This window comes from Bacteroidota bacterium, from assembly GCA_021300195.1.
Lineage (GTDB): Bacteria > Bacteroidota > Bacteroidia > J057 > JAJTIE01 > JAJTIE01.
The window spans coordinates 1-57,671 of record JAJTIE010000005.1 but is presented as its reverse complement, the minus strand read 5'-3'; the positions used below and the strand labels follow the sequence as shown (position 1 = coordinate 57,671).

Genomic DNA, 57,671 nt, shown 5'->3' with positions numbered 1-57,671 from the left:
GATGACCAGCACCAATGCGCACTTCCTGGACGATGCCCGGGCCCGGGCCACCGTAGAGAGCGGCCTGGGCAGGCTGGTTATCAGCCTAGATGGCACCAACCAGGCCAGCTATGAGCAGTACCGCGTGGGCGGCAGCTTTCAGGCTGTGCTAGACGGCACCCGCCGCCTGGTACACTGGAAGCGGCAGCTGGGCTCGGCCACGCCCTTTATCGACCTGCAGTTCATCGTCTTCAGCCACAACCAGCACGAGGTACACGAGGCCCGGCTGCTGGGGCGGCAGCTGGGCGCAGACCGGGTGCGTATCAAAACGGCCCAGATCTACGACTTTGAGCAGGCACCTGCGCTGATACCCGAGGCGGGCAGCCACAGCCGCTACGAGCGCGTGAACGGACAGTACCGCATCAAAAACAGGCTGCTAAACCACTGCTGGAAACTGTGGCAGGGAGCCGAGCTAACCTGGGACGGCCGGGTGCTGCCCTGCTGCTTCGACAAGGATGGGCGCTATGAAATGGGCCGGGTGCCCGAGCAAAGCTTTGCCCAGGTGTGGCACCACAGTCCGGCCTACAAAAGCTTCCGCCGGCAGCTGCTGCACAACCGAAAAAACATAGATATTTGCAAAAACTGCACCGAAGGTACCCGCGTGTGGGGCACCCGCGCCTGACCGGGTACCCAAAACCTAAAAACCATGAAAATCCTTCTGCTTCTACTCATTAGCTTGGTATCGCTGGGGCGCAGCCAGGAGCTGCTAGACAAGATTCAGCCACACCTGGGCTTGGTGTTTGTAGACTACATTGGCATGAAGCTGCCGGATGGCAGCAATTATTTCTCCGACTCGCCCGGGGCCTACTTTGCTGCCATATCAGGCGGGGTAAACTATGTGTACGCGCACAGCGACGACTTCCTGAGTGTGGGCATAGAGCCCAACCTGAACTTTGGCGTACGGTTTACCGATCCCATTGGCCTGCTGGTGCAGACCCCCGTATTCATCACCGCCAAAATAGGGGCCGGTGCCACGAAGTTTTCGGAGGGCAAGGTGGGCTTTGCACTGGGGATAGGCGGAAACTTTACCTACGTGCGGGTGCCGTTCGTAAACCAAACGACCAACCGGACCGGGGCTGTGCAAGCCAGCTTTCTGTCTCCGGCCGTGATGGGCGAACTGGTGCTGAACCTGAATAATCCGATCGGCATCCGGTTTCAGACCAACCTGACCACCGTACGAACCGAGGTGGATGCAAACGACTCGGGCGCTGGCACCCCCAATATAGGCGGGCGTACCGACCTGGACCTGACCAACTTTGCCGTTTCCATCAACTACTACTTCCCCTAATAGGGCCTAGCTAGCCCCAGGCATGCAGAAGATCCTGGTTATACAAACCGCTTTCATAGGCGATGCCATCCTGGCTACGGCTGTAGCCAATAAGCTGAAGCAGCACTACCCCAAGGCCCAGGTGCACTACCTGGTGCGCCAGGGCAATGAGGGCCTGCTGGCACACCACCCAGGTATAGACCAGGTATGGGTATGGGTGAAAAGAAAGCATAAACTGCGCAACCTGCTGCGGCTAACCCTGCGGCTACGGCAGCACCAGTGGGACCTGGTGGTGAACCTGCACCGCTTTGGCACCAGTGGGCTGCTCACCTGGCTGCAGCACGCCCGCTACAAGGTGGGCTACCGGAAAAACCCCTTCTCCTTTGCCTACACCTGGGCGGCCGAGCACCCCATAGGCCAGCAGCAAGACGCACACTGGCTGCACGAAACCGCGCGCAACCAGGTGCTGATAGCCCCCTGGACCGACGAGCAGCCCGCACGCCCCAGCCTGCACCCCAGCCCGGAAGACCAGGCCGCCGTAGCCCCCTACCAGCAGCAGCCCTATGTGGTGCTGGCCCCGGCCAGTGTGTGGGCTACCAAGCAGTGGCCCGAAGCCCGCTGGCGGCAGCTGCTGGAGCTGCTACCCCCCACCCTGACGGCCTACCTGGTGGGCGCACCTAGCGACGAGCCCCTGTGCAGCCGCCTGGCCCATGGCCTGCCCCACGCACAGGTGCTGGCCGGCCAGCTAAGCCTGATGCAGACCACCGCCCTGATGCAGCAGGCCATGCGCGTGTTTGCCAACGACAGCGCCCCCCTGCACCTGGCCAGCAGCGTGAATGCCCCCACGACGACCTTCTTCTGTAGCACCATCCCTCAGTTTGGCTTCGGCCCACTGGCCGACGACCAGGTGGTGCTGGAAACGCCCGAGCCCCTGGTCTGCCGCCCCTGCGGCCTGCATGGCAGGCGGGCCTGCCCGCTGGGACACTTTGCCTGCGGCTATGGCATCAGCGCCCAGCAGGCACTGGCTACCCTGCCGGGGTTACCCGAACAACTGGGCTAAACCAGCTGATGCGGAAGCCGAGTTACTGCTAGAAAACGACAGGAAAAGATTAGCTGTACAAATACGGATTTTATTACACAGCCTGGCCTCAAATCCGGCCGTGCATTTCTATCGGGGCTGTACCAGGTAGTATACGGCGGTGCTGATGAGGTCGCGCAGGCCGGGCAGATGGGCGATAGGCCCAAACTGCTTGCGTCCTTTTAGGCCAAACTTGTACTGATAGATGGGGTTGAAAAGCCAGAAAGTGCGTTTTACAATCCGGTAGCCGGTGCGTTTCAATATCCGCTGGAAGCGCCAGCTGCTGATGCCCCGTTCCTTGGTTTCTATCAGAAAGTCCTGGTTGCCCGGTTCCACGCCGCCCGCACGCAGCACGGCCCGGTATAGCGGCATGGGCAGCAGGTGGTACCACGGCAGCTTGCTGAGCAGGGCACTACGCCGGATAACCTGCTGATGCCCCCCAAAGGGCATAACCCAGGGCGGAAAGCCAAAGAAGATAAAACCACCCGGTTTCAGAAAGGTCTTCAGGTGGCCAATGATGCGTGCCTGGTCCGCTATGTGCTCTATGCTGTCTTTCAGCAGGATCAGGTCAAAGCGTTGTTCGGTATCCCAGTCGTAGATATCCTGGCGATACAGGGCTAGGCTGCCAGCAGCTATCAGGTCGGCGTGCAGCTGCTTCCCCACCTCTATGCTTGCCGTGTCCACATCCACCCCGGTGCAGGTGCAGCCTGCTGCTACAAAGGGGGCCAGTACCCCGCCCACCCCACAGCCCACATCCAGCACCTGCATGCCCGGCCCTGGCCGAAAGTGTGGAGCCAGAAAGGGGATGATATACGCCTGTGTAACAGCCTGCTGCTGCTCAAACTGATGCGAGATATCCAAGTGGTGGGCAAAGGCCATACAGAGTGAAAAGGGCTGCCCAATATACAGCTTTCTCACGGCTTCCGATGCCGGCCAGCTGGCACAGCAAGTCATACATTTTGCTAGCTTGGCGACATGGAGTACACAGTTCCCTACACCATCCTTTCCATAGACGGCGGCGGCATACGCGGCATAATTCCCGCCCTGGTGCTGGAGGCACTGGAGCAGAAGCTGATCAATCAGCTGGGGCGCACAGTTGCCTTGGCTGATGCCTTTGATCTGCTGGCAGGCACCTCTACGGGGGCCATCCTGGCCTGCGGACTGGCGCACGGCCAGCCGGATGGAAGCAGGAGCTACCGCGCTGCTGATCTGGTATCGCTCTTCCAAGACCGAGGTGCCGAGATCTTTGCGCCTGGCTGGAGCCTGCGCAAGGATGTGGTTAGCTGGTTTTATGGCCCCAGCTACAGCCGTAGGGGGCTGGACCGCGTGCTGCGCCAGTACCTGGGTGAGCAGTGCCTGAGCGAGGCGCTGAATGAACTGCTGATTACCAGCTATGACCTGAATAACGCCCAAGCCTATTTTTTCAAGCGGCACCGTGCGCGGGCCGACCGGCCCGATTTTCGGCTCAGAGAGATAGCAGCCGCTACCTCGGCCGCACCTACCTACTTCGCCCCCTACGCGGTGCAGGCACCGGATGGCACGCATCACCGCTTTATAGATGGGGGGGTATGCGCCAATGATCCGGCCCTCTGCGCTTTTACAGAAGCACAGAAGCTGCTTACCGCGGCCGGCACGCCAGATCGGCCCATTCTGCTGGTTTCTCTGGGTACAGGCACCTCTGCCTTACGCTTCAGGCCCCAGGTAGCACGCTGGGGAGATATCCGCTGGATTGTGCCGGATATGACCATTATTAGCCTAATGTTTGACGGAGCGCGGGAGGTAACCCAGCACCAGCTGGAAACACTTTTTGAGGGCTCTACATCGGAGGGTACGCCCATCCCTACCCCTACCCCCCAGGCCTGGAAGCAGGGTATTTGCGACACCTATGTGCGCATTAACCATGTGCTGACAGACCGAAAAATGGCTCGGATGGATAACGCACATCCCCATAACCTGAAGCGGCTAGTGGACCACGGGCGAGGACTGGCGCAGTCCCATAGTGTGGTGCTGGAAGAGCTGGCTGGGCGCCTGGCACAGCGCTTTGTATAGGGATTTCTCTGTCTACTCCTACTTACCCACAGGCCTCCCTGTGTCCATTGGCCTAGGCCTGTATAAGTAGTTCGAAGGGGGCTAATGCACTGGCTGGCAGTGGATAAGTTGCCCACTTCATACACAGTGTATCCGTGCAACTGGCGGCCCCCGTCTACCGAATATAAGGCTTAGGTATTTTTGCATAAGCTTGTCTCTATTCATCCGGATTTTTACCGAAGAGACCTCGCCCGAAACTACTAAACTGCTATGCAAGTCTTTACCTATCACCTGAAAGGAGACCGCGGCATCTGGCTCATCATTGCCCTCCTCACGCTCATTAGCGTGCTGGCGGTGTACACCAGTACCAGTGGCCTGGCCTTTCAGCAGCGCGAGGGAAGCACGGAGTACTACCTGCTGAAGCACGTGGCCCTGATGGCCCTGGGCCTGCTCATGATGTTTCTGGTACATCGCATAGATTATCGAGCCTTTGCCCGTTTTGCCAACCTGCTCTTGGCTATCAGTGCGCTGCTGCTGTTCTACACCCTTTTTCAGGGCCAGGCCGCAGAGGTGAACGAGGCACGCCGCTGGATTCGTGTGTTCGGCCTCAGCTTTCAGCCATCCGACCTGGCCAAGTTCAGCCTCATGATCTACCTGGCCAAGGTGCTCACCCAGCGGCAGAATCTGATCAAGGACTTTCGCCGCAGCTTTGTGCCCACCATCCTGCCTGTGTTCGTTATCTGCGGCCTTATCGCGCCCCACAACCTGAGCACGGCCATGGTGCTCATGTTCACCAGCTTTATCCTGATGTTCATTGCCGGCATTAATAGCCGCCACATGCTGGGCCTTATGCTCAGTGGCCTGCTGCTAGCCACGGTAGCCATCTATGGCAATATCTTCAAGCGCTCTGCCACCTGGCAGCATCGGATAGAAAACTGGTGGGCTGGCCAGCCCAATAATGACGAGCAGTTTCAGCGCGAGCAGGCCAATATGGCCATTGCCACCAGTGGCTTCCTGGGCAAGGGCGCGGGCAAGAGCGTGCAGCGGCACTACCTGCCCCAGGCGTATAGCGACTTTGTGTACGCCATCATCATCGAGGAGTACGGCCTGCTGGGCGGTGTGGTGGTGCTGGCCCTCTACATCCTGCTGATGATCCGCGCCGTGGGGATCGTTACCATCAGCAAGACCTTCGGGGCACTGCTGGCCGCCGGGCTTAGCTTCCTTATTGTTATACAGGCCCTCATCAATATGGGGGTTACCGTGGGGCTGCTACCGGTTACGGGCTTGTCCCTGCCCCTCATCAGCATGGGGGGCACCTCACTACTCTTCACGGCCATGTCCTTCGGGGTTATCCTGAGTGTGAGCAGAACCAGCATAGCCGAAGCCGCATGAGCAAGCCCCGATCCATACAGCGGGTACTGATAGCTGGTGGCGGCACAGGCGGCCACGTGTTTCCTGCCCTGGCCCTGGCCGATGCCCTGCGGGCCCATGACCCCCAGGTGCAGATACAATTTGTAGGTGCCAAAGGGGGGCGCGAAATGCACTGGGTGGCCCAGGCAGGCTACCCCATCCAGGGTGTATGGATAAGCGGCTACTACCGGCAGAAGAGCCTGAGAAACCTGCTGCGCAATGCCCTGCTGCCGCTCAAGCTGGTGGTGGCCCACCTACAGAGCTATCGGATCCTGCGGCGCTTTCGGCCCGATGTGGTGATCGGCGTAGGGGGCTATGCCAGCTATACCACCCTGGGTGTAGCCAGCCGGATGCGTGGTATTCTGCGCGTTATACACGAGCAGAATGCCTATCCCGGCCTTACCAACCGCACCCATGGCCGCCGGGCCCACCTCATCCTGCTGGGCTATGCCGATGCCCTGCCCTACTTTCCGCATGGGCGGGCGGTGGTAACAGGAAACCCGGTGCGCAGCGCGGTGCTATCCGCACAGCCCAATGCGGCCGCCTTTGGGCTACAGGCTGGCCGCCCTACGGTTTTTGTTACCGGTGGCAGCCTGGGCGCGCGTAGCCTGAATGAAGCCCTGGCCGCCGGCGCAGAGGCACTTGCCCAGGCGGGGATACAGCTACTGTGGCAATGCGGAACCGGGTACTACGAGCAGTACAAGGCCTACGCGAGCGAAACCATCCGGGTGCTGCCCTTTGTGGCAGATATGGGGGCTGCCTATGCCGTGGCCGACCTGGTGGTGTGCCGTGCGGGTGCACTCACCCTGGCCGAGCTACAGGCCCTCCGCAAGCCCGCCATCCTGGTGCCCAGCCCCAATGTGGCCGATGACCACCAGACCCGGAATGCCCAGAGCCTGGTGCAGCTGGGGGGTGCCCGGCTGCTGCCCGATGCCCAGGCACCCACTCAGCTGGTGCCGCAGCTCATCCAGCTGGCAAAGGACCCCGAGCAGCTGGCCCGCCTGGGCCAGGCCATGGCGGTGCCGGCCACCCCTGCTGCCACCGCCATGGTGCAGGCCATACAACGGCAGTGGCAGCTACAGGCGGATGACCCCTTTGGGCCGGGCAAGGCGGTGTACTGTATCGGCATAGGGGGCATTGGCATGAGTGCGCTGGCCCGCCAGCTGCAGGCCCAGGGCTGTAGCCTGCGCGGCTACGACCGCAGCGAGACCCCCCTGACCCGACGCCTGGCTGCCGAGGGTATGCAGCTGGTGTACGAGCCAAACCCTGTGCAGAACCTGCAGGGTATAGACAGCGTGATATACACCCCTGCCGTGGGCGAAGCGCAGCCCGACCTGCTGGCCGCGCGTGCCCAGGGCCTGCCTGTGTGGAAGCGCGCCCAGGTGCTGGGCCGCATAGCCCGCAGCCACAGCACGCTGGCCGTGGCAGGCACCCATGGCAAGACCTCCACCAGCAGCCTGCTGGGCTACCTGCTTACGGAGGCTGGGCTAGACCCCACCTGCTTTGTGGGCGGAATCATGGCCAACTACGACACCAACTTCCGGGCTGGCGGCAGCCCCTGGCTGGTGGCCGAGGCCGATGAGTACGACCGTAGCTTCCTGCAGCTATACCCCCGCCACCTTATCCTTACCAGCCTGGACCCCGACCACCTGGACATCTATGGCCAGGTGCAGGCCCTGCACCAGAGCTACAACCAGCTGCTGGCCCAGGTGGCCCCCGGGGGTACCATCGTGGCGCACGAATCCACCCGGCCATTTATCCACAGCCACCCGCAGCAGCGGCTGCTATTCTACGGCATTGATAGCGGAAATGTTCGCGCCGAAGACGTGCACTATGCAGGCGTGCGCACCCACTTCACCTACGTGCAAGCGGGGCTGCGCATCCCCGGCCTGGTGCTGAACCGCCCCGGAGCCTACAACCTGCTGAATGCCCTGGCCGCCATATGCCTGGCCCTGGAGGCAGGCGTAGCACCCGAGCAAATACGCCAACTGCTGCCAGACTTTCGTGGCGTAAAACGACGCTTTGAACTACAGATTGATACCGCTGATCTGGTGTATGTAGACGACTATGCCCACCACCCGGCCGAGATAGATGCCTGCCTGAACGCGGTAAAAGCCGCCTGGCCGAAGCACCAGATTGTGGCCCTTTTTCAGCCCCATTTGTTTAGCCGTACCCGCGATTTTTACCAGGAGTTTGGCCGCAGCCTGAGCCAGGCGGATTGGGTGTATCTTATGCACATCTACCCCGCCCGAGAGTTATCCATACCCAACGTTACGGTCGATCTGATTTATCAACAAATCACGCATGAGCATCGTCAGATCATAAATTTACAGGAAGCTGCCGATGCTATCCTCCCCGCTCTTTCTCGCCCCACAGTAGTGGTGAGCATGGGTGCAGGAGACATAGACACCCAGGTGCCCGCCATCCGACAAAAGCTCTTAACCCTGCTCCCCAAGGCTTGAACCGCAAAACCCGAAATATCGCCCTGCTGATCGGCATACCGGTGCTTACGCTCCTGCTGTTTGTGGCCAGTACCTTCTACCATGAGCAGAAGCGGGTGCTGCGCATCCAGGTGAAGATAGAGGCAGAGCCCGACCAATGCTTCCTCTCTGTGGCCGACATCAATGAACTGCTGAGCCTGGAAACCCGCGTGCTACAGCAGCCCGTGCAGGCCGTAGACCTACAGGCGCTGGAGCAGGAGCTGCTGGCTACCCAGTATGTAGATTCGGCCATAGCCTACTTCGGCACCGATGGGCAGCTGATGCTACAGGTGCAGCTGCGCAAGCCCGTGGCCCGGGTGCTGCCCAATGGCATGGCCGGCTATTACCTGGACGCTGAGGGCCACATCATCCCCCTGAGTACCGCCTACACCGCCCGCGTACCCCTGCTGACAGGCAACGTGCCCGACCTGGCCCACCAGCCTGAGGCCGATAGCACCCTGATGACCCTGGTGCCCATGCTGCACCACATAGCCGAAGATGAGTTTTGGCGGGCCCACATCAGCGAGCTGTACCGAGACAGGGCCGGAGACCTGGTGCTGTATCCCACCCTGGGCGAGCTGCGCATCCTATTCGGTGCGCCCTATGACTACCAGAAAAAGCTAAAGCATTTGCTGCATTTCTACCAGGAAGTACTATCGGTACGCGGATGGCGCTACTACAAGTCCATAGCACTGAAGTATGACGGGCAGATAGTGGCCACCAAAAGATCGTGAACAGAATATGAATACGGAGCGCATTATAGTAGGACTGGACATTGGCACCACCAAGGTGGTGGCGGTGGTGGGCAAGTACAATGAGTACGGAAACATCGACATCCTGGGCAAAGGGCAGGCCGATAGCGACGGCGTGAAGCGGGGTGAGATCAACAACATCGACAAAACGGTGGCCGCCATCCGCTACGCCGTAGAGGAGGCGGAGAAGCACGCCAATGTGGAGATCAATGCCGTACATGTGGCCATCAGCGGCGAGCACATCCGTAGCCAGCAGCAGAAGGGCATTATCACCCTGCCCGACCCCGATATGGAGATCTGCCAGGAAGACCTGAACCGCCTGGCGGCAGACATGCACCGCGTGCCCATCCCCTTGGGCATGGAGATCCTGCATGTGCTACCCCAGGAGTATACCGTAGATGCCCAGGCCGGGATAAAAGACCCCGTAGGCATGAGCGGTGTACGCCTGGAGGGCAACTACCTCATCGTAATGGCCCACAGCAATAGCGTGCGGAACCTGGCACGCTGCATCCGCCGCGCCGGCCTGGAGATTGTGGAGCTGGTGTATGCGCCCATTGCCAGCAGCTACTCGGTGCTGAGCGAGGAGGAAAAGGAAGCCGGCGTATGCCTGGTGGATATGGGCGGCGGCACCACAGACCTCGCCATTTTCGAAGACGGCATCATCCGCCACACAGCAGTCATCCCCTTTGGCGGCCAGGTGGTTACCGAAGACATAAAGCACGGCTGCAATGTGATGGTGCGCCAGGCCGAACTGCTGAAAACCCGCTATGGCAGCGCCAAAGCCGATGCCCTGGCCGACCAGGAGGAGATTATCACCATCACGGGCCTGAGCAACCGCCCGCCCAAAGAGATCCGCAACCTGACCCTGGCCCACATTATACAGGCGCGGGTAGAGGAGCTAATGGAGTTTGTGGAGCAGGAAATAAACAAGAGTGGGTACCGAAGCAAACTGGTGGGCGGCATCGTGCTGACCGGTGGCACCAGCCAGCTGCACCACATTAGCCAGCTGGTAGAGTATGTAACGGGCATAGACTGCCGCGTGGGTAGCCCCAGCAGCCAGTTTGCCAAGGGGATGGTGGCCGAAACCCGCTACCCACAGTACAGCACCGCCACCGGCCTGGTGGTGTATGGCCTGCAAAAAGAAGCCACTCCCCCTGCCAGCCCCGAGGCTGAAACCCGCCCCGCCAGGCGAAAAATACAGCAGGCCGGAGGCGGCTATCGCACCCAGCTGCCCGAGGCAGACCCGGGTAGCGGAAAGCTTGTATCGCGCATCAAAAACTGGTTCGAATCCAACGTAACCGGCAGCAATACTACCACTATAGAATAACACTTATGGCTGGCATAGACTTTGACTTTCCGATCTCCGATCCTGCCACTTCACATTTCGACACCGAAAACCTCATTAAGGTAATCGGCGTGGGCGGTGGCGGCGGAAATGCCGTGCGTACCATGTACGAAAAAGGCATCGAGGGCGTAGACTTTTACATCTGTAATACCGACCTGCAGGTGCTAAAGGGTAGCCCCATCCCCAATAAACTCCAGCTGGGCATGGAGCTTACCAATGGCCTGGGCTGCGGAGCCAAGCCGGAGGTAGGCCGCGAGGCCGCGCTGGAGAGCCGTGAGGATGTACGCCACATTCTGCAGGGCAATACCCGCATGGTGTTTATCACCGCCGGCATGGGCGGGGGCACCGGTACCGGGGCTGCACCTGTTATAGCCGAAATAGCCCGAGAGATGGGCATCCTCACGGTGGGCATCGTTACCACCCCCTTCAAGTTTGAGGGCGACTGGCGAAACCGAATAGCCAAGTCGGGCGTGGCCGAGCTACAGCGCGTGGTAGACACCCTGCTGGTGATAAACAACGCCAACCTGATGGAGATCTGCCCCCGAAATATCAAGGCCCGCGATGCCTACAAGATGGCCGATAAGGTGCTGTGCGATGCCGCCAAGGGCATAGCCGAGATCATTACCATAGAGGGCTATATGAACGTAGACTTTGCCGATGTACAAACGGTGATGAAAGGCAGCGGCAGTGCCCTGATGGGTATGGCCACCCACCACGGAGACAACCGGGCCATCAACGCCGTGGAAGATGCCCTGAGTAGCCCGCTGCTGGATAATGTAGACATTAGCGGGGCCACCGGCGTGCTGGTAAACATTACCGCCAGTGAAGACACCCTTACCATGGACGAAGTGGAGGTAATAGGTGAATACATCCACAAAGCCGTGGGCGATAATGCCCGCATCATCCTGGGCCAGGTGCTGACGGATGAGGCCGGAGATGACCTGACCGTAACTGTCATCGCCACCGGCTTTGACCAACCGCACCAAGCACCCGTAAGCCGCCCGATGCCCGAGCTGGAGATACAGGCTGGCCCCATAGCTTCGCCCCCCCCGGCCAGGGTGCCAGCGGAAAAGGAGAAAAAACCCTTTATACTGGAAATAGAGGACGAGGACGAAGGCGTAGACCTGCCCCCCGCGCACCAGCCACAGCCCGAAGCAGAAGAGCCACCGGTAGATAAGTTTAAGCGCAGGCGACCGGCCCCCCAGCCCCCGCAGCCTGAGCGACACACACCAAGCCTGTTTGATGCCATGGACACAGGGGGCCGCACGCGCCCCGCTACCAACTTTTATCACCAGCCGAAGCCCGATCCCAGCCCCACGCCTCGGCCCCATAGCCCCCAGCCATCCCGGCCCCAGCGCCTGGACCCCACCAACCCCAAGGACGTGGAGGAACTGGAGCGCGTACCCAGCTATCTGCGCAGGCAGGTGGACATAGAGCCGGAAGAAACTGTGCAGCAAAACCGAAAGATCAGTCGCCTGACGGTGAGCGACGAGGGAGAAGAACGCTACCGCCTGCGCGATAACAACAGCTTCCTCTTCGACAACGTAGACTAGCGGACGGGGGGTACGAACGACTGTAGTTCAGCCCCCTGTGGGGCACGTAGCGGCAAAGCGATGCGCTACCCCCACCCCGGAGGAGGGCAGCATTGAGTTGCCCCTGTGGCATACAGCTTCTAGCTGCTCGGTAGGGCTAGGGTGGCGTGTGGTAAAGGGGGAGGCAGGATACGGATTGAAACTACGCGGTTTCGAATGAGTTGCCGTAGTGCAGTAGATTTTGCTCCAATTCCGATTTTTTAATCTATGTTAACGCCAAAAGTCTGCTTCTCTTCTATTTTTGGCTAAAAGCTATTGAGCCATGAAAAACATTTACGCACTTGTTCTTTTCGTTTGCATGGGCCTTGGTCTTGTTCATGCACAGCAGGGTACGCCTGTGTGGGGTGCTGAGCTGGATCTCGTTCAGCCATTTGTACCAGAGGTAAATATATTTACGGCCAAGGTTACGCGCACGGTCTGGGGCCAGCATCCCGGCAAGCGGGGCGACATTATGCTCGGGGCCTTTGTTCGCCCAAACATAGAGCATGATGTGGTAGAACGAATATCCGAGCATCTTGTTTCCCTCGGCTACCGCCATTACCTTTACAAGGGGCTACACCTGGAGGCTTAGTATCTAGCCGGCTATGTGTGGGGCACGCGGAATATCTATGAGTTCGAAAAGCTTGGCCGCGATAAGGATTACGAAGGATTTGTCCATTTCATCGAATTCAATGCCGGATATCGATTTGATATAAAACCGGCCGAGAAAAAAGGTTTTTATATTATCCCACAGGCCGGGTACCTGCGTGGTATGAACAGGGAGGAAATAATAGGCCCTCGGGATGGAAAACCAGACTATTTTTTCACGGGCAAGCTGCTAGTAGGATACAGATTCTAGACACCCAGCTCCTCTCGCAGGAGCTTCTATGGGTTTGTGTCAACTAGTTTGCATGGGTACCTCGTTTTGATGCGTTTCTGGCCGTGCCCCCACCCTCCTGTACTCTGCACAACTGATTGAGCATCCGTGCGCTGGTAATGCTATGCCAATAGCAGGGCGAGTGCGAGGCGGGAGTAGGCCTGCCCCCGCATGGGTATGCGTACTGTTGCCGCACAACGTCTCATCCTGTGTAACTTTGCGCCATGATCGAACTTAGCAAGACGCTAGACCCTGCCCAGTATGAGGCGAAGTGGTATGAGCACTGGCGCAGCCAGGGCTTCTTTCGTAGCAAGCCCGATGCCCGCCCGCCCTATACCATCGTTATCCCCCCGCCCAATGTAACCGGCATCCTGCATATGGGCCATATGCTGAACAATACCATCCAGGATGTGCTGATCCGCCGAAAGCGGATGGAGGGCTACAATGCCTGCTGGGTGCCGGGTACGGATCATGCCAGCATTGCTACGGAGGCCAAGGTGGTGGCCATGCTGGCCGAGCAAGGCATCCGGAAGGAGGACATTGGCCGCGAGGCCTTTCTGGAGCATGCCTGGGCCTGGAAGGAAAAGTACGGCAGCATCATCCTGCAGCAGCTGGAGAAGCTGGGGGCCAGCTGCGACTGGGAGCGTACGCGCTTTACCATGGAAGAAGACCTGAGCCGATCGGTGCTACATGTATTTGTAGACCTGTACAAAAAGGGCCTCATTTACCGAGGTTACCGAATGGTAAACTGGGACCCCCAGGCCCGCACCACCGTAAGCGATGAGGAAGTGGTGTGCCAGGAGGTGAATGGCCTGCTGTACTACCTGCGCTACCCCTATGCCGATGCACCCGGCCAGTACCTGGTGGTGGCTACCACGCGGCCCGAAACCATCTTTGCCGACGTGGCCGTGGCCGTAAACCCAGCGGATGCCCGCTACCAAGCCCTGATAGGCAGGCAGGTGCGCATACCCGGTACCGACCGCACGATCCCTGTCATCGCCGATGCGCATGTAGACCCCGAGTTTGGGACGGGTTGCCTGAAGATTACCCCTGCCCACTCCGTGGCCGACTATGAAATAGGCCAGCGGCACGGGCTGGAAATCCTGAATGTGCTGCAGCCCGATGGCCGCCTGAACGAGCTGGGCGGAGCCTATGCCGGCCTGGATCGCTTCAACGCCCGAAAGAAAGTGGTGGCCGACCTGAAGGCCCAGGGCCTGATGGAGCAGGAAAAACCCTATCAAAACAAAGTGGGTACCAGCGAGCGCACAGGCGCTGTTATAGAGCCCCGCCTAACCCACCAGTGGTTTCTGGACATGCGCCAGCTGGCAGGCCCCGCCCTGCAGGTCGTGGAGCAGGGCCAGGTGAAGCTAATACCGGATCGCTTTCTGAACACCTACCGCCACTGGATGGAAAACATCCGCGACTGGAACATTAGCCGCCAGCTGTGGTGGGGGCACCGTATACCTGCCTGGTACCTGAGTTATAGCGTAAAGGGCCAGCCCCAGGAGCCCCACATCCTGGTGGCCGAAACCGAGGCCGATGCCCGGGCACAGGCCGATGCCTACCTGGCCCAGCAGCAGGGCGTAGAGCTGGGCCTGGAGCAAGACCCCGATGTGCTAGACACCTGGTTTAGCAGCTGGCTGTGGCCCCTCAGTGTGTTCAATGGTATTCTGGACCCCAAGAACAAGGACTTCCGGTACTACTACCCCACCAACGACCTGGTAACCGCCCCCGAGATCCTCTTCTTCTGGGTAGCACGCATGATCATGGCTGGGCAGGAATATGCGGGCCAGGTGCCCTTCCGGAATGTATACCTAACCGGCATAGTGCGAGACAAGCAACGCCGGAAAATGAGCAAGAGCCTGGGTAATAGCCCCGATCCGCTCGACCTCATTGCCCAGTACGGGGCCGATAGCGTACGGGTGGGTATGCTGCTTAGTGCCCCGGCGGGAAACGACCTGCTGTTCGACATTAGCTATGTGGAGCAGGGCCGAAACTTTGGAAACAAAATATGGAACAGCTACCGCCTGCTGGTGGGCCTGGGCGAAAGCCAAGACCCCAACCGGCCTGCCAGTGTGGTGGAGGAACAAGCCATTCGCTGGCTGCAGGCCCGCATTAGCGAGGTAAGCCGCGAGCTGGATCACCTGTTCGGCCAGTTTCGCCTGAGTGAGGCACTGATGGCCGTATACAAGCTGGTGTGGGACGACTTCTGCGCCTGGTACTTGGAAATGATAAAACCTGCCGCAGGCGACCGCATCAGTGCCCGGGCCTATCACGACACGCGCATACTATTCGAAGACCTGCTGAAGCTGCTGCACCCCTTCATGCCCTTCCTTACCGAAGAGCTGTGGCAGGCCGTGCACACGCGCAAGCCCAAAGACTGCCTGATGGTAGCCCAGCTGCGCATGCCTGCAGCCCTGCCCACCGACCCCGATACACTGGCCGAAATGGCTGAGATTCAGACCCTGATCACCGAGCTGCGGGCCATGCGCCAGCAGCTGGGCCTGGGCATGAAGGAGCCCCTACCCCTGGCGGTGCATACAGATGCACCCACCCTCTTTGCCCAATATGCCGAGCTGCTGAAGCGCTTTGGTAGCCTGAGCGAGATAGGCCAGGTGGCCAGCCAGCCCTATGGCACCGTGGCCCGGGTGGTGCGGGCACACACCCTATACCTACCCGCCCCGCAGCAGGACGCCCAGGCCCAGCGCACGCAGCTGGAGGCCGAGATTGCCTACACCGAGGGCTTCCTGGACAGTGTGCAGAAAAAGCTGGCCAACGAACGCTTTGTGGCCAACGCCAAACCCGAGATCATAGAAAAGGAGCGACAAAAGCAGGCCGATGCCGAAGCCAAACTGACAGCCCTGCGCCAGCAGCTGGCCGGGCTGTTACAGGCGTAGGTAACAGCCCAGCTGTTTCCTGGTGTTTAAGGTTTGGGCTGAGACAAGAAAGCTAGCTGTACGCATCTCACGAGTTTGTGAGCGGAGACCAGGGAGGTGCGTACAGGGGGAGAGGTTCCTGCCAAGCTTTGCACCAGGCTTCCTGCCACTCAGGGCTGGTAGTTCCGGCTATGCTCTTCGGCCGATTTTAGCACTTTTTCTTCCAGGCTTTTCTGGTAGGCCAGCAGGCGTCGGGCCAGGGCGGGGTCGTGTGGGCCTAGCATGCGGGCAGCCAGCAGGCCGGCATTCAGGCCGCCGTTTAGGGCCACGGTGGCCACAGGTATGCCCCCGGGCATCTGCAGGATACTGAGGATACTATCCCAGCCGTCCAGGCTGTTGCTGCTCTTCACCGGTACGCCTATTACTGGCAGGGTGGTATAGCTGGCTACCATACCGGGCAGGTGGGCGGCCCCCCCCGCCCCGGCTATGATGACCTGTAGGCCGCGCTCGGCCGCCTGGGTGGCGTAGGTGGCCATGCGCTGGGGGGTTCGGTGGGCACTCACAATAGTCAGCTCGTGGGGCACCTGTAGCTCCCTCAGTATATCGGCGGCAGGCTGCATCACAGGCAGGTCGCTCTGGCTACCCATTATGATGCCTACTTTTGGGCTGGCTGTACTCATGTGGTTACCGTCAGGTTCTGCTGTATGTAGCGGGCTTTTTCCAGTATCTCTTCCCAGCTGTCGGCTATCAGGGTGATGTGCCCCATTTTGCGGAAGGGGCGAGTCTCCTTTTTGCCGTACAGGTGCAGTTTTACGCCGGTCATTTTCAGCACATCTTCCAAGCCGTTGTACACGGGTTTTCCGCTGTGGCCCTCGGCCCCCAGCAGGTTTAGCATGGCTGCCGGGCCGTAGTGGCGGGTGCTGCCCAGGGGCAGGCCCAGTATGGCGCGCAGGTGCTGCTCAAACTGGCTGGTCATGTTGGCCTCTATGGTGTGGTGGCCGCTGTTGTGCGGGCGGGGGGCTATTTCGTTCACCAGCAGACGCCCGTCTGTAGTCCAGAACATCTCTACGGCCAGCAGGCCCACGATCTCCAGTTTCTCGGCTATCTGGCGGGCTATCTGGTCGGCCTGCTCGGCCACCTTGCCCGGCAGGGGGGCCGGGCTGATGAGGTACTCTACCAGGTTGGCCTGCGGGTGAAACACCATGCCCACCGGGGGGTAGCTCTGTATCTCTCCCTGCGGGTTGCGTACCACGATTACGCTGATCTCTTCCTTTATCGGGATCCTTTCCTCTAGCACGGCGGGCACAGCGAAGGCGCATTCTGCGGCTTCTTCGTAGCTGTTTAGCACCCGTACGCCCTGGCCGTCGTAGCCACCGGTGCGCATTTTTTGTACCAGGGGATATTCGGCTTCGGCCAGCAGCTGGTCTTTGCTCTCTACCAGCCTGTAGGGGGCCGTGGGGATGCCGTGCTCGGCATAAAACTGCTTTTGCAGGCCCTTATCCTGCACCATGCGGATGATGTGAGGCTGGGGATAGATGGTTTTTCCCTGTGCAGCCAGCACCTCCAGGGCCTGCACGTTCACGTGCTCGATCTCTATCGTCAGCAGGTCGCAGCCTTGGCCAAAGGCCATCACGTCCTCGTACTTGTGGTAGTCGCCTTTGGCAAAGTTTGGGCTATAGCGGCAGGGCCCTTGCGGGTCGTAGTCCAGCACTGCGGTTTCCACATCGTAGTTTACACAGGCCTGTACCAGCATTCTTCCCAGCTGGCCGCCGCCCAATATTCCCAGTTTGAAGTCGCGATAAAACACGGGATCAAAGTTAGGCAAAGCGGCTTAGGCTCCCACTGGCGGAGCGGTTTTTATGTCGCAATCTTTTTTGTATACAGGGCGGTGCGACCCCCCGCTTATTTGGCCGATCCTGTTTTGCGTGGGACTGGCCGTACGGCGTGGGGCTACTGCGTGGGCCACGTGGGTGCGGTGCGAATGCCTACGCTGGCGGGAAGCCCGACATTTGGATTCGCTCCTGGGCCTGTTCCAGGTGCCTTTTCACATGGTAGGTGTGGATGGCAAAGGCATCGCCCAGGTTGAAGCGCAGCAGGAAGTTACTTGGTGAGCTCAGCCGGGTTCTCTGTAGGTCCAGCTGCTGGCTTTTGGCCATCAGTTCGGCTATAGCCAGTTGCTTCTGCCTGAAGTCGCGAACCACTGCATGAGGGTCTGCTATGTTGCTCAGGTCGGGTTCAAAGTCTTTCGGGCTTTTGAATGTCTTTTTGCTTCTCAATCCACGGATAAACAGCTGGCCCATCCTTCCGTTCCGGTGCGCCCGCTGGGCACTTTTTACCGGCCTTGCACGTGTTACTGCCTTATTCAGCCTGGGTGTGTATAGGTCTGCCGCGGCATTCAGATGCTGTAGCAGCTCGGCTATGCTCCATTTGTCGGGCTGGTGGCGCCAGTTTAGTTGCATAACACTCAGGGCAAGGAAACGGTCGGCCGCCTCCACTACCTGTTCGCGCATTATACCCTCCAGGCTGTTTATCCAGTCTCCCGCATCGGGTATGTTCTGTCTGGCCATGTGGTACCTCCTTGTTTGCAGCTCTACAAAGTAGGCAAAAAATGAACGATGGTTGAACGGTTACGGCATCCAATAGCTTGCATTCAGCTGGCTGGCTCGTGCTCCGGATGGGGGAAGTCGGGCATTCGGATTCCTTCATAGGCTTGTTTCAGGTGCCTCCTTACGTGATAGGTGTGGATGGCAAAAGCATCGCCCAGGTTGTAGCGCAATAGGCGGCTGGTGGGTAGGCGCAGGTGGGTGTGCTGCAGGTCCAGCATGATCGCTCCGGCCATCAGGTCTGCGATGCTGAGCTGGGTTTTGCAGAAGTTTTTAAGCAACGTATCTCGATCCGGCAGCTGTGCCAGGCCCTGCTTCGGGTGCAAGGGCCGGGGTGCCTTCAGTGGCTTTTCGCTCTGTAGCTGTGCCAGCAGTCGGCCGCCGGCCCTTCTATGTCTGTGCCCGCGCAGGGGCTTTTCCACGGGTTTGCTATGCTTTATTGCTTGTTCTAGCCGGGGTAGCCAGGCCTCTCCGGCCCGGGTCATGTGGCACAGTAGCTCGGCCAGGCTCCACTTTCCGTCCTGATAATGCCCGTATAGCTGCTCGGTTGTGAGGGTGCCGAAATTGGCTTTTGCTTCGGCTACATGCTTTCGCATCTCGGCTTCCAGTAGTAGCATCCAGGCTGCGGCATTGGTTATGGGCGAAGGGTACATGGGTTCTCTTGCTTGGCTTTGTCTGGGTTGCCTGGTGTATACAGCGTACAACCTGGAGCTTATATGTACGGAATTGAGGGGAACAGGCTGGCGGGCCGCCAAGGGACGGGTGCCAGCTTTTGGGGTCTACGTATCCATACCCACGAAAGGTTATCGCTGCGACATACAGGCAGGTGGCGTGTGCAGCCTAGCTGGAGAGTGCCTTTACGAAGCGGTTTTCTGGCATAAATTCCTTGAGGAAGACCCGCACGGCAGTGTAGCAGGGTATGGCAATCACCATCCCGACTACGCCCCCCAGTATGCCCGCTACCAAGCTTACCACAAATATCTCCAAGGGGTGTGTCTTCAAGGTATTGCTGAAGATGAGGGTAGAAACAAAAAGGTTGTCCACGGCCTGGCAGCCCAGGAATACGGCTATCAGAATAAGAATACCTTCCTGTAGGAAGGGGAAGGGCATAGTGATGTTTCCGGCAACAAACAGCAGGATGCCAAATGCGCCACCGATCATAGGGCCAAGATAGGGTATCAGGTTGAGAATCCCTCCTATTAGCCCAATGAGTAGCGCGTCTCGGAATCCCAGTAGATACAAACTAGAGGTAAGCAAGGTGGTGAAGATGGCTGTCTGGCCCAGCAGGCCCAAAAAGTAGCGGCGGAGTTGTGTTTTCAGCTTAACGAGTGCCTCTTCCATCCGTTGGTCAAACACACTGGGCACCAGGGTAATAAAAATACGGCCCAGGGTACCGGGTTCCTTGAGGAAGAAAAAGGCCATGAAGCCGATGGAGAAGATTCCGATCAGCGTGCTGCCTATGTCTTCCACCAGGGCTATCAGGCTGGCCAGCAGGCCACTGTTTAGCAGGTTGGCCCGCAGGTCGGCCACGGCCGAGTGTATGATTTCATTCGCCTCACTACCCAGCCCCCACTTATCTAGCTGCTTGTAGAGGGCGTTTAGGGGCTCTTGCAGCGCCTCCACCATCTTGTGCGGGTCTGTGTTAGAGAGGGCCACCACCTGGCTTACCACGGGCGGTACGATTAGCCACAGTAGCCCTGCCAGCAGCGCAAAAAAGCCGAGCACGGTGATGAGTGCCGCTGCAGAACTGGACACCCCCCAGCGCCGGGATATCCTTACACTCCTCAGCAGGGTATGAATAGGCCTGCCCAGCAGGGTGAGAGCGGCAGCCGCAAGAAAATACACCACTACCTCCAGCACGTAGTACAGCCCTACCAGAGCCAGGCCTGTTAGCAAGACATCCCGTATGGGCTTTAACCAAGGGTTGGGCGGTAGCTTGGACATGGCATTGACTGCTTAGGAGCAGCAAAGTAAACACTTTTAAGTATTTGCCCTGCCTACCTACTGCAGGGTACCATCCTGCATGTATACCTGGCGGTGGCAGCGGGCGGCAAACTCATGGTTGTGGGTGGCTATCAGTATGCTCAGGTCATGGCGCTCGGCCAGGTCTAGCAGCAGGTTTATCAGCTTTTCGCCATTGGGGGTGTCCAGGTTTCCGGTGGGTTCATCGGCCAGCAGCACCTTTGGCTGGTTAATCAGGGCGCGGGCTATGGCCGTGCGCTGCTGTTCTCCGCCACTCATTTCGCTGGGTTTGTGGTGCAGCCGCTCGCCGAGGCCCAGCTCTACCAGCAGGGCCTCGGCCCGGGCCTCGGCCTCGCGGCGGGCAGTACCGGCTATGTAGGCTGGCATGCTGGCATTTTCCAGTGCGCTAAACTCGGGCAGCAGGTGGTGAAACTGAAACACAAAGCCCAGCTGCTGATTGCGAAAGTGTGCTAGCGCCCGGGCTTTTAGGCTATGCAGCGGCGCTCCGGCATAGTACAGCTGCCCCGCATCGGGCCGGTCTAGCGTACCCATTATCTGCAGCAGGGTACTCTTGCCCGCCCCACTGGCCCCCAGCAGGGCTACTGCCTCGCGTGGGTGCAGGGCCAGGTCTACCCCCTTCAGTACGGGCAGCTTGCCATAGTGCTTGTGTATGCCCTGCACCACCAGGATGGGGCTGGCACCGGGGGTGTGGGCGGAGGTGTTTTCTGACATCATAGCCAGGCGTAAAGATAGTGTGCCCGGAACAGGCTACCAAGTGCGTCAAAATGGCAGCTGCCTGTGGCTGGCAGGGCTTTTGCTGCCAGATGATGCGGGCGCGAGCGTCCCCGGGGACGAAAAATATCGCACTACCGTGCACGAAACCTATCCTTTTTGTGTTTAATTTGGGTCGAAAACCACTCTAATTCAAAAAGATGAATAACTACTATGGAAATAACTGGAGCACGGCCACAGGCGCTGTGCTTTCCACCAGCACCGTCAATGTGTTTCTGCGCCGGGTGCTGGGCATCATGGCCGTAGGCCTTGCCATTACCGGTGTGATTGCCTATCTGCTGGGTCAGCAGCTGCTGGCAGACATACAGACCATCTCGGCAAACGGCGGGGATGCAAGCGGTACCCTGCTGGGCACCCTGTCGGGAATGGGCATCTTTGTTATGCTACTGCCGCTGGCCTTTATCTTGGTGCTTAGCTTTGGCATCAATAAGCTGAGCTACCCGGTAGCAGCCGTACTTTTTGGCCTCTATGCCGCCACGATGGGGGTTAGCCTGAGCTTTATCTTTGTGGTGTATACTGCAGGCTCCATTGCCCTTACGTTCTTCACCACCGCAGCCATGTTCGGCATTATGTCCATCATCGGCCTTACTACCAAGGTAGACCTGACCAAGTACAGCAGCTACTTCATGATGGCGCTTATTGGCCTGGTGGTTGTGGGCCTGGTGAATATGTTTGTAGGCAGCAGCACGCTGGGCTATATCTACGGTGCAGCCGGGGTCATCATCTTCAGCGCCCTTACAGCCTACGACATGCAGCGCATTGTACGCGAGAGCGGCATGTACGGCGATGATACCTCTCTGGCTAAAAAAGCCAGCCTGATGGGTGCCCTGTCTCTGTATCTCGACTTTGTAAACCTGTTCCTCTTCCTGCTGCGCTTTATGGGTAGCAGCCGCGAGTAGCCCCTCTGTGGCTAGCGCGTATAGGCCGGCCAGGTCTTGCGGCCAGGAATTTCAGATCTTCCTGAACAAGAAAGAGCACTCCCCGGGGTGCTCTTTCTTGTTTCGGGGGCAAGCGATTTTTTGCTGTTATCCTGGCGCTGTTATCCGCTGGCTGGTTTCCCCTACTCCTTGCCTGGGGTTCGGGATGAGGATGGGGGAGGGTGTTACAAGGCGTATGGCCTCCCCCTAGTCTGTAGCGGGTTCGGGCAGATAGAAAATGGCGTAGCGGCCCGGCCTGCCGGTGTGGGGTATCTCGTGCCGACCCGAGAGCGGGAGGGCAGCTAGCTGCTGCCAGCCGGCCAGCGGGCTGGCCTGGTAGTACAGGTAGGGTAGGTAGGGCTGTTCGGGGCTGTCTGCTTCTATGGCAGGTTTCCTGGCCGCCGCGTAGTGGAAGCGGAACTGTAGCTCGCCCTGGGTCCAGCCCTGCACCTCCCACCAGCGGGGATAGGCTGGGCCCGGGCCCTTGTCTGGCAGGCCCAGGTGCAGGCAGCTGAATGCCGTGCCGGTTCCTGCCAGGTCCAGCTCCAGCTCTGCATAGGCGTGTGCGGGCTGCTCGGCGGTCAGGGTATCCAGGCGGCACAGGCGGGCATCGCTCAGGCTGTTCTCGGGGTCTAGCCACAGCTGGTAGCCGGTGGGTACGGCCAGCGTAGCCGTATCGCGCTCGCCCTGAATGGCCACCCGGTAGCGGCGCGTGGGCAGGTGGGGGTGCACGGCCCACAGGGGAACATAGGCCCGGGCTACGGGAGCCTGCCGGTGGTACAGCTGCTGCACAAGGGTTACCCGCAGGCTGTCTGGGTGGAGGCGGACGGTATCGGCCAGCCGGAAGTGCGGAAAGCCCCCCTGCTCGGCCCAGCCGGCAAAGAAGGCGGCCAGGTCCTGGCCACTGTACTGCTCCAGGCTATGCCGCAGGCCATCCGTATCGGCGTTGCGCCAGGCGTAGGCGGCCAGGTGGTGGCGCAGCCCGCCAAAGAAGAGGCTATCTGCCAGCTGGTGGCGCATGGCGTGCACCACAGTGGCCCCCTTGTCGTACACCGTGCAGCCATAGGTGTGCTCGGGCTGCGCATGTGCCACGGCGTAGTGCCCGCCGTCTGCCAGTGGGCAGCGGGTCAGGGCAGCATAGTGCGTTTGGGCCTGGTAGTGCCGGGCGGCGGCAGGCCCCTGTGTGGCCTCTATAAACAGGGTTTCGCAGTAGCGGGCAAAGCCCTCGTTCAGCCACATCTCGCTGGGGCTGACTGCCGTTACCAGGTTGCCAAACCAGCTGTGGGCCAGCTCGTGCGCCCACAGGGTGTTTTGCAGTTCGCTGCCGTCTATGTGCTGTAGGGGGTAGGCTATGTTGGTGGCATGCTCCATGGCACCGCCCTGCATAGGCACGGCCACATAGCCAATGTGTGGCCAGGCGTAGGCGCCAAACCAGCTCTCGAAGGCCCGGAAGCAGGCTTTCAGCTGGCGAAAGCTGGCCCGGGCACTGGCCACCCTGTGGGGGGGCACCCACAGGGCAATGGGGATGGGCCGCTCCTGGCCCTGCACCGTATCCCGCACGGCCACATAGTTGCCCACGGCAAAGCTCATCAGGTACGTAGGGATGGGCTGCTGTAATTCCCAGCGGTGGGTGGTGGTGCCCTTTCGGCTGGGTGTGGCCCCCTGGTATTCTCCTGCCGATACGGCCATGAGGCGGCTAGGCACGGTGATCTGGGTGGTATAGGTGGCCTTGTCCGTAAAATTGTCTATACACGGATACCAGGCTCGGCCAAAGCTGGGCGGATTGCCCTCTATCCACACGCCCAGGTTGTAGGCGCTGCTATCGGCCATATACACGCCACCGAACAGGCTGGGCGCATCGGGTGTACCCTGGTAGGCCAGGCTAAGCTGCTGTTTGCTCCCCCTGGACATGGGCTGGGGTAGCTCTATCAGCAGTTCGTCTCCCACCTGCTCATACACCAGTTTGTCCGGGTGCCCGGCCAGCCGGGCCTGTTGCACTTTTAGCTGGTGTAGCGATAGCCGCAGCACCCGCAGCGGCTGCTCCAGTACGGTGAAGTGGATCTGCGCTTCGCCCTGTAGCTGCCGCCGGGGCAGGTCTAGCTCCAGGTGCAGGTCGTAGTGGGTTACGTCTACCTGTGCGGGCTGGGCATGCAGGCCGTACAGGCTGATAAGGCCAAAGAGGGCGGCTGAGAAGCGAAGCAGGGTGCGAGGCATGGAGGGGGGATTAGGGAGTCCAGTCGATGGGGGCCTGGCCGCTGGCGAGCAGGTGCGCGTTTGCCTGCGAGAAATGACGGCAGCCCAGGAAGCCCCGGTGGGCAGAGAGTGGGCTGGGGTGGGGTGCCTGTAGCACCTGATGCCTGTTTCGGTTTATGATCTGGCCCTTCTTCTGGGCATAGCTGCCCCACAGCAGGAAGACAATGGGCGGCCCTGGCCGTTCGTTCAGCGCCTGGATAACGGCATCGGTAAAGGGTTCCCAGCCTCGGTGCTGGTGGCTACCCGCCTGCTCAGCCTGCACCGTCAGGGTGGCATTTAGCAGCAGGATGCCCTGCCGGGCCCAGCGCTCCAGGTTACCGTGGGGTGGCGGGGCCTGGCCCAGGTCGGCCTGCAGCTCCTTGTAGATGTTGGCCAGCGAGGGCGGGATGGGCACCCCCGGGGGTACCGAGAAGCATAGCCCGTGTGCCTGCCCGGGCCCGTGGTAGGGGTCCTGGCCCAGGATGACCGCTTTCACCTGCCGGTAGGGCGTATGCGCAAAGGCATTGAAAATAAGGGGCCCGGGGGGATACAGGGTTTTTCCGGCGGCCTTTTCGGCTTTCAGAAACTGCACCAGCTGCCGGAAGCTGGGCGCCTCCAGGGCGGGGGCCAGCACCTGCTTCCAGTCGGCGGCCAGCTGTACCGTATCGGCTAGGGACATGCAGGCAAGATACAGCACGCGGCTGGGAATGCCAATGGGCGGGCGGGCATCCCGAAAAAGCAGTAGTAGCGATTTATCGTCCTCTTATTAATCTGGAGAAACCTCGAGGCCTGAGTGGCTATTAGCCCCAGGGCAAAGGCTTACAGAATTTTTTACCCTATATCTAACTTAAGCAATACGAAGCCTACTGCCCCAATACAGCCCAAAGGTAGCACCAGCCCCTATACCTAAATACGCAAGTGCCTCACGGCGTGCTAGGCGCTACAGGCCAGGCAGTCCGGGTCGTCCAGGCTGCAGGCGGCTGCCTCTATGTCATCGGAGAAGAAGCGCTCGGCACTAGGCCGCTGTTCGGGCTGAGCGCCGGTGTCGGTAGCGGGTAGGCTGCCAGTCGTACCACTATGGGCCTTCTGAGCAGCCTGTACCGCGCTGTGGTCCAAGCTAAACTTGATGGCCTCGGCCGCACCCTGGCTACGCAGGTAGTAGGTTCCGGTCTTCAGGCCTGCATGCCAGGCGTAGAACTGCATGCTGCTCAGCTTCTTGAAGCTGGGTTCGCGCATGTAGATGTTCAGGCTTTGGCTTTGGCACACATAGGCTCCACGGTCTGCAGCCATGTCGATAATGGCCTTTTGCTTGATCTCCCACACCGTCTTGTACACCTCCCTCAGGTCGGCGGGTATTTCGGGTATATCCTGCACGCTGCCGTTGGCAGCTATCAGCTTGTTCTTCATCTGCTCATTCCACAGGCCTAGCTGCACCAGGTCGTTCACCAGGTATTTGTTTACGACCACAAACTCTCCACTTAGCACACGGCGGCTGTAGATGTTGCTGGTAATGGGTTCAAAGCACTCATTGTTGCCCAGTATCTGGCTGGTGCTGGCGGTGGGCATCAGGGCAATGAGCAGGCTATTTCGCACGCCGTGCTTCATCACGCGCTGGCGCAGGGCCTCCCAGTCATAGCGTGGGCTGGGCTGCACGCCCCACAGGTCGAATTGGAACTGGCCCTTGCTGAGGGGGCTGCCGGCAAAGGTCTGATAGGCTCCCTCTCGTTCGGCTAGCTCACAGCTGGCCTCTATAGCCGCATGATACATGGTTTCGAAGATGGCCTTGTTCAGCAGGCGTGCCTCATCGCTCTCGAAGGGGTACTTCAGCTTCATGAACACATCTGCCAAGCCCTGCACCCCTATGCCCACCGGGCGGTGGCGCATGTTGCTATTGCGTGCCTCGGGGATGGGGTAGTAGTTGATGTCGATGATTTTGTTCAGGTTTCGGGCAGCCACCTTGGTCACCTGGTGTAGTTTTTCAAAGTCGAACTCGCCCCGGAACACGAACCGGCTGAGGGCTATGGAGGCCAGGTTGCACACGGCCACCTCGTCGGGGCTGGTGTATTCTATCACCTCGGCACACAGGTTGCTGCTGCGTATGGTGCCCAGGTTCTGCTGGTTGCTCTTCCGGTTGGCGTGGTCCTTGTACAGGATGTAGGGGGTGCCGGTTTCTATCTGCGCATCCACAATGTGTTTCCAGAGGGTGCGAGCCTTTACGGTACGGCGGGCAATGCCCCGGCGTTCGTATTCGGTATACTTGCGCTCAAACTCATCTCCCCAACTGTCAAACAGGCCTGGAGCCTCATTGGGGTCGAACAGGCTCCAGTCTGCATCGGCTTCCACCCGCTTCATGAAGAGGTCGGGCACCCACAGGGCATAGAACAGGTCGCGCGCACGCTGCTCTTCCTTTCCGTGGTTCTTCTTCAGCTCCAGAAAGTCGAAGATATCGGCATGCCAGGGTTCCAGATACATGGCAAAGGCGCCTTTGCGCTTGCCTCCGCCCTGGTCTACATAGCGGGCTGTGTTGTTAAACACCTGTAGCATGGGCACAATGCCGTTACTCTTGCCATTGGTGCCGCGTATGTAGCTGCTCTTGGCACGTACGTTGTGGATACTGAGGCCAATACCGCCGGCGCTCTTGCTGATCTCGGCACACTGCTTCAGGGTTTCGAAGATACCCGTAATGCTGTCCTCCTTCACCGTAAGCAAGAAGCAGCTGCTGAGCTGGGGGGTAGGCGTACCTGCATTGAAGAGGGTGGGTGTGGCGTGGGTAAACCACTTGTCGCTCATCAGGTTATAGGTCTCTATGGCGGCATCTATGTCCCCCATGTGTATGCCTACGGATACGCGCATAAACATGTGCTGCGGGCGCTCCACAATGTGGTCATTCACCCGTAGCAGGTAGCTGCGCTGCAGGGTGCGAAAGCCGAAATAGTCAAAGCTGAAGTCGCGCTCGTGGGCAATGGCCGCATCCAGGCGGGCGGCGTGCTTGTTTATCACGGCATACACCTCATCGCTGATCAGGCTGGCACGCTCGCCGGTTATGGGGTGCTGGTACTTGTGCAGGATCTCGATGGTGGTGCTAAAGCGGCTATCGGTGGTTTTGTGCAGGTTGCTCACCGCAATGCGTGCCGCCAGGATGGCATAATCCGGGTGTATGGTTACCATGCTGGCAGCCGTCTCGGCACTCAGCTCATCCAGCTGCTGGGTGCTCACCCCGTCAAAGAGGCCCGGCACTACCCGCTGGGCCACCTGTACGGCATCTATCTTGCTGTTCAGGCCCTCGCACAGGGCATCTATTCGGTTTACGATTTTATCGAATTGTACGGGTTCTTTCTCACCCCGGCGGTTTACTACAAACATGGCTATGCGGGTTTTATCGGCGGTTTAGTCTAGGTATTGTTATCAGTATTGTGGTGCAAAGGTCGGGCTTTGTGGGCTGCGGTGCAGCGGCCGATTATGCACAATGTGTGGATTGTAGTGGATAAAGCGGCAGGCACCAGGCCCCGGCGAGCGAACTAAAAATCCTCGTCCAGGTCGAATGCCAGATCTTCCTTGCTGGACATTACGCCGGCCTTTTGGTACTCGCTTACGCGTTTTTCAAAGAAATTGGTCTTGCCCTGCAGGCTGATCATTTCCATCCAGGGGAAGGGGTTGTGGGTGCGGTAGATCTTGTCGAAGCCCAGGGCATTCATCAGCCGGTCAGCCACAAACTCAATATACTGGCTCATCATCTCGGCATTCATGCCAATCAGGCTTACAGGCAGGGCTTCTGTTACAAATTCCTGCTCAATACGCACCGCATCCAGGATGATCTCACGCACCCTGGTCTCGCTGGTGGGGTGCTGCAGCATGCTGAAGAGTAGGCAGGCGAAGTCACAGTGCAGGCCCTCGTCTCGGCTTATCAGCTCGTTGCTAAAGCTGAGGCCAGGCATCAGGCCGCGCTTTTTCAGCCAGAAGACGGAGCAGAAGCTGCCGCTGAAAAAGATGCCCTCTACGGCGGCAAAGGCCACCAGGCGCTCGGCAAAGGTCTCGGCATTGTCTATCCAGCGCAGGGCCCACTGGGCCTTCCGGGCCACGGCGGGAACAGTCTCCAGGGCATTGAATAGCCGGTCTTTCTCTGCGGTATCCTTTATGTAGGTATCAATCAGCAGGCTATAGGTCTCGGCATGGATGTTCTCGATCGCGATCTGGAATCCGTAGAAACAGCGTGCCTCGGGGATCGTTACATCCTGCATAAAGTGCAGCACCAGGTTCTCATTCACAATGCCATCGCTGGCGGCAAAAAAGGCCAGCACGTGCTTGATAAAGTGGCGCTCATCCTCATTCAGCCTGTCTTCCCAGTCTATCAGGTCTGCACTCAGGTCTATCTCCTCGGTGGTCCAGAAGCTGGCCTCGGCCTGCTTGTACATATGCCAGATATCGTCGTGCCGGATGGGGAACAGCACGAAGCGGCCCGGTGTATCCTGCAGGATCGGCTCGTTCGAATCCAGATACTTGTTCCTTTTCATTTCTTCGTGATTCATTTCCGACATGGTGCTTTTATTCTAGGTGATTATTATACGGTCTATACATCTACATCCCGGTCCGGTACAGCCTGGCCTCGGGGGTAAGCGGGATGGGTGTTTTCCTGTCTATCGGGTTTATCTGCTAAATATCGTCCTGCTGTAGGCCCTCGTCAAGCCTTGCTGTGCAAAGCTTATACGCAGGCAGGTTGGCCAGCACAGCTGCCTGAGCACCCATTGTGTATAAACACGCAGGGAAGCGCGGCAAAAGGCGCGTACGACCCGCCCGGCACAAACTTTCCACCAAATGCAGCCGGAGGCTGTTTTTCTGCTGGGGGCACTGTGCACACCTCACAGGAAGAAAACAGACGAATGACCCGAAAAGTTTGGGCACCCAAACGGCTACAAAGGCAGCATGCCTGCGCACATAAAGCCAGTCTTGTTTCAGAACGGGTAGCGAAGTTGGCGAACGTTCCGCAGTCGTTTTCCACCGGCTGTACACACCCCCTGTTGAAAAGGCAATAGGCCAGAAACAATCCCTTTATTTCCAACTGGTTATACAAAGATTCTGCATTTTATGCACGGCCTGCTTCTTATCCCCAGCCTCTGCCAAGGGGGCCGTACCGCCCAAGGAAATAAGCAACACGCACTGGCTACTACCCGCTCTCGGCTTGGGCAGTAGTCGGCCTGGTGGTTGGCCTGGCCCGCCTACGCCGGTGTGCTGCAAGACCCTCTCCTACCCGATCGATCCCTGGGTGCTAGGCTTCGTCGTCTTCTTCCTCGTCGTCAAAGGAGAAGTCGGTGCTGAAGAGGCTGCCCAGCATGTCGGTAAACTGTACGCCGCGTGCCAGGCGGTGGCGGCTTATCTGGCTCTGCTCGCTCAGGCCGTGCAGGATGAGCTCCATGTGCAGGTTCCGGGTTTGGGCCTCCAGCCCAGGGTGATGGTGCTCTACCAGCTGGGCCAGGCCAGGCACCCGCTGTAGCGCGGCGGCATAGTCTCCGTGGGTTTGTGTGCGGGTCAGGTCTAGCTGCTGGCCGCTGTTGAACCACTGGATGACGGCTTCGTACACATTGCTTTCTTTCTCCTTTTTCAGCCGTTCGGGGTTGGGGTACAGTTCGTTGAACTGGCGGCGGATGGCCTTGCCTATCAGGGCGTGGGCCACGGCTGCTGGCCCCTCCTGTTCGCCCTCATACACCAGCTCTATCTTTCCGGTTATGGCCGGTATCACGCTGTACAGGTCGCCAATGCGGGCGTGGTCTTGTGCCTGGCCATTCTGCAGCAGGCGCAGCTCCACGGCGCTGTGCAGCTGCTCCATCCCGCTGATGGTGAGGCGGGCACTCACGCCGCTGTGGGCATCCACATACTCACTGTCTCGGGCCTCAAAGGCTACCAGCTCCAGCAGGCGTGCCACCAGCTCGGGCACATGGGCGCGGGTGCGCTGCTCGGGCAGGGTGCGGGCCTCCTGGCGGGTGATGGCCGTGGCCACGTCTACCGACTCGGGGTAGTGGGTCAGTATCTGGCTCTCGATGCGGTCTTTCAGCGGAGTAACGATGCTGCCCCGGTTGGTATAGTCCTCGGGGTTGGCGGTAAAGACGAACTGCACATCCAGCGGAAAGCGCAGGCGAAAGCCCCGGATCTGTATATCCTGCTCCTGCAGGATATTGAAGAGGGCTACCTGGATGCGGGGCTGCAGGTCGGGCAGCTCATTGATGACAAACAGGCACCGGTGGGCGCGTGGGATGAGGCCGAAGTGGATGGCTCGCTCATCGGCGTAGCTCAGCTTCAGGGTAGCGGCCTTTATGGGGTCCAGGTCGCCTATCAGGTCGGCCACGCTCACGTCTGGGGTAGCCAGCTTCTCCACATAGCGTTGGTCTCGGTGCAGCCAGTCTATGGGGGTATCCTCTCCGGCCTCGTGCACGGTGTCGATGGCAAAACGGCTGAGGGGCCGGAAGGGGTCGTCCTGGATCTCGCTGCCGGCCACAATGGGGATGTATGGATCCAGTAGCTGCACCAGCTGGCGGGCTATGCGGGTTTTGGCCTGCCCGCGCAGGCCCAGCAGCAGGATGTTGTGTCGGCTCAGGATGGCTGTTTGCAGCTCGGGGATCACGCTGTCCTCATAGCCCAGGATGCCCCGAAAGGGGTCTTGGCCTGCCTTCAGGGCCTGCACCAGGTTATCGCGCAGTTCCTGCTTCACGCTTTTGGGCTGGTAGCCAGCTGCCTTCAGCTGTCCCAGAGACTGTATTTTTTCGAGGGCGAGAGTAGACATGGGTCGAAAGATCGGGGAGAAAAGGCAAAAAATAGAAACACTGTTGCAGGCACTAACAGGCGGGGGGATGCATGCGTTCCCCTGCTGGCCGCGCCCGGGCGGGGGAGCTGTGCCGCATGGGGGCTAGCCCTTGCCCGTGTGCTGCTGCCGGGCGCGGGCCAGGGCATACTCCAGTATGCGCGCCTGGGGCTCAAAGGGGGTGGGGGTATTCAGGTTTAGGGTCCGCACGGCTTTATCTATCACCAGGGATTCGTCCACCTGCGTGGGTTCTGCATCCTGGTGCAGCAGGTAGTAGCCTGTGTCCAGCAGCGCCTGCTTGGGGATCAGGCCAATCAGCTCGCTACCCGTTACCCGCGTGCCCAGCTCCTGGGCCAGGTGGCTCACGGCCTCGTATACCCGGTGCAGGGGTGTGGCGGCATAGCGTGTCAGGTTGGTGCTCACCTGTGCGCAGCCGTAGGCCTCCATATACCAGCCTATGGCCTTCACGTGCGCCAGCAGGCCCGGCACATGCAGGCGGGTACCATCCGGCCCCAGGCGCTGGGTTCCGCTCTGGCGTATGCGGCCTGCTATTTCCCTGGCTATGGCCACATCCTGTGTATCCAGGTTGATGTTGTAGGCAATGAGGAAGTCGCGCACGCCGATAACGGTAGCGCCCGCCTGCAGGTTCGGCTGGGTGGGGCCATAGTCGGGCTGCCAGCCGGGCTGTAGCATGCGGGCAGCCAGGCCCTCATACTCGCCCTGCCGGATCTGCTCCAGGCGGGTGCGGTGTGCGGCCCGGGCGCTCTGCTCGTACAGGTACACAGGTATCTGTAGCTGCTGCGCCACCCGCTGGGCCAGTCGCTCGGCGTAGGGCAGCAGTGCGTGGGTGCTCATGTGCTGCAGGGGGATGAGCGGGCACACATCCGTGGCACCCAGGCGGGGGTGTGCCCCCTGCTGCCTGCGCATATCTATACACCGGGCGGCCACCTGTATGGCCCGGAAGGCCGCATCGATAACGGCCTCGGGCGGCCCCACAAACGTGAGTACCGTTCGGTTGGCATCAGGGCCTGCATCCTGGTGTAGCAGGTATACCCCCTCTACCGAGGCTACAGCCTGGGCCAGGGCTGCAATTGTTTCTGCATCCCGGCCTTCGCTAAAGTTGGGCACACACTCTATCAGCGGCAGCTGCTGGGGAGAAGGATCCATGTCTCGAAGTTAGGGAAAGCCTACCTTTGCACAGCACAGGGTTACGGAGATTCTGTGCTACTTTTGTTCCACGCCCAGCAATTTGTTCTATATGGAAAAGCCCACGTTGATTATTGGTACCGGCGCCCTGGCGCAGGAGGCCCTGGAGATCCTAAGCCTGGAGGATGTGATGGTTCTTGGCTTTGTAGCTGCTACAGAGACCGATGTAACGGAGATTCGGGATATACCCGTGCTGGGTACGCTGGCGGATAAGAATGTGCTGAAACTACTGGAAGATCCGGAGCAGAGCTATGTGCTGGCGCTGGAGCAGCCCGAACAACGACAAAAGCTATTCAAGGCTATTTTTTCTGCGGCCAAGAAGTTGCCACTCAGCCTTATCCACCCCTCGGTGGCACTTAGCAGCCACGCCAGCCTGGCGTCGGGCAACCTGGTGCTGGCTCACTGCAGCATCGGTGCCGATGTGTCTGCCGAGGCACACAATGTGATCCGGGCCGGGGTAATTATTGACAGTGGGGCCCGCATAGGCAGCTACTGCACCCTGGGTGCCGGGGCCATAATAGGTGCCGGGGCCAGCCTGGGCGACCACGTAACCATTGGCACAGGTGCCGTCATCCACCCGGGCATTACCCTGGAGGATGAAGCCCAGGTGGCCCCTGGAGCAGTGGTGCTGCAGCCTGTGCGCAGCAGCCAGCTAGTGGTGGGCAACCCGGCCCAGCCCCTGAAGGCCTAAGGCCCGGCAGATGGTCCTATTTCTTGTTATCTTCAACTGGCCAATCCCCAGAAAAGCATGAAAATCCTGATGACAGGCGGTACTGGCCTGATAGGCAGTAGGCTCAGCGCCCGGCTAGTAGCCGCGGGGCATGAGCTTTTTATCCTTACACGCGGGGGCCAGCGCGGCAGCACACATGGCTCCGTGCACTTTGTACCCTGGGATGGTGCGCACCTCTACCCCGACGCAGTGGGCCCGGTGGATGCGGTTATCAACCTGGCAGGGGCTGGCATAGCCGACCATAAGTGGACACCCGAATACAAAAAAATCATCCTGAATAGCCGCGTGCAGGCTACCCGGGCCGTGGCGCAGTACATACAGGCCCAGCGCCCCAAGCCCCGTGTACTGCTGCAGGCCAGCGCCGTAGGCTACTACGGCACCGACCCCAAAAAAGTGTTCCAGGAAACCGATGGCCCGGGCCGAGACTTCCTGGCCCGAACCTGTGTGGCCTGGGAAGAGGCCGCCGGGGATGCAGGTATCCGCACGGTGCTTTTGCGTACGGGCATCGTACTGGCACCCGAGGGGGGGGCCTTCCCCAAGCTGCTGGCCCCATTCAAGTTCTATGCCGGAGGCTACCTGGGCGACGGGCAGCAGCCCTTCCCCTGGATCCATATAGCCGATGTAGTGGACCTGTATGCCTATGCGCTGGAGCACGAGAGTGTGTCCGGGCCCATTAACGTGGCTGCCCCGCAGCACATGACGAACCGCGGATTTTCGCGCCTGCTAGGCAGGGCGCTACACCGGCCTAGTGGGCTGCCCATACCTCGCTTTGCCATAAAAGCTATGCTGGGCGAGCAGGCCATGCTGGTGCTGGAGGGCCAGTATACGAGCAGCGAGAAGCTTTCGTCTCTGGGCTACGCCTTTCGCTATGCCCAGGCCGAGGCGGCGGTGGCGGATATCGTGGCGACAAGCCAGGCTGGCAAGGCCGAGTAGGAAAGAGGCTGGCACCGGGCAGGGCCTGCATCAGCTACACAGGATGTGTGGCACACCCTACTGCGTGCCCAGGTATATCCAGTCCTGCTGGATGCGTATTTGCACGGGTGCAGATACGGTTAGCCACTCGCCCTTGGGCTTGGGTTCCTGCCAGTAGCCCGCCATCAGCAGGGGGCCGCGCACACGCAGGCTGCCCTTTTCGTCCGGCTTCAGCTCCAGGCCGGGTACCACCTGCCCGGCAGACAGGGGGCGCTGGGCAGGTGTGGGGTTAATGGCTAGCACCCCCGTGGTTTCATTCAGGCCAAAGCCTGTAACGAGCGGCAGCCGGAGCGCATGGCAGTAGTACTCCAGCTCCTCCGTCAGGCCCTGCCGGTCGCACAGCAGCAGGTGGAGGTTTCCGAAATAGCGCCGCCTGACCGGGCGGATGATGAAGTACTGCGCCAGCCAGTAGCGAAAGCGCTGGCCCACGGCCACCCGCTGGCCCGCGTGCTGGCACTTCAGCACCCGGTATGCCAGCCGAAAAGCCTGCTCATAGTAGCGTCGGCGCAGCCAGCGCCCCCTGCGAAAGTGCCGCTGTGCCTCTGTGCGCAGCAGCAGCAGCAGGTCGGGCACCAGCACTACGGCTTTAGGCTTGTCGGCGCGCACCTCACTGAAGTAGTGGGTCGCGCCCCGGCTACAGTACAGGTCCATGCCGGTTGCCAGCGGCACATAGAAGGCGTAGAGCCGCTGCAGCAGGTAGGCATTGCTCAGGATGCTGAGCATACGCCGGTGCCCGCCAATGTGGGGCAGGCAGGTGAGGATGCTGGCTAGCCCCTGCATAAAGTTCTGCTGGCTAAGCACAACGCCCCTGTGGTGCGCGGCCTCTGTGCGCGTGTCATACACAATGCTGGCAATGTCTGCCGGGCCTACGCTCTGTTTTCGGGCCTGCACCTGCTCCAGGTTTTCGCGCCAGTATATCTTGCCAAACTCCATGGCATTGCGCATTACCGTTACCTGGTCGCTCTCGTCCATCTCTTCCTCCGGGTCTGCCTCGCACAGGATGGGGCACTGGGCCGCGTGGGCATCCAGCCAGGCCTTGTGCGCCCGGTACTCCTCATAGCTGGGCACCAGGATGGTGCGGGGCTTTACGTGCTCGTATATGCGCTGCAGGTGTTCGGGCGTGGTGTCGTGGTCTACGGTTACATTTACCAGCCCGGCTATTTGCAGGGCCAGCTCATAAAACAGGTATACCGGGCCATTGATGGCGAAGAGCAATACACGGTCTCCCTTTTGCATCCCCTGCGAGATGAAGTAGGCGGCCAGGCAGTGGCCAAAGGCATTCACCTCCTTCCGGCTAAACGCCTTACTCGCTTGGGTAGGGCCCGTGTACAGAAAGGGCGTATCCACGGGCTGGTGGGCATACTGGTGGTCCCACAGTTGCACCAGGGTATGTAGGTCCGGTAGTGGTGTATCGGTCTGCGTGCGCATACAGAAGAGAGAGAGTCAAGAAATCGGCATCCCCCAAAAAGACAGGCGCGGTAAAAGTACTAAATTTGACTCCGCCCATGGAGCCTACCCACGCATATCCTTTCGAAACTGGCGCTGATGGGGCGCAGCCCCAGCTGGCAGCAGCACGGCGCAGCCATGTGCCCAGCTGGCTAGTACCCCTGGTGCTCTTTGTGGCTACCCTGTGCACCACTACCCTGGCCGGGGCCGAGCTGGCAACCGGGGGGCACTGGCCGGGCTGGGGCAGCACGGGCCCACAGCTACAGCTGCACCTCCGGCATCTTTGGCTAGGGCTGCCCTACATGCTGGGCTTTGTGCTCTTTGTTACTTGTCATGAGTTTGGGCACTACCTGGTGGCACGCTGGCACCGGGTGCGCACTACCCTGCCCTACTACCTGCCTTTCTTCTTGCCCATAGCCGGGGCCATTAACATTGGCAGCCTGGGGGCCATTATCCGCCTGAAGGAGCGCCCACAGAGCACCCGGGCTTACTTTGATATCGGCATAGCCGGGCCCTTGGCGGGCTTTGTGGTGGCACTGCTGCTGCTCGTGGTGGGTTTTCTTACCCTCCCCGCCGCACCACCCCATCTGCTGCCCCGGGAGCCACCAGCACCCGATGAACCCATGGTGGTAGCCCAGCTGGGCAACAGCCTGCTGTACTGGCTGCTGGAGCACAGCCTGGCTAGCCCGGCCCTGCGCCCGCCACATACCGATCTGTTTCACTACCCCCTGCTGTTTGCGGGCTTTATTGCTCTTTTTTTTACGTCTCTAAACCTGCTGCCCATCGGCCAGCTGGATGGGGGCCATGTGGTGTATGGTATGTTTGGCTCCCGCATCAGCAGCTGGGTGGCCCGGGCCACGGTGCTGGGGCTGCTGCTATTCGGGGGCCTGGGCATGCTGCGGATAGAGGAACTGGGTACGGAGCCTGGCGCGATACTCTACCTAGCCTTCATTGCCTTCACCCTCTCTCGCCTGTATGGCTATCAGCGCGTCCGGCACAATGCCGGCATCCTACTGCTACTACTGGGGAGCCAGCAGCTGCTGCAACAGCTGTGGGTACATCCGCCCGAAAACTACATATGGCTGTTCTATAGCTTTATGGCCGTACAGGTTATCCGGGCAGACCACCCCCGGGCTGCCCATGAGCACCGGCTAGACCGAAAGCGAATGCTGCTAGGCGGCCTGGCCCTGGCGATCTTTGTGCTCTGCTTCTGCCCCAGCCCCATTACCCTGGTGGAGCTGGAGGCCAGCCCCACCCTACTGTCCCTTCTGCACGCATGGAACTAGAACTGGCTGCTTTTTTTCAGAAAAAGAAGATAGACACCGCCGCCCTGGCCACTGCCGAGCCACAGCTGTGGGCGCACATCTGCCAGGAATATGCCCTGCTGGGGGCCGCAGCCTATGAACAACGCAAAAAGTTCTACCTGAATGACTGGCGGCTGCGCTACCCCCTGGCAACAACGGAGAAGGGCTAGATGAACCAGCCTACTAGCTAAAGCCACAAAAAAGCACTACCTTCGCGCCGGATTATTTCAACCCACCTTTAGAATTTCATAGAGCAATGGCTGTATCTGCAAAAGAAGTGAACCAGCTGCGCCAGGTAACCGGCGCTGGCATGATGGACTGCAAAAAAGCCCTGGAAGAAGCAGGGGGCGATTTTGACCAGGCAATTGACCTGCTGCGCAAAAAAGGACAAAAAGTATCGGCCAGCCGCCAGGATCGTGAGGCCTCTGAGGGCGCTGTGTTTGCCGAGATCTCTGCCGATGGCAGCACGGCCGTGATGATCGAGCTGAACTGCGAAACCGACTTTGTGGCACGAAACGATGACTTCCAGGGCATCGGCACGGCCATCGTACAGCAAGCCCTGAAGGACAAGCCCGCCGACCTGGCCGCACTGAACCAGATGCAGATAGGTGGCAAGGCACTGGAGGCCACGCTGACAGATGCCATGGGCCGCATAGGCGAAAAACTGGAAGTAAGTAAATACGCCCTGATAACAGGGGAGAAAGTAGCCTGCTACATACACCCGGGTGCGCGCGTGGGTGTGCTGACCGCCTTCAAAGGAGCCAATGGGGCAGACCTGAGCGAAGTGGGCAAAAATGTAAGCATGCAGATAGCCGCCATGAACCCCATAGCCGTAGACAAGGAAGGCGTGGACCAAACGGTGCTGAACAAAGAGATAGAAATAGGCAAAGAGCAAGCCCGAGCCGAAGGCAAGCCCGAAGCCATGCTGGAAAAAATTGCCATGGGCAAGCTAAGCAAGTTTCTGAAAGACAACACCCTGCTGCACCAGGAGTTTGTGAAAGACCCCAGCAAGACCATTGCCCAATACCTGAAAGAAAAGAGCGACAAGCTCACGGTAGAAAGATTCGAGCGTTTCCACCTCGGAGCCTAGTACCTTCATTCGTATAGCAAGAGAGCCCAAAAGGCTCTCTTTTTTTGCCCCCTCTACTACCCGTTCACGCAATCGATCCATGAAGTACCCACGCATCCTGCTCAAACTCAGCGGCGAGGCCCTGATGGGCAACCAAGCCTTTGGCATAGACACCCACACCCTGGAAACCTATGGCCGAGAAATAAAGGCCGTGCGAGACATGGGCGTACAGCTCGCCATTGTGATAGGCGGCGGCAACCTGTTTCGCGGGGTGCAGGGTGCCAGCAAGGGGATGGACCGGGCACAGAGCGACAACATGGGCATGCTGGCCACGGTAATGAATGCCCTGGCCCTGCAAGACAAGCTGGAAACCCTGGGGGTAGACACCCGGGTGCAGAGCGCCGTTACCATCAACCAGGTGTGCGAGCCCTTCATACGCCGGCGCGCCATGCGCCACCTGGAGAAGGGACGCGTGGTAATACTGGCTGCCGGTACCGGCAACCCCTACTTTACCACCGATACCGCCGCCGGCCTACGCGCCATGGAGCTAGAGGCCAATGTGCTGCTAAAAGCTACCCGCGTAGACGGCGTGTATACCGCCGACCCCGAGAAAGATGCCAATGCGACCAAGTTCGACACCATCTCCTTTTCCGATGTGCTAAAACACCGGTACAGCGTAATGGACATGACCGCCTTTACCCTGTGCCAGGAAAACAAGATGCCCATCATCATCTTTAACATGAACAAGCCCGGCAGCCTGATACGCCTGGCCGAGGGCCAAACAGTAGGCACGCTGGTATCCTAATTTTTCTATTTTTGCTATTATGGAACCCGAGATTAAAGCCATCTACGACAGTACCGAACAGGCAATGAAAAAAGGCCTGGAGCACTACGAGAGCGAACTGCTCAAGATCCGTGCCGGAAAGGCAAGCCCCATCATGCTGGAGGGCGTGCGTGCCAACTACTACGGCACACAGTCCCCCATCAGCCAAATGGCCAACATAAGCGCCCAGGATGCACGCACCCTGGTAATACAGCCCTACGACAAGGGAGCCATTCGCGATATAGAGAAAGCCATCGTGGAGGCCAACCTTGGCTTCAACCCACAGAATGACGGCATTGTGATCCGGATCACCATCCCGCAGCTCACAGAAGACCGGCGCAAGCAGCTGGTAAAGGTGGCCAAGGACGTAACCGAGGAGTGCCGCATCTCCGTGCGCAACGCCCGCCGAGACGGTATGGAAGCCCTGAAGAAACTGGTAAAGGACGACGGATTCCCCGAAGACCTGGCCAAGGCAGCCGAAGCCGAAGTAGAAAAACTGACCAAAACCTACAACAGCAAGGTTGACGCCATTCTCACCGAGAAAGAGGCCGAAATCATGCATGTGTAGCCATTTCACTGCTTTTCGCCCAGTTTGGCACAGCCTTTGCTTAGTATATGCATGAGGGGCAAAATACCCCGCATGTTATTCTCTTCCCTATGCCAAAGATCCTGATCATTGATGATGAGCGAGCCATCCGGAACACCCTGCGGGAGATTCTGGAGTTTGAGTCGTTTGAGGTAGACGAAGCCGAAGATGGCGAAGTGGGCCTCAACAAGATCAAAGAAAACACCTACGATGTCATCCTCTGTGATGTAAAAATGCCCAAACTGGACGGGCTGGAAGTACTGGAGCACAGTGCTGAGTATCGAAACGAAGCACAGATCATCATGATATCCGGCCACGGCACCATAGAAACGGCCGTAGAGGCCACCCGAAAGGGTGCCTACGACTTTATCGAGAAGCCACCGGACCTGAACCGCCTGCTGATCTCTATCCGCAATGCAATGGACAAAACGGGCCTGGTGCACGAAACCAAGGTGCTAAAGCGCCGCGTAGGCCGGGTGCGCGACATAGTGGGCGATAGCAGTGCTATACGAGGCATAAAGGAAACAATAGACAAGGTAGCGGCCACAGAGGCCCGGGTGCTGATAACCGGCAGCAACGGAACTGGTAAGGAGCTGGTAGCCCGCTGGCTGCATGAAAAAAGCACACGGGCAGCGGCCCCGCTGGTAGAGGTAAACTGCGCAGCTATACCCGGAGAACTGATCGAGAGCGAGCTGTTCGGACACGAGAAGGGTGCCTTTACCAGCGCCATCAAGCAGCGCCTGGGCAAGTTTGAACAAGCCCATGGCGGCACCCTCTTCCTCGACGAGATTGGCGACATGAGCCTGCAGGCACAGGCCAAAGTGCTGCGTGCCCTACAAGAAAACCGCATTACCCGCGTAGGTGGAGACAAAGACATTACTGTGGATGTACGGGTCATTGCCGCCACAAACAAGGACCTGCGCGACGAAATTGCCAAAGGAAACTTTCGAGAAGACCTATACCACCGCCTCAGTGTAATCGTGGTGAAGGTACCCACACTCAGCGAGCGGAAGGAGGATATTCCCCTGCTAGCCGAATCCTTCCTGGCCGATATTGCACACGACTACGGTGTGGCCGCGCGCAGCATCACGCCAGATGCGATTAAAGCCCTGCAGCAACTAGACTGGACGGGCAACATACGCGAGCTACGCAACGTGCTGGAGCGGCTCACCATCTTCTGCGACCGGCAGATAACCGCCGAGGCGGTGGCCCAGTATGCCGCACCCGGGCAGCAAAGCCTGCAAGACCGCAAGACCGCGAGTAGCCCTGAGGGACCCGATTTCGATTCCTTCGAAAAGTTTCAGGACTTCAAGGACGAGATGGAAAAAGCCTTCATCCTGCACAAGCTGGCCAAAAACCAGTGGAACGTAACAAAAGCAGCCGAGGAGATGGACATTCAGCGCAGCCACCTGTACAATAAGATAGAGAAATTTGGCCTGAAGCGAGAAGCCTAGCCCAGCTCGGCTGACCAGGCTGCCCTACCAGATCCACCCAATCTCTTCCCTGGTGGTACAGCACTTGTCCGAAGCTCTTCGTGCGGAGAGCCTATGATGGGCTATTTCTCGCGGAAGTGGATACTCACGGGCCATCCGTCAAAGCCATACTTCTCGCGAATCCGGTTCTCCAGGAAGCGCCGGTACTCCTCCTTTACCAGCTTGGGATGGTTGGCAAAAAAGACGAAGGTGGGATGCCCTGCATCCGCCTGTGTTACAAACTTGATGCGGATGAGCTTGCCCCGCTGGCTCGCGGGCGGCCGCTGCTCAATCAGGGGCAGCAGGTAATCGTTCAGCTCGTGTGTCGGAATCTTACGCTTACGGGAATTCACCAGCTCCTGCACCGCCTGCATAGCCTTGTGGATGCGCAGCTTCTCGGTAGCAGACGTAAAAATGATCGGAACATTTCGCAGCGGGGCAATGCGAGACTCAATATGCCTGCGGTATGCCTCCGTATCCTTTTCCGGGCTGATGTCCCACTTGTTCACCACAATAATCAGCCCCTTCCGCTGGCGGGCCACGGTGCTGATGATATGCAGATCCTGCTTCTGTATACCCTCTGTAGCATCCAGCATCACCATCACCACCGTGCTCTCCTGTATCGCCTTTAGGGTACGTATGGTGGAGTAAAACTCAATTTGGTCCTGAACCTTGGCCTTACGCCGCAGGCCCGCCGTATCGATCAGGATAAACTCGAAGCCAAAAGCCTTATAGTGCGTGTGCACACTGTCGCGCGTGGTGCCGGCTATGGGGGTCACAATGTTGCTGGCTTTATCCAGCAGGGCATTTACCATGCTGCTCTTGCCCACATTGGGCTTCCCCACAATTGCCAGGCGGGGAATACCCGCCCAGGCATCCAGCTCAGGATCGGCGGGGGGCAGTAGGCTCACCAGCTTATCCAGCAGCTCGCCCGTACCGCTGCCCGACATGGCCGATATGGGGAACAATTCCTCAAAGCCCAGCCCATAAAATTCATTACTCGCCAGTTGACGCTGATAGTTATCTACCTTGTTTACCACCAGCAGCACATGCGCGCGCGGGTTTCGACGAAGCAGCTGGGCAATGGCCTCATCGTCTGGCAGCAGGCCCACCTTTCCATCCACCACAAAGAGGATAACATCGGCATCTTCCATCGCAATAAGCACCTGCTCGCGAATGGCAGTCTCGAATACATCATCGGAGTCGCTTACATACCCGCCCGTGTCGATCACATCAAAGCCACGACCTGTCCATTCCGAACTCCCAAAATTTCGGTCGCGTGTAATGCCCGACCGGTCATCCACAATCGCGTCCCTTCGCTCTATTAAGCGATTAAACAAAGTGGACTTGCCTACATTAGGCCTACCTACGATAGCAACTACTCCTTTCATATCTAATAGCTAAAGCTAAAAAGGGGAAGCATGGCTGCTTCCCCTTTTCGTAAATTAAGAGGCAACGGTTAATACTGCCAGAGATGGTGCTCATACTCCACCAGCTGTATGCGCCGCTTTTCAGCCACCTGGATGCTGGAGACAGACTCCCCGCTCAGGTTCAGAATCATGGCATCAAATTCGCGAGAATCGAGAATCTCGAGTGCGTTGCGAGCCTCCGCATCGTTGTTCGGATTCTTCCACATGCAATTGGCCAATATGTTTTTCACATCGCTAAACCGAAAGGCACACACTGGGCGCATCTCTGTACCCGTAGACTGTGGCTGCACGTGAAAGATACGGATGTACAGCTTGTCGTAGTACATGCTGGACTTGCTGCGATCAAAGATCCGGTCTTCTACAATCTCAAAGATAGGATAATAGGTCTCACCCTTCGACTCCAGATAGGCCTGCTTAAATGCGCCATCAGAGGCAGCCGACGCTGAGCCTGCATCTGTACCAGCCACATCAGCCGTACCGGCATCGCTGCTCAGGTCGTCGCCTGTACCAAAGCCGGATAGATCTCCGCCGAAGTCATCCCCGCCGAAGTCGCCAAAATCACCAAAACCACCAAAGTCGTCTCCGCCACCTTCCTCTGCGCTACCGCTATCCCCTTCTTCAATCTTACCGCTCTCCTCCACCAGCGCCTTGGCTGCTATCTCCTTGTAGTATTCGTTGGAACGCTCCTTCAACATCTTCTTCACCTGGTCCATGCTGATCTCGCGATCCAGCGTATCCGGATTGTAAGCAGCAAATGCCTCGGCCGTGCCCTTGCTATTGAGATAAGCATTGAGGATTGCCAACATCATCCCCTTCGTATTTCGATAATAGCCATCGGTACTCTGATTATACACGCTCACATCGTTCTGAAAAGCAACAGACTGTAGTGGCTCATTCAGCTTAGACTTCAGGTCAACGCGCATGAGCACACGCTTCCGCCACATGTGGTCTTCCTCCCTCGGGCGATCTACCACAGGGATGTGAGACCAACTCTGCGCCACAACGCTCCCTGCAAAGAGCAGCAGGATTGCAACAAATGCCTTTTTCATGTTTTTAGCGAATTTGGGTTAAAACAAGGGAAAAATTTAATGTAATGCAAGCTATGTCCGAATTAAAAACTCCAAAGTGCCTGTTCATAGTCAAGCAACTGTCGTCTTCGCCGCTCGGCCTGCTCCAGGGTATACACCGGCTCACCAGAGAGGTTCAGGATCGTAGCAGAAAAACGCCGTTGATCCAGCACGTCCAGCATACTGGCTCGGCTGGCATCGTTCCCGGCCTCCGGCACATACATATTGGCAAGCACATGCCGAATATCGTCAAAGCGGAAGGCCACAACCGCCCGGACATCCAGGCCCGGAATGGATGATACATGCAGGAGGCGGACGTACCGGATACGGTGCTGCCAGCAGCTACAGCCGTCATTAAACAACTGATCCTCGATGAATTCGACTACATAGCACAAGCCAGGCAATATCTTCGCCAAATAGTCAACGGGGTGCCCGCCCTGTGGACGCGCACCACCCAACTCCGGCTGCGCGCGGTTCTCGGCATCAGCCAGGCTCGTATCCTGGTAAAGCTGAAATGGATCCTCTAAAAAAGAATCCGCATCGGCGCCCATCCCGGAATCGTCTTCGTCAAAATCGGACAAGTCCTGCTCACTCCCCAGTATCGCCAGGTCCAACCGCCCCTTCATGCCCGCCAAAAAATCGGTGTATGGGAGCAATTGATTGAGCGTATCTGGCTGATAGCCAACAATCCGGAGCTGAGCATACGCGTGCAGCAAACCTGCTACCAGGCCCTGCTGGTATCGGTATGGAACCTCCGCTGGGACATAGGTCGAAGCTGACAGACCAGCGGCAAGTGGTGAGTTGAGCTTTTCCTTCAGGTCGATCCGCAGGAGGACGCGACGCTGAAAATAAACATCTACAGCCCGGATAGGCGAAAGTGAGGCAGGGTTATACTGCGCAGTAGCGGTTAGCCCGAAAAACGAACTAACCGCCACCAGCAGGTTCCTGAACCTGAGAAAGGTCAAGAAATTATTTGATGGTAAACACCGTTACCAGCTCACTCGGGATAAAAGTCTCGTCCAGGATCTTGCCCTGAAAATTCTTCCGCTTCACACCTGTAAAACGAACCGTAACGGACTCGCCCCGATCTGCGGGTATGGAAGCCAGGTCAATAACCGCAACGGCCGTACCGCCCCCTCTGTCTACTGTTTTGGGTCCGGTTAGGCCCTTGCGAACGAGCACCTCATAGCCCTCAAAGAAGTAGTTGGCATCCTTGGGGTTCGTACGGGCAAAATCTCCGTTGGGTACCAGCTGAAAAGTAGCCAAAGCCTTGGGAACAGGCGTGCCCTGGTATATCTGCCCGCCCACCTTGATGCCAATACCTGGCCGTGGGGGTTTGGTAACCCCATAAGTAATTTCATCCAGCTTCATGGTCTGCCCATTGAAGTTGTTAAACACGCGCAGAACCATCTTGCCCGAGCTGGGTACCAGCAGTACCTCGTCTTTCTTGCTGGTGCTCTGTATGGCCTCTCCGCCTGTTGCGGTGAACTTGGGATTGTAAAATTCACGCAGGAGCGGAGATGTTACCTCCAGCAGGTTGTAGCATTCGTAGTACAGCTTGTTCACCTGGCCAGACTGTACCTTTACACCCGGGGTAACTACCTCAAACTCGCCCTTACCACTCAGTGTTTTGGGCTCGCCAGACTTAAGCACCTGGGCCGTATAGGTGTAGGTCTGCCTACCTGCCTTCAGGTTAGTAGTAGCAATCTCAAGCGTAGCCGAGTTGCCACCATCCTTCAGGTTTATCTTTCCGCTACCGCCAAACCTGGGCTTGGCACCGGGGCCACTGGAACTGGTAGTTACATAGAGATCTGCCGTGAAGGGGATGCCTGCGGGCACAATATTAGCAGAAGGTGCCGCCACTACCACCAAGCTGTCAATCTTGAAGGGGATCTCGCTAAGGGCGATCTTTGACATCTCCAGTAGCTCGGTCTCAATGTGACGTACATCATTCTTCAGCTTTTGTAGAATGGCTACGTTGGCAATGGCAGGACTATTGTGGAAGATGTAGTACTCCCACTTCTGGCTATAGGCATCCGAATTTTTCTTGATATTCGGCATGTCCTTCGGATCCGGAGCGATGGGCAGAAAACGCATCCCTTCTTTCTGATAGCGCTTCCAGTTTTCATCATCATCTCCGGGCTCAAATCGCGCACCCAGTTTGTTGGCAAAAAGCACATAGTCCTCCAGCTGCTTGCGCAGCTTGAGCGCTTCGCCTGATCCACGACCGTTATTATCTGTATCCAAACCACCCTTGCCGATCATCCAATAATTGTAGTTGGTTTCAACCTCATCCATCTTGGCAATGGCACCAGTTTCCGGCTCCGTACCGGCCACCTCGTCAGAATACATTTTTGTAACATGGCCCTCGATAACTACGATGATGGCATCGCTCTTATCCAGTACTTCTTGCACAGCACCTTTTATCCAGGCGAGTCGCTTCTTGCCGGAAGCCACTTCCTTGTCTACCTGCTCCATGATCAGAGATCCCTCCTTGTCGTTCTTTTTATTCAGCTCACTTGCTGAACGACTGAGGGAATCCCCGATAACCTGAAAGCTAAGGAGGACTTCTTTACTTACGTTCAGGGCCAGAAGGGCAGTCAACACGAGGTACATCATGTTGATCATCTTCTGCCTGGGGGATACTTTACCGCCTGCCATTTTCTTGGGGGTTAGAGTTCAAGGTTGGATATTGGCACCGGGTGCTATTGACGGGCAGACGCACTGGCCATAGCAGTCAGCATACTACCGTAGATGTTGTTGAGGCTATGCATGTTCTGGGCCAGGTTAGACACTTCTTGGCGTAATTGATTGGTGTCATTCGAGGTGTCCAGCAGGTTCTGCATAACTCCTGCTATTGATCCATAAAACTTGTTTATGGAATTCAAGTGCTTCTGTGCATCCTGAAGCTCCAGCTCATACACGGCATTCAGGCTGCTCAAGTTTCTGGCCGCACCCTGTATCTGCTCCTGGTACTGCTTTACATCATTTACTGAATTGCCCATGGCATTCATTGCATCTACGGTAACGCTATACCCGGCACTTAGCTGGTCCATCTTAGAGGAAGCAGCACGAACCTTCTGGCTAAACTCGTTGGTAGCAACCGTTGCATCAGAGATATCAGCAAGATTCTCCACGTTGTTCTTCAGTGCTTTTACTGACTCATTAAGCGAATCAAACAGCTCTGGAGTCATGGTATTTTGCATGCTCTCCACGGTCTTTTGGTCGATACTCAGGCCTGGCAGACCACCACCGCTGCCCAGTACGGCTCCGCCTGTTCCCAGCTCGTCGAGATCAAACTCGTCCAGATCATCGTCTTCTACCTTCAGCTGGGGAAATACCTTGGCCCAGTCGTAGTGTTCTTCCTCGGCAGGCAGGGGCTCAAAGGCAGAGAAGAAGAAGATAACCGCCTCTGTACCCAGACCTACGATCAACATCTCGTTTGCACCAGGCAAGTGAAGGATCTTGAAGAGGGCGCCAACAATTACAACAGATGCACCAATACCATACAGGTACTTCATGCCTACTTTCCAGCCTTTAGACTCAAAGATGGATTTACCTTTTTTAGCCATGATCAATCAGAAATTAAGAAGGGTGATAATACTTTTTCTATTTTATAGAATGGGGCTACTAGAAGTAACCCCATGTATACTAAAAGTTTCAAAAGAAGGGCGCGTTTCCCTTATGGAGCCACCGCGGCACTGCTACGCCCTACCTCTGCCATCACACAGCGGAAGCCTACAGAGCTTTTAGTGTTTACGGCATACTCGAAGGTACGGGTCCCCACGCTCAGGTAATAAGCAATGTCCTTCCAAGATCCACCCCGTATCACCTTTATGCGGCGGGTATCGGTGGGGTTCTTGAAGAGGGGGTTCAAGTCATGCGCGTAGGAGTAGCCCGACTCGGCGAAATCATCCTCGCACCACTCTGCCACATTACCACTCATTTGGTAGAGCCCGTAGTCGTTAGGCCAATAGCGGTCTGCAGGCGCTGTGTACTCGTAGTTATCAGCTATATAGTCGCCGCGGCCAGGTTTAAAGTTTGCATACAGGCATCCACGAGAGTTTCGGATGTAGGGTCCGGCCCAGGGATACTGCTTGTGCTCATACCCACCACGTGCGGCATACTCCCACTCAGCCTCTGTTGGCAGGCGGATACGGGGGATCGCAGCAAGCTCTGCCTCGTAGCGGTATTCATTGTAGATGATGGTTCTCCAGATGCAGAAAGCCTGTGCGGCATACCAGTTTACGCCCACCACGGGGTAGTTATCAAAGGCAGGATGCGTCCAGTAGTTTTCGGTCATGGGCTCATTGTAGCTGTAGCTAAAGTCGCGCTCCCACACCAGTGTGTCCGGATAAATCATGTAGGCAAGATCCTCCTGTACAAAAGACGTGTCCCCCGGCACCGGACGATCCCGATTGAAATCTACATAAAAAAGGCCGCGCTTGGCATCCTTCTTGCGGATTTTGTTCTTGTGCACCTCGAACTGAGCCGTCATGAAGCGGATGATGGAGTCAATGGGGGTACTATTGTAATTCAGCACTGTAGTGGCTGTATTGGCGCTACCTGCAGCACTGCCCATTACATAGTTTGTAAACTGACGGTACTCATTGTTGGTGATCTCGGTCTCATCCATATAGAAGGCACTAACCGTAACCTGGCGGTTCTGTGCAATCTGTGAAAAGTTCACATCCTGGTCATTCTGACCCATGTGGAAGCTTCCGGCCGGGACACTGACCATGCCGTAGGGAACGGGATTATCCCAGCCTGGACGGTTGATGGCACCGGTAAGTTCTCCATTTTTACCCTCTTGTTGTTTGAAAAGATCGCAGCCAGTAGCAAAGAGGGCCAGGCCGAGAGCGAATAAGAACACTATTCTCCTCATGTTAGTAATTCCTTGGTAGGTTGAAAACGAGCTCAATAATAAGAAAAAGACAGCGGCTAGGTATAAAAAAATTGTGAATAGTCTGATAGTTTATCGAAAATCCTTGTAATCACGTACATCCAGTTCGGGTGGGTAGTAACGGAATACCTTGGGAAAGGTATAGCTAAGCAGGATCTCATGTGAGCCGCTGGTGAAATTGCCGAGGGCGCTGGTGGTATAGTCGTAGCTGTACGCAAGAAAGAGGTTCTGGTTCGGGTTAAAACCTACCATGGCGAGGATATCGCCTGCGTTGACGCGGTAGCCCGCGCCAAATACCATCGGGCGTATATGCACATTTGCGTTGATGTCGGTATTGAAGTTGGGCCCCGCCAGGCGTACTAGCGCGCTCGGGACGAGGTAGACGCTAGAGGTAAGGTCGAAACGGTAGCCAGCCGTACCATATATACTGCGGGTATACTGTGTTTCGGTGGCGGCATCGTTGTACTGCAGGCTTGGCTCGGTAATGTTATCCACGCTGGCACCTACAAAGAATTTCTCAGGCACGTTGTTTTCGCGCTGACGATAGAGGAAGATACCAGCCCCGAGGTTGAAGGTAGTAACCGATCCGCTGCCTGCCTGTAGAATAGGGTCATTGGGGTCTGCAGCGCGCAGATTTGCCACATCTAGTGAGGTGCTGATTAGACCCGGTGCAACGCCTATCTGTAGGTTTGTTCGGGTGGAAGGATCCAGCTCCAGCTTGAAGGCATAACTGCCGTTAAACTTTATGGTATTAAATGGCCCGATTTGATCGTAAAGCAGGCTACCACCAACGCCGCCGCGCAGCAATGGCAGTGGGGTGTTGGCCGTAAGCGTAAAGGTGTTGGGCTGGCCATCTATGCCGACCCACTGAGAGCGGAAAGCGCCCGTTATATTAAGTGCGTCCAAATATCCATTCACACCAGGGTTGAAGATCTGGTGGTTGAACATGTACATGGTAAGCTGCGGGTCTTGCTGTGCGTATACGGAGGGCACACCGATGCAAAAGCAAGCGAGCATGAGCTTTTTTAGCATGGACTCTTAGTAGGTGAGGATGTTGAAATCTTTGCCAAGTTAGTAAAATGTTCACATGCGCCATGGCTTCCGCCCAAAAAAACACAAAAGCCGGAACGAAATTGACATTTGTGGCTCCAGCCCCGCTCAGCACCTATTTTTGCTTGCGTAGGTACTGCTCCAATGCCATCGTCATACTGGGAGCCTCGGGCATAGGCGCAATGATATCGATTTTGAGGCCCGCGTCTTCGGCGGCCTTTCGGGTGGCGTCTCCGAATACCGCGATGCGCCGGTCCTCCTGCTGAAAGTTTGGGAAGCTCTTATAGAGCGCCTCTATACCGATGGGCGAAAAGAAGCAGATGAGGTCGTAGCGTTTCTCCCTCACCGGGCTTAGGTCACTCGGCACTGTTTGGTATACCATGGCCAGCTTGTAGTTGATCTTTTGCTCGGCCATAAAGGAGGTGAGGGTGCTGCTACTACTCTCGCCAGTGGGGTACAAGAAGCGCTCGCTCTTGTGCTTCTTCAGGAGGTCCAACAAGTCACGAGGGGTTTTTTCGCCTACATACAGCTTCCGCTTTCGGATTGTGATGTGTTTCTGCAGGTAGTTGGCCGTACTATCGGTTACACAAAAATATTTGGTCTCGGGCGGCATCTCTACCCGCAGATCTGTACAGATGCGAAAGAAATGATCAATTGCGTTCTTGCCTGTGAAGATAATGGCGCTAAAGTCGAGTGGATGAATATTTTGCTTTCGAAACTCCGGCGTAGAGACCTCCTCTATGTGCACAAAACTCAAAAAATCGACATCCATACCCAATTCCTTCTCGAGTATGGCGTAGGGGGATTGGTCTGCAGGTGGCTCGGCATGCGAAACCAGAATAGACTTGATCTTCTTGCTCATTCGTTATACAGTCGTAGAAGAAGGCTTTGGAAAGTCTCCTGTTTTATGTATTATCGTGCGAAACTTTATCTCATTGTTACTCTTGCACCAGGCCGAATCGTAGCCCGTATCAGGCGGCGTTTTTAGGCTCAAACAGGCATCGGACCTTAAATGCTTAGTACCGCCCGTCTTACAGAGCCAGACTTAGACAGGACAATTAGAAGAGTAGAATCCAGGGTAAAATTTCGAGCGTGCAAATATACAAAAATATCAAAAATGGGTGCATACCAACCACCCGATCCAGCCCCAAAACCAGCAGCAGATTTCGCCTGAGGATGTGCAGGCCGCCGGCTACGGCGAGCAACCACAATAAAATAGGCTGGCTACTTTCGGGTGCAATGAGCCAAAGCATGGGCAGATAGGCGCTGATTATCAGCGTAGGAAAGGCACCCTGCGTTTCGAGGCCAGTGATTCTTTGCGTAAGGTCGCGCAGCCCAAAGACCCCTGCCAGGAACGACCAGAAAACCCAACGAGCCAAGCCTGTGAGCAGCAATAGCGCCACCACCGTAGTGTACAAAAGGAGCGGAATCGGCACAAACCAGGTACTAAACTGTGCCAGGTATCCGCCGGCCTGTAGCACATCCAGGCTCCACTGCTGGTGCCAGGCCAGCATAAGCAGCCAGGTAAAGGCCGAGGCCAGCAGGGCGGCGCGCACCAGCTGCGGGTAAACCGTAGACTGCGACTGCTGAAAAAAACTTGCCTCGCGGCTTAGCTCCAGCATGCGGGCCCGCACATGGCCCAGCTGCATGTGCGCCCTAAAATCTTTAGGCTGATCCAGCTTCCACAGGAGCAACAACAGCAAAGGCAGCAGCCCGATGGCCAGCACGCTCAGTTTGGAAACTGATTGGGCAACCTGGGCCGATGGTGCCTGATGTAGCATGCCATGCGAATCCTGCTGTTCTCCGGCTGCATTGTACCACCAGCCAGGGGGGGGGGCCTCCTGCCAGTGTCGCCAGAGGATGTTGTGCGGGCCTGGCTGTACAGCCTGCCGCCAGCCCAGTTCGGTTAGCAGGGCCAGAACCTCGGATGGCGGCTGCCAGGGGAAATAGGCTACCGCGCCATATCTCCGTGCTGCCAGCAGCTGCGCGCGCATGGAATCGGCCACCGGATAGCCCCCATCCGGCCCCACCGGGAGGAGGGTAATCGTCGTATCGGGCCTCAGTACCAGTGCGGGTAGGGCCATGCTGGGCGGGGGGTAGTGGCCGTCCCACACCCGAAGGCTCATATCCCGATACAGCACCGGGCGCTCAGCCCCGGTGGCACGCTCGGCCAGCCGGAGGCTTAGCCGGTTCCACTGCCAGCTGAGGATAGCCGGGGGTAGCAGTAGCTGCACGGGGCGGGGCGAGTGGCAGCTGGTGTACACCAGGCAACCATTCACAAAAACCTGCACACAGCCACCCACACCCGGCATATGCAGCAGCAGTGTATCCTTGGGTACCTGGTCCAGAAAAAAGTCTTGCTCCAGCTCCACCTGTTCCAGCCCGGCAGGCAGCGCATAGGGCAGCAGGATACCCTCCGCCTGTGGGGTATGCCAGCTATGGTTCAGCATCATGCGGCCTGGCTGGGCATGGGCCGTGCACAGCAGCGCCAGGAGGAGTAGAAAAACAGGCAAACGGCGACCGATTTTTGCGGTAAATTACGCCACATATGAGCACCCGCGCAACTGTACGAATCGGCTTTGGCTATGATGTTCATCGCTTTGACCCCAATAGGCCACTCATACTGGGGGGGATAGAGGTGCCGGGTGGCCCAGGGCTCCTGGGACACTCAGACGCTGATGTGCTGCTGCACGCCCTTACAGATGCCCTACTGGGTGCGCTGGCCCTGCGCGACATTGGCCACCACTTTCCGGACACAGACCCTGCCTATAAAGGAGCGGATAGCAGCCTGCTGCTCACCCAAGCCTACCAGCTGGTGCAGGCCAAGGGATGGCAGCTGGGCAATGCTGACTGCACCCTGGTGGCCGAACAGCCCAAGCTAAACCCCCACATACCCCGCATGCAGGCACGCATTGCCAGCCTGCTGGGCTGTGCCGAAGAAGACATCTCCATAAAGGCCACTACCCATGAGCAGATGGGAGCCTTTGGCCGAAAAGAAGGAATGGCTGCCTATGCCAGCGTGCTGGTGCACCGGATAGACGGGTAAGCCAGAGCCCCCCCCTAAGCAGGCTAAAAGTTGCGGGCCAGATGCCCCGGCTAGCAAAGGTTTCCTATTTTCGCCTTTCGCATCCTTTTTCCGTCCTTAATTCCTGCGATTGCATGACTTATAACCGCTTGAATAACCTGCTCGGCTGGGCCGTATTTGCCCTGGCCATGGTTGTATATGCCCTTACGGCAGCGCCCACAGCCAGTTTTTGGGACTGTGGCGAGTTTATCGCCGTTTCCTACGAGCTGGAGGTGCCCCACCCCCCCGGTGCCCCACTCTACCTGATGGTAGGCCGCTTGTTTACACTGCTGGCCTCAGACCCCACCCAGGTGGCCCTGATGATGAACCTGCTGAGCGGACTGTTCAGTGCATTTGCCGTGCTCTTTGCCTTCTGGATCACCACCCTGCTGGCCAAGAAGATACTGGCACCCGGTACAGATGTACCCAGCCCGAATCATCAGTTCCAGATTTTTGGTGCCGGTGTGGTGGCAGCCCTCAGTATGGCCTGGAGCGATACCTTCTGGTTCAGCGCGGTGGAGGCTGAGGTATATGCCCCCAGCTCCATGTTTATCTGCCTGGTATTCTGGCTGCTGCTGAAGTGGGAAGCCAGGGCCGACGAGCCAGATAACCTGAAGTGGATTGTACTGGCTGCCTATGTGGTTGGTCTGTCCATCGGCGTGCACCTGATGGCCCTGGTCATCCTGCCAGGCCTGGGGCTTATCTACTACTTCCGCCGGTATGGGCGCATCACCTGGGCGGGCGGCATTGCCACCTTTGTTATCAGCCTGGGCATCCTGGGCCTCATACAGGTAGGGGTTATCCAGAAGACCTGGGACATAGCCCAGTTTCTGGAGCTAAAGCTGGTAGGCACCCTGGACCCCGACACCGGAGCCAAGGCCGGACTGGGCATGCCCAAGGGGGCTGGCTTTCTGCTGTTTGCAGTGCTGCTCGTTGGGGGCCTGGTGTATGGCATCTACTATGCGCAGAAAAAACAACGCCCTATCCTGAGCACCGCCCTACTAAGCGTGGCCATGGTATACCTGGGTTTTACCAGCTATACCATGATCTTCCTGCGGAGCAACGCCAACCCGCCCATAGACGAGAATAATCCTGAAAACATCATCTCCATGCTGCAGTACCTGAAGCGGGAGCAGTATGGAGACCGACCCCTGCTGTACGGCCCGCAGTACAACAGCCAGCCTACAGATAGCAAAGTAAAGGGGGTTAAATACATCAACAACCCGGCGCACGAGCGCTACCTGAAGGATGTAGACCAGTATGAGTACCTGTACGGCCCGCTGCCAGATGGGCAAAAGCAGGAGCACTTTTTCCCGCGCATGTACGATACCGACCCTAGCAAGTACAATACCAGCCTAAGCCCCTATGGCTACGCCTATATGGTAAAGAACCAGGGGCAAGACTCCAATAACCCAAAGGACGACATCATAACCGGCGGAGACAACCTGCGTTACTACCTAAAGTATCAGCTGGGTTATATGTTTTTCCGCTATTTCCTCTGGAACTTTGTGGGCCGTGCTAGCGACATACAGTGGGGCCCCTACGGGGGCCAGTGGGAAGATGGCCTGGTGAGAAGCATGCCAGCGGAACTGCCCGAGATGTATGCCGAAAGCGCCAGCAGGAATCACTACTACTTCCTGCCCCTGCTGCTGGGCCTGCTTGGGGTGGTGTTCCACTTTCAGCGCCGTCGGCACGATGCTACCTTCCTGCTTGTCATGTGGGTAATGGCCGGCATTGGCATAGCCACCTTCCTGAATATGGGCCCCCAGGAGCCCAGAGAGCGCGACTATGCCTTCGTGGGTGCCATGCAGCTATTCTGTATCTGGGTTGGCCTGGGCGTACTGGGCCTGGCAGACCTGCTGAAGAAGAACCTGAAAGAACGGGCGGGCGCAGTGGCGGCCAGTATAGGCCTGCTGGCTAGCCCAATCCTGATGATCAGCCAAAACTATGACGACCATGACCGAAGTGGCCAGTACACGCCACCCGACAGCGCCTACAACCTGCTGAACAGCTGTAAAAAAGATGCCATCCTCTTCACAAATGGAGACAACGATACCTTCCCGCTGTGGTACATCCAGGAGGTGGAAGGGGTGCGAACGGATGTGCGGGTAGTAAACCTGAGCCTGGCCAATACCGACTGGTACATCCAGCAGATGAAACAGCCCATGAACGGAGCCCTGCCCGTACCCATCAGCTACGAAGATGCCTACATACTGGGAGACCGACACCAGATAGCCCCCGTAGCAGCCCGCACCGTGGCGGTGCCTGTGGATAAGGCCGCCGTAAAGGCCCTCGGCATCTTTGATCCGGAAGAGGAAAACCTCATTGCCGATACGTTCCGCTTTGAGATAAGCCCGAACCCACGCTACGGCGGTATTTTCCGCAAGGATGACATGGTGCTAAACATCATCGAGAATGTGGCCAAAGACGGCTGGAAGCGCCCGGTGTACTTTGCATCTACCATGAGTCCACGTGAGTATGATCAGTTTGCCAACCAAATGCAGCAGGAAGGGATGGCCTACCGGGTGGTACCCCGAAAACCAAAAACGGAAGGAACCACCGTGGCCCTCCGAACCATGTATCGCAACCTGGTAGAGGTGTATAAGTATCGTAACCTGGATAACCCCCAGGTGTACTATGATGACAACACCCTAAACATGATCCAGAACCTGCGCCGAAACTTTGCCTCGCTGACCGAGGGACTGGCAAATGCCGCAGACCGCCTGGAAGACGAGAACACCCGCCTGATACAAGCCGGCCAACCCCAAGACAGCCTGGCACGCAATGCGGCGCGTATACAGGAGTATCGCAGCATGGCACTGAAGGCGCTGGACTATGCCAACAAGGTAATGCCCGACAACGTAATACCCACCGAGCCGAGCACACTGCTGTACTACGGCCAGCTGTACCAGCGCCTGGGCGAAGCCCAAAAGGGTGCGCAGCACCTAAGCCTGATGCGCGAACGCGCCCTGCAAGAGGTGCGCTATCTGGCTGGCTACTATGCCGCAGACGGGGTGCTGTTTGATGGCCAAAACTTCCGCGACAATTTCTTCTTTGCCCAACCTGTATATACCCTCATGGAGGCTGCATTTCTGTACGACCAGCGCCTGCGCAAACCCAAGGAGGCAGATACCCTGATGCTGGGCCTGAAGGAGGCACTGAAGGAGCAACCCGGCATGCTGGAGTTTGTAGACCAGTACGCGCAAGTACGCCTGGGCCGGCGCCCCGGCCAAGCCAGAGACACCGCACAGGCACCTGCTGCCCTGCCTAGCCCCGCACAACCCTAATGGCCCCACCAAACAGGCCTACAGGCGGAGCCGGACGAGGAGGCCCCCGGCCGCACACAGGGCACAGCCCCAGAGAGAAGATGAGCAAGGACCTGCTCATCGGCGTTCACCCCATAGAGGAGGCACTGAATGCACACAAGGATATAGACCGTGTACTGGTTCGGCGTGGCCTGAACAGCCCGGCATGGCCAGAACTAAAGGCCCGGCTGCAAAACAACCAGGTGCCTATTCAGCAGGTGCCAGTAGAAAAACTGGACAGCCTGGCCAGGGGCAAGCCCCACCAGGGGGTGGTGGGCTTTGCAGCAGCCATCCAGTATCAGCAGCTGGAGGACCTGGTGCCTTTTCTGTACGAGCAGGGCAAGGTGCCACTTTTCCTGTTGCTAGACGGGGTGACGGACGTACGCAATGTGGGTGCCATGGCGCGCACCGCCGAGGGGCTGGGTGCCCATGCCCTGATTCTGCCCCGGCATGGCGCTGCCCGCCTGGGCGAGGATGCCATACGTGCCAGTGCAGGGGCCCTGCACCACCTGCCGGTATGCAGACCCGATAACCTGCTGGCAGCTGCAGACTACCTCCGGGCATCTGGCATCCAGCTGGTGGCCGCTACCGAAAAGGCCTGGAAAACCGCCCCGCAGGCAGACATGACGGGGCCCACCTGCCTGTGCATGGGGGCCGAAGGCGCCGGCCTGCGTGCCGACCTGCTGGCACGCACCGATGATCAGGTGAGCATAAGCCTGCGCGGGCGGGTAGAAAGCCTGAATGTAGGTATCGCCGCTGGCATCCTGCTCTATGTTGTGGATATGCAGCGGCAGCTGGCTGCAGAGCAGGAGTAGACAGGCGGGCTGTAGGCTGCTTGGTCTATCAACATCTCTGCTCGTATGCAGGTAATAAGATCCCGGGTTTGCAGAACAACTGGCCGACTGAGAAAAAGGCCTTCATTTGCCAGAGATGAGCAGAACTGCTCCTGCAAGGGAAATGGCCAGCAAAAAAGCAGAAGGCTCCTATTTTGCGGAACAAGCCCCTAGCGAAGCCTATGGTACGTGCTCATGCTAAGCGTCCCCCCGCTCAGCAGCTGGGTGGATACATGCGTAAAATGAAGTGGCCAAGGCAGTGCGCCAAATAGCGGCACCCCGCCCCCTAGCAGAATAGGCACCCGGGTAAGCGTCAGCTCATCTATCCAGTCGTGCGCCAGGAAATACTGGACCACCTGCCCCCCGTCTATATACAGCTCGCGATACCCCAGGGTCTTCAGCTGGTCCAGTAAGCGTGCGGGCTCTCCCCCCCAAAGCTGCGCCTTGTCTGCCCACTCGGCAGACAGGGGGGGCATACTGCGGCTCAGCACGTAGACCGGCTTGGTGTAGGGCCACTGGCCAAAAGACAGTACGGTCTGAAAGGTGCGGCGGCCCATCACAATGGCATCCATCCGCTGCATAAAGGCAGCAAACACATCCGGCTCGCCCTCCGGCACCGGCAGCTGTGGCAGCCAGTCTATCCCGCCGCTTCGGTCGGCTATATAGCCATCCAGGCTATGTGCAATGAATACATGGTTGGCCATCTATTGTATAGGGTGATAATCCTGTAGATACCTGACTCCTAAGCCTGTCGGGCTAAAAACAGAAAAAGCCCCACTATCGGGGCTTTCTATTTCTGTGGTGATGGAGGGAATCGAACCCCCGACACATGGATTTTCAGTCCATTGCTCTACCATCTGAGCTACATCACCGGATATGTTCCACCTCCTGCGAAGTGGGAGTGCAAATATAGCACTTTGAGGAAAACTACAAGATTGTGACCTGTAAAAAATCCCTACTTTTGTACTGCATTGAATCTTGCATGGCCCCGTAGTTCAATGGATAGAACGAAGCTTTCCTAAAGCTTAGATGCAGGTTCGATTCCTGCCGGGGCTACTTCCCCATTCTACTCCCCTCTCCCCCCACATCACATAGGCCACCCAATGGGCGGCCTATGTGCGTATTCCGGCTTGTGTGTATCTGTATGTCTGTCTATCGGGCGGGCGCGGCTAGTACACGCTCAGCTTTTGCCAGTAGGTGCCGGTTACCGTCTCGATACGGACGCTGTACAGGCCGGGGCTGCTCAGGCGGAGGCTGAGTGACTGACCGGGCGCTACCTGGTGCTGGCTGAGCTGCTGGCCCTGGGCGCTGTACAGCGTGTAGCGAGCGGGGCCGCTGGTGGGGTTGTGCGCACTTAGGCGGTGGCCGGCTTGCTGCGGGTTGGGGTGTAGC

48 protein-coding genes and 2 tRNA genes (1 of these 50 running past the window's edge) are annotated in these 57,671 nt (G+C 58.0%); 23 read left to right on the top strand and 27 right to left on the bottom strand.

The features are described 5' to 3' along the window. The 3 genes in view from LW884_01580 to LW884_01570 are tightly spaced (at most 24 nt apart) and all read left to right on the top strand, a layout consistent with a single transcriptional unit that may run on beyond the window. Nucleotides 1-661, top strand: partial view of an SPASM domain-containing protein gene (locus LW884_01580; protein ID MCE3007026.1) — the 3' portion only. It extends 380 nt beyond the left edge of the window; only the last 661 of its 1,041 coding nucleotides appear in the window; the start codon falls outside the window, past its left edge; it ends in the stop codon at nucleotides 659-661. Between the two features lie 24 nt (nucleotides 662-685). Then, a complete protein-coding gene (locus LW884_01575; protein MCE3007025.1) occupies nucleotides 686-1,327 on the top strand; it encodes a hypothetical protein in 642 nt (213 codons plus the stop codon). A gap of 22 nt (nucleotides 1,328-1,349) precedes the next feature. Beyond that, nucleotides 1,350-2,366 carry a glycosyltransferase family 9 protein gene (locus LW884_01570; protein ID MCE3007024.1) on the top strand — a complete coding sequence of 339 codons (1,017 nt, stop codon included), beginning with the start codon at nucleotides 1,350-1,352 and terminating at the stop codon, nucleotides 2,364-2,366. 108 nt (nucleotides 2,367-2,474) lie between these two features. Here the strand turns inward: LW884_01570 and LW884_01565 are convergent, their stop codons facing one another. Next, entirely contained in the window at nucleotides 2,475-3,302 is an 828-nt protein-coding gene (locus LW884_01565) for a methyltransferase domain-containing protein (GenBank protein MCE3007023.1), read from the bottom strand. 57 nt (nucleotides 3,303-3,359) lie between these two features. Here LW884_01565 and LW884_01560 point away from each other — a divergent pair, with 57 nt between their 5' ends. From LW884_01560 to ftsZ, 6 genes are all read left to right on the top strand, one after another. Further along, nucleotides 3,360-4,433 (top strand): patatin-like phospholipase family protein, encoded by a 1,074-nt coding sequence (locus tag LW884_01560; protein MCE3007022.1) that lies wholly within the window; start codon nucleotides 3,360-3,362, stop codon nucleotides 4,431-4,433. 249 nt (nucleotides 4,434-4,682) lie between these two features. After that, nucleotides 4,683-5,804: an FtsW/RodA/SpoVE family cell cycle protein gene (locus LW884_01555; GenBank protein MCE3007021.1), complete on the top strand. Its 1,122-nt coding sequence runs from the start codon at nucleotides 4,683-4,685 to the stop codon at nucleotides 5,802-5,804. Next, entirely contained in the window at nucleotides 5,801-8,284 is a 2,484-nt protein-coding gene (gene murC, locus LW884_01550) for a UDP-N-acetylmuramate--L-alanine ligase (protein ID MCE3007020.1), read from the top strand. Before LW884_01555 ends, murC begins: the two co-directional genes overlap by 4 nt. Next, nucleotides 8,281-9,036, top strand: a complete 756-nt coding sequence (locus LW884_01545; GenBank protein ID MCE3007019.1) for a cell division protein FtsQ/DivIB — start codon at nucleotides 8,281-8,283, stop codon at nucleotides 9,034-9,036. Before murC ends, LW884_01545 begins: the two co-directional genes overlap by 4 nt. Before the next feature lie 7 nt (nucleotides 9,037-9,043). Next, nucleotides 9,044-10,381: a cell division protein FtsA gene (gene ftsA, locus LW884_01540; protein MCE3007018.1), complete on the top strand. Its 1,338-nt coding sequence runs from the start codon at nucleotides 9,044-9,046 to the stop codon at nucleotides 10,379-10,381. 5 nt (nucleotides 10,382-10,386) lie between these two features. Continuing rightward, on the top strand, nucleotides 10,387-11,952 hold the full coding sequence (gene ftsZ / locus LW884_01535) for a cell division protein FtsZ (GenBank protein ID MCE3007017.1): 1,566 nt from the start codon (nucleotides 10,387-10,389) through the stop codon (nucleotides 11,950-11,952). Nucleotides 11,953-12,226: 274 nt separating this feature from the next. Here ftsZ and LW884_01530 read toward each other — a convergent pair whose 3' ends face one another. Beyond that, nucleotides 12,227-12,529 (bottom strand): hypothetical protein, encoded by a 303-nt coding sequence (locus tag LW884_01530; GenBank protein ID MCE3007016.1) that lies wholly within the window; start codon nucleotides 12,527-12,529, stop codon nucleotides 12,227-12,229. 542 nt (nucleotides 12,530-13,071) lie between these two features. On the opposite strand from LW884_01530, the gene LW884_01525 reads away from it, so the two are divergent. After that, entirely contained in the window at nucleotides 13,072-15,744 is a 2,673-nt protein-coding gene (locus tag LW884_01525; GenBank protein MCE3007015.1) for a valine--tRNA ligase, read from the top strand. 149 nt (nucleotides 15,745-15,893) lie between these two features. Here the strand turns inward: LW884_01525 and purE are convergent, their stop codons facing one another. The 6 genes from purE to LW884_01495 form a co-directional block, all read right to left on the bottom strand. After that, a complete protein-coding gene (gene purE, locus LW884_01520; protein ID MCE3007014.1) occupies nucleotides 15,894-16,403 on the bottom strand; it encodes a 5-(carboxyamino)imidazole ribonucleotide mutase in 510 nt (169 codons plus the stop codon). Next, nucleotides 16,400-17,530, bottom strand: coding sequence for a 5-(carboxyamino)imidazole ribonucleotide synthase (locus tag LW884_01515; GenBank protein MCE3007013.1), 1,131 nt, complete (start codon nucleotides 17,528-17,530; stop codon nucleotides 16,400-16,402). The genes purE and LW884_01515 overlap by 4 nt, the downstream gene beginning before the upstream one ends. 178 nt (nucleotides 17,531-17,708) lie before the next feature. Continuing rightward, nucleotides 17,709-18,290 carry a DinB family protein gene (locus LW884_01510; GenBank protein ID MCE3007012.1) on the bottom strand — a complete coding sequence of 194 codons (582 nt, stop codon included), beginning with the start codon at nucleotides 18,288-18,290 and terminating at the stop codon, nucleotides 17,709-17,711. 83 nt (nucleotides 18,291-18,373) lie between these two features. After that, on the bottom strand, nucleotides 18,374-18,979 hold the full coding sequence (locus LW884_01505) for a DinB family protein (GenBank protein ID MCE3007011.1): 606 nt from the start codon (nucleotides 18,977-18,979) through the stop codon (nucleotides 18,374-18,376). Between the two features lie 187 nt (nucleotides 18,980-19,166). Then, the gene (locus LW884_01500) at nucleotides 19,167-20,270 is read right to left on the bottom strand and encodes an AI-2E family transporter (protein ID MCE3007010.1); all 1,104 of its coding nucleotides are present in this window, start codon (nucleotides 20,268-20,270) and stop codon (nucleotides 19,167-19,169) included. Between the two features lie 57 nt (nucleotides 20,271-20,327). Then, on the bottom strand, nucleotides 20,328-21,023 hold the full coding sequence (locus LW884_01495; protein MCE3007009.1) for an ABC transporter ATP-binding protein: 696 nt from the start codon (nucleotides 21,021-21,023) through the stop codon (nucleotides 20,328-20,330). A gap of 197 nt (nucleotides 21,024-21,220) precedes the next feature. On the opposite strand from LW884_01495, the gene LW884_01490 reads away from it, so the two are divergent. Next, nucleotides 21,221-21,979 (top strand): Bax inhibitor-1/YccA family protein, encoded by a 759-nt coding sequence (locus LW884_01490; protein MCE3007008.1) that lies wholly within the window; start codon nucleotides 21,221-21,223, stop codon nucleotides 21,977-21,979. 225 nt (nucleotides 21,980-22,204) lie between these two features. Here the strand turns inward: LW884_01490 and LW884_01485 are convergent, their stop codons facing one another. The 6 genes from LW884_01485 to ftcD all read right to left on the bottom strand — a co-directional run bounded on the left by LW884_01485 (nucleotide 22,205) and on the right by ftcD (nucleotide 32,186). Further along, nucleotides 22,205-24,211: a hypothetical protein gene (locus tag LW884_01485; GenBank protein MCE3007007.1), complete on the bottom strand. Its 2,007-nt coding sequence runs from the start codon at nucleotides 24,209-24,211 to the stop codon at nucleotides 22,205-22,207. Between the two features lie 10 nt (nucleotides 24,212-24,221). Continuing rightward, complete coding sequence (gene ung / locus LW884_01480) at nucleotides 24,222-24,908, bottom strand: uracil-DNA glycosylase (GenBank protein ID MCE3007006.1); 687 nt, start codon at nucleotides 24,906-24,908, stop codon at nucleotides 24,222-24,224. Between the two features lie 254 nt (nucleotides 24,909-25,162). After that, on the bottom strand, nucleotides 25,163-27,592 hold the full coding sequence (locus LW884_01475; protein MCE3007005.1) for a ribonucleoside-diphosphate reductase subunit alpha: 2,430 nt from the start codon (nucleotides 27,590-27,592) through the stop codon (nucleotides 25,163-25,165). A gap of 155 nt (nucleotides 27,593-27,747) precedes the next feature. Then, complete coding sequence (locus LW884_01470) at nucleotides 27,748-28,740, bottom strand: ribonucleoside-diphosphate reductase small subunit (protein ID MCE3007004.1); 993 nt, start codon at nucleotides 28,738-28,740, stop codon at nucleotides 27,748-27,750. Nucleotides 28,741-29,492: 752 nt separating this feature from the next. After that, nucleotides 29,493-31,001: a magnesium chelatase gene (locus LW884_01465; protein ID MCE3007003.1), complete on the bottom strand. Its 1,509-nt coding sequence runs from the start codon at nucleotides 30,999-31,001 to the stop codon at nucleotides 29,493-29,495. Between the two features lie 123 nt (nucleotides 31,002-31,124). After that, nucleotides 31,125-32,186, bottom strand: coding sequence for a glutamate formimidoyltransferase (ftcD, locus tag LW884_01460; protein MCE3007002.1), 1,062 nt, complete (start codon nucleotides 32,184-32,186; stop codon nucleotides 31,125-31,127). A gap of 91 nt (nucleotides 32,187-32,277) precedes the next feature. Here ftcD and LW884_01455 point away from each other — a divergent pair, with 91 nt between their 5' ends. After that, a complete protein-coding gene (locus tag LW884_01455; GenBank protein ID MCE3007001.1) occupies nucleotides 32,278-32,916 on the top strand; it encodes a hypothetical protein in 639 nt (212 codons plus the stop codon). 57 nt (nucleotides 32,917-32,973) lie between these two features. Next, nucleotides 32,974-33,888, top strand: a complete 915-nt coding sequence (locus LW884_01450; protein ID MCE3007000.1) for a TIGR01777 family oxidoreductase — start codon at nucleotides 32,974-32,976, stop codon at nucleotides 33,886-33,888. A 57-nt stretch (nucleotides 33,889-33,945) separates the two neighbouring features. Here LW884_01450 and LW884_01445 read toward each other — a convergent pair whose 3' ends face one another. Then, nucleotides 33,946-35,355 (bottom strand): AMP-binding protein, encoded by a 1,410-nt coding sequence (locus LW884_01445; protein ID MCE3006999.1) that lies wholly within the window; start codon nucleotides 35,353-35,355, stop codon nucleotides 33,946-33,948. A gap of 77 nt (nucleotides 35,356-35,432) precedes the next feature. On the opposite strand from LW884_01445, the gene LW884_01440 reads away from it, so the two are divergent. The 6 genes from LW884_01440 to LW884_01415 all read left to right on the top strand — a co-directional run bounded on the left by LW884_01440 (nucleotide 35,433) and on the right by LW884_01415 (nucleotide 40,609). Further along, complete coding sequence (locus LW884_01440; protein ID MCE3006998.1) at nucleotides 35,433-36,659, top strand: site-2 protease family protein; 1,227 nt, start codon at nucleotides 35,433-35,435, stop codon at nucleotides 36,657-36,659. Next, complete coding sequence (locus LW884_01435) at nucleotides 36,650-36,847, top strand: hypothetical protein (protein ID MCE3006997.1); 198 nt, start codon at nucleotides 36,650-36,652, stop codon at nucleotides 36,845-36,847. The genes LW884_01440 and LW884_01435 overlap by 10 nt, the downstream gene beginning before the upstream one ends. Nucleotides 36,848-36,933: 86 nt before the next feature. Continuing rightward, nucleotides 36,934-37,767 carry a translation elongation factor Ts gene (gene tsf / locus LW884_01430; protein ID MCE3006996.1) on the top strand — a complete coding sequence of 278 codons (834 nt, stop codon included), beginning with the start codon at nucleotides 36,934-36,936 and terminating at the stop codon, nucleotides 37,765-37,767. Between the two features lie 79 nt (nucleotides 37,768-37,846). Then, a complete protein-coding gene (pyrH, locus tag LW884_01425; GenBank protein ID MCE3006995.1) occupies nucleotides 37,847-38,551 on the top strand; it encodes a UMP kinase in 705 nt (234 codons plus the stop codon). Nucleotides 38,552-38,570: 19 nt separating this feature from the next. Next, nucleotides 38,571-39,137: a ribosome recycling factor gene (frr, locus tag LW884_01420; GenBank protein ID MCE3006994.1), complete on the top strand. Its 567-nt coding sequence runs from the start codon at nucleotides 38,571-38,573 to the stop codon at nucleotides 39,135-39,137. Nucleotides 39,138-39,226: 89 nt separating this feature from the next. Further along, entirely contained in the window at nucleotides 39,227-40,609 is a 1,383-nt protein-coding gene (locus tag LW884_01415; GenBank protein ID MCE3006993.1) for a sigma-54 dependent transcriptional regulator, read from the top strand. Between the two features lie 101 nt (nucleotides 40,610-40,710). Here the strand turns inward: LW884_01415 and der are convergent, their stop codons facing one another. The 9 genes from der to LW884_01370 all read right to left on the bottom strand — a co-directional run bounded on the left by der (nucleotide 40,711) and on the right by LW884_01370 (nucleotide 51,590). Further along, nucleotides 40,711-42,018 carry a ribosome biogenesis GTPase Der gene (der, locus tag LW884_01410; protein MCE3006992.1) on the bottom strand — a complete coding sequence of 436 codons (1,308 nt, stop codon included), beginning with the start codon at nucleotides 42,016-42,018 and terminating at the stop codon, nucleotides 40,711-40,713. A 68-nt stretch (nucleotides 42,019-42,086) separates the two neighbouring features. Beyond that, nucleotides 42,087-43,106, bottom strand: a complete 1,020-nt coding sequence (locus LW884_01405) for a hypothetical protein (protein ID MCE3006991.1) — start codon at nucleotides 43,104-43,106, stop codon at nucleotides 42,087-42,089. Nucleotides 43,107-43,168: 62 nt separating this feature from the next. After that, a complete protein-coding gene (locus tag LW884_01400; protein MCE3006990.1) occupies nucleotides 43,169-44,089 on the bottom strand; it encodes a hypothetical protein in 921 nt (306 codons plus the stop codon). Nucleotides 44,090-44,093: 4 nt separating this feature from the next. Next, nucleotides 44,094-45,785: a hypothetical protein gene (locus LW884_01395; GenBank protein ID MCE3006989.1), complete on the bottom strand. Its 1,692-nt coding sequence runs from the start codon at nucleotides 45,783-45,785 to the stop codon at nucleotides 44,094-44,096. 44 nt (nucleotides 45,786-45,829) lie between these two features. Next, nucleotides 45,830-46,645 (bottom strand): gliding motility protein GldL, encoded by an 816-nt coding sequence (gene gldL / locus LW884_01390; protein ID MCE3006988.1) that lies wholly within the window; start codon nucleotides 46,643-46,645, stop codon nucleotides 45,830-45,832. A 161-nt stretch (nucleotides 46,646-46,806) separates the two neighbouring features. Then, entirely contained in the window at nucleotides 46,807-48,009 is a 1,203-nt protein-coding gene (locus LW884_01385; GenBank protein ID MCE3006987.1) for an SUMF1/EgtB/PvdO family nonheme iron enzyme, read from the bottom strand. Nucleotides 48,010-48,099: 90 nt separating this feature from the next. Further along, on the bottom strand, nucleotides 48,100-49,059 hold the full coding sequence (locus LW884_01380) for a type IX secretion system membrane protein PorP/SprF (GenBank protein MCE3006986.1): 960 nt from the start codon (nucleotides 49,057-49,059) through the stop codon (nucleotides 48,100-48,102). Between the two features lie 133 nt (nucleotides 49,060-49,192). Next, entirely contained in the window at nucleotides 49,193-49,939 is a 747-nt protein-coding gene (locus LW884_01375) for a uroporphyrinogen-III synthase (GenBank protein ID MCE3006985.1), read from the bottom strand. A 196-nt stretch (nucleotides 49,940-50,135) separates the two neighbouring features. Further along, nucleotides 50,136-51,590: a DUF4271 domain-containing protein gene (locus LW884_01370; GenBank protein MCE3006984.1), complete on the bottom strand. Its 1,455-nt coding sequence runs from the start codon at nucleotides 51,588-51,590 to the stop codon at nucleotides 50,136-50,138. A 35-nt stretch (nucleotides 51,591-51,625) separates the two neighbouring features. Here LW884_01370 and ispF point away from each other — a divergent pair, with 35 nt between their 5' ends. The 3 genes from ispF (at nucleotide 51,626) to rlmB (ending at nucleotide 56,261) form a co-directional block, all read left to right on the top strand. Then, on the top strand, nucleotides 51,626-52,123 hold the full coding sequence (ispF, locus tag LW884_01365) for a 2-C-methyl-D-erythritol 2,4-cyclodiphosphate synthase (protein ID MCE3006983.1): 498 nt from the start codon (nucleotides 51,626-51,628) through the stop codon (nucleotides 52,121-52,123). Between the two features lie 113 nt (nucleotides 52,124-52,236). Further along, on the top strand, nucleotides 52,237-55,428 hold the full coding sequence (locus tag LW884_01360) for a DUF2723 domain-containing protein (GenBank protein MCE3006982.1): 3,192 nt from the start codon (nucleotides 52,237-52,239) through the stop codon (nucleotides 55,426-55,428). Nucleotides 55,429-55,508: 80 nt separating this feature from the next. Further along, complete coding sequence (rlmB, locus tag LW884_01355; GenBank protein MCE3006981.1) at nucleotides 55,509-56,261, top strand: 23S rRNA (guanosine(2251)-2'-O)-methyltransferase RlmB; 753 nt, start codon at nucleotides 55,509-55,511, stop codon at nucleotides 56,259-56,261. Nucleotides 56,262-56,449: 188 nt separating this feature from the next. On the opposite strand, the gene LW884_01350 is transcribed toward rlmB, so the two are convergent. Next, a complete protein-coding gene (locus tag LW884_01350) occupies nucleotides 56,450-56,983 on the bottom strand; it encodes a dihydrofolate reductase family protein (GenBank protein ID MCE3006980.1) in 534 nt (177 codons plus the stop codon). A gap of 95 nt (nucleotides 56,984-57,078) precedes the next feature. Then, a tRNA-Phe gene (locus tag LW884_01345) sits at nucleotides 57,079-57,151 on the bottom strand. Nucleotides 57,152-57,263: 112 nt separating this feature from the next. On the opposite strand from LW884_01345, the gene LW884_01340 reads away from it, so the two are divergent. Continuing rightward, nucleotides 57,264-57,335 (top strand) — tRNA-Arg (locus LW884_01340). Nucleotides 57,336-57,448: 113 nt separating this feature from the next. On the opposite strand, the gene LW884_01335 is transcribed toward LW884_01340, so the two are convergent. Next, nucleotides 57,449-57,671, bottom strand: a 223-nt coding sequence (locus LW884_01335) for a T9SS type A sorting domain-containing protein (GenBank protein MCE3006979.1), incomplete at its 5' end; no start/stop codon positions are given.

What these genes read in the sequence shown, in the direction of transcription:
- LW884_01385 (MCE3006987.1), bottom strand. Translation starts at nt 48,009, where the DNA reads ATGAGGAGAATAGTGTTCTTATTCGCTCTCGGCCTGGCCCTCTTTGCT.
- LW884_01445 (MCE3006999.1), bottom strand. Translation starts at nt 35,355, where the DNA reads ATGCGCACGCAGACCGATACACCACTACCGGACCTACATACCCTGGTG.
- gldL (MCE3006988.1), bottom strand. Translation starts at nt 46,645, where the DNA reads ATGAAGTACCTGTATGGTATTGGTGCATCTGTTGTAATTGTTGGCGCC.
- LW884_01440 (MCE3006998.1), top strand. Translation starts at nt 35,433, where the DNA reads ATGGAGCCTACCCACGCATATCCTTTCGAAACTGGCGCTGATGGGGCG.
- LW884_01575 (MCE3007025.1), top strand. Translation starts at nt 686, where the DNA reads ATGAAAATCCTTCTGCTTCTACTCATTAGCTTGGTATCGCTGGGGCGC.
- pyrH (MCE3006995.1), top strand. Translation starts at nt 37,847, where the DNA reads ATGAAGTACCCACGCATCCTGCTCAAACTCAGCGGCGAGGCCCTGATG.
- LW884_01510 (MCE3007012.1), bottom strand. Translation starts at nt 18,290, where the DNA reads ATGGCCAGACAGAACATACCCGATGCGGGAGACTGGATAAACAGCCTG.
- LW884_01435 (MCE3006997.1), top strand. Translation starts at nt 36,650, where the DNA reads ATGGAACTAGAACTGGCTGCTTTTTTTCAGAAAAAGAAGATAGACACC.
- LW884_01570 (MCE3007024.1), top strand. Translation starts at nt 1,350, where the DNA reads ATGCAGAAGATCCTGGTTATACAAACCGCTTTCATAGGCGATGCCATC.
- ispF (MCE3006983.1), top strand. Translation starts at nt 51,626, where the DNA reads ATGAGCACCCGCGCAACTGTACGAATCGGCTTTGGCTATGATGTTCAT.
- LW884_01405 (MCE3006991.1), bottom strand. Translation starts at nt 43,106, where the DNA reads ATGAAAAAGGCATTTGTTGCAATCCTGCTGCTCTTTGCAGGGAGCGTT.
- ftsZ (MCE3007017.1), top strand. Translation starts at nt 10,387, where the DNA reads ATGGCTGGCATAGACTTTGACTTTCCGATCTCCGATCCTGCCACTTCA.
- LW884_01395 (MCE3006989.1), bottom strand. Translation starts at nt 45,785, where the DNA reads ATGGCAGGCGGTAAAGTATCCCCCAGGCAGAAGATGATCAACATGATG.
- LW884_01465 (MCE3007003.1), bottom strand. Translation starts at nt 31,001, where the DNA reads ATGTCTACTCTCGCCCTCGAAAAAATACAGTCTCTGGGACAGCTGAAG.
- LW884_01375 (MCE3006985.1), bottom strand. Translation starts at nt 49,939, where the DNA reads ATGAGCAAGAAGATCAAGTCTATTCTGGTTTCGCATGCCGAGCCACCT.
- LW884_01380 (MCE3006986.1), bottom strand. Translation starts at nt 49,059, where the DNA reads ATGCTAAAAAAGCTCATGCTCGCTTGCTTTTGCATCGGTGTGCCCTCC.
- LW884_01350 (MCE3006980.1), bottom strand. Translation starts at nt 56,983, where the DNA reads ATGGCCAACCATGTATTCATTGCACATAGCCTGGATGGCTATATAGCC.
- der (MCE3006992.1), bottom strand. Translation starts at nt 42,018, where the DNA reads ATGAAAGGAGTAGTTGCTATCGTAGGTAGGCCTAATGTAGGCAAGTCC.
- ftsA (MCE3007018.1), top strand. Translation starts at nt 9,044, where the DNA reads ATGAATACGGAGCGCATTATAGTAGGACTGGACATTGGCACCACCAAG.
- ftcD (MCE3007002.1), bottom strand. Translation starts at nt 32,186, where the DNA reads ATGGATCCTTCTCCCCAGCAGCTGCCGCTGATAGAGTGTGTGCCCAAC.
- LW884_01455 (MCE3007001.1), top strand. Translation starts at nt 32,278, where the DNA reads ATGGAAAAGCCCACGTTGATTATTGGTACCGGCGCCCTGGCGCAGGAG.
- LW884_01495 (MCE3007009.1), bottom strand. Translation starts at nt 21,023, where the DNA reads ATGATGTCAGAAAACACCTCCGCCCACACCCCCGGTGCCAGCCCCATC.
- LW884_01560 (MCE3007022.1), top strand. Translation starts at nt 3,360, where the DNA reads ATGGAGTACACAGTTCCCTACACCATCCTTTCCATAGACGGCGGCGGC.
- LW884_01450 (MCE3007000.1), top strand. Translation starts at nt 32,974, where the DNA reads ATGAAAATCCTGATGACAGGCGGTACTGGCCTGATAGGCAGTAGGCTC.
- LW884_01555 (MCE3007021.1), top strand. Translation starts at nt 4,683, where the DNA reads ATGCAAGTCTTTACCTATCACCTGAAAGGAGACCGCGGCATCTGGCTC.
- LW884_01360 (MCE3006982.1), top strand. Translation starts at nt 52,237, where the DNA reads ATGACTTATAACCGCTTGAATAACCTGCTCGGCTGGGCCGTATTTGCC.
- LW884_01505 (MCE3007011.1), bottom strand. Translation starts at nt 18,979, where the DNA reads ATGTACCCTTCGCCCATAACCAATGCCGCAGCCTGGATGCTACTACTG.
- tsf (MCE3006996.1), top strand. Translation starts at nt 36,934, where the DNA reads ATGGCTGTATCTGCAAAAGAAGTGAACCAGCTGCGCCAGGTAACCGGC.
- LW884_01530 (MCE3007016.1), bottom strand. Translation starts at nt 12,529, where the DNA reads ATGGCGGTAGCCGAGGGAAACAAGATGCTCGGATATTCGTTCTACCAC.
- murC (MCE3007020.1), top strand. Translation starts at nt 5,801, where the DNA reads ATGAGCAAGCCCCGATCCATACAGCGGGTACTGATAGCTGGTGGCGGC.
- LW884_01490 (MCE3007008.1), top strand. Translation starts at nt 21,221, where the DNA reads ATGAATAACTACTATGGAAATAACTGGAGCACGGCCACAGGCGCTGTG.
- LW884_01475 (MCE3007005.1), bottom strand. Translation starts at nt 27,592, where the DNA reads ATGTTTGTAGTAAACCGCCGGGGTGAGAAAGAACCCGTACAATTCGAT.
- purE (MCE3007014.1), bottom strand. Translation starts at nt 16,403, where the DNA reads ATGAGTACAGCCAGCCCAAAAGTAGGCATCATAATGGGTAGCCAGAGC.
- LW884_01525 (MCE3007015.1), top strand. Translation starts at nt 13,072, where the DNA reads ATGATCGAACTTAGCAAGACGCTAGACCCTGCCCAGTATGAGGCGAAG.
- frr (MCE3006994.1), top strand. Translation starts at nt 38,571, where the DNA reads ATGGAACCCGAGATTAAAGCCATCTACGACAGTACCGAACAGGCAATG.
- LW884_01415 (MCE3006993.1), top strand. Translation starts at nt 39,227, where the DNA reads ATGCCAAAGATCCTGATCATTGATGATGAGCGAGCCATCCGGAACACC.
- rlmB (MCE3006981.1), top strand. Translation starts at nt 55,509, where the DNA reads ATGAGCAAGGACCTGCTCATCGGCGTTCACCCCATAGAGGAGGCACTG.
- ung (MCE3007006.1), bottom strand. Translation starts at nt 24,908, where the DNA reads ATGTCCCTAGCCGATACGGTACAGCTGGCCGCCGACTGGAAGCAGGTG.
- LW884_01500 (MCE3007010.1), bottom strand. Translation starts at nt 20,270, where the DNA reads ATGTCCAAGCTACCGCCCAACCCTTGGTTAAAGCCCATACGGGATGTC.
- LW884_01485 (MCE3007007.1), bottom strand. Translation starts at nt 24,211, where the DNA reads ATGCCTCGCACCCTGCTTCGCTTCTCAGCCGCCCTCTTTGGCCTTATC.
- LW884_01470 (MCE3007004.1), bottom strand. Translation starts at nt 28,740, where the DNA reads ATGAAAAGGAACAAGTATCTGGATTCGAACGAGCCGATCCTGCAGGAT.